This window comes from Streptomyces sp. NPDC006739, from assembly GCF_042869815.1.
Classification (GTDB): domain Bacteria; phylum Actinomycetota; class Actinomycetes; order Streptomycetales; family Streptomycetaceae; genus Streptomyces.
In genome coordinates this window covers 225479-281608 of sequence record NZ_JBIAGM010000004.1, presented here as the reverse complement: position 1 = coordinate 281608, position 56130 = coordinate 225479, and the positions used below count along the sequence as shown (strand labels likewise).

General features: G+C 72.2%; 51 protein-coding genes, 1 pseudogene and 1 riboswitch (1 of these 53 running past the window's edge). Of the genes and pseudogenes, 30 read left to right on the top strand and 22 right to left on the bottom strand.

The window, feature by feature from the left end:
• Window positions 1-279: 279 nt before the first annotated feature.
• On the bottom strand, window positions 280-1539 hold the full coding sequence (locus ACFYMM_RS11095; protein ID WP_388385550.1) for a molybdopterin-dependent oxidoreductase: 1260 nt from the start codon (window positions 1537-1539) through the stop codon (window positions 280-282).
• Window positions 1540-1736: 197 nt separating this feature from the next.
• Between ACFYMM_RS11095 and ACFYMM_RS11090 the strand changes: the two genes are divergently transcribed.
• The 4 genes from ACFYMM_RS11090 (at window position 1737) to ACFYMM_RS11075 (ending at window position 8184) form a co-directional block, all read left to right on the top strand.
• On the top strand, window positions 1737-3068 hold the full coding sequence (locus tag ACFYMM_RS11090) for a hypothetical protein (protein ID WP_388385787.1): 1332 nt from the start codon (window positions 1737-1739) through the stop codon (window positions 3066-3068).
• A 397-nt stretch (window positions 3069-3465) separates the two neighbouring features.
• The gene (locus ACFYMM_RS11085; RefSeq protein WP_388385549.1) at window positions 3466-4992 is read left to right on the top strand and encodes a M1 family metallopeptidase; all 1527 of its coding nucleotides are present in this window, start codon (window positions 3466-3468) and stop codon (window positions 4990-4992) included.
• Window positions 4993-5205: 213 nt separating this feature from the next.
• Window positions 5206-7158 carry an N-acetylmuramoyl-L-alanine amidase gene (locus tag ACFYMM_RS11080; RefSeq protein ID WP_388385548.1) on the top strand — a complete coding sequence of 651 codons (1953 nt, stop codon included), beginning with the start codon at window positions 5206-5208 and terminating at the stop codon, window positions 7156-7158.
• Between the two features lie 144 nt (window positions 7159-7302).
• On the top strand, window positions 7303-8184 hold the full coding sequence (locus ACFYMM_RS11075) for a hypothetical protein (protein ID WP_388385547.1): 882 nt from the start codon (window positions 7303-7305) through the stop codon (window positions 8182-8184).
• A 16-nt stretch (window positions 8185-8200) separates the two neighbouring features.
• On the opposite strand, the gene ACFYMM_RS11070 is transcribed toward ACFYMM_RS11075, so the two are convergent.
• The 3 genes from ACFYMM_RS11070 to ACFYMM_RS11060 form a co-directional block, all read right to left on the bottom strand.
• A complete protein-coding gene (locus ACFYMM_RS11070; protein ID WP_388385546.1) occupies window positions 8201-8524 on the bottom strand; it encodes a DUF899 family protein in 324 nt (107 codons plus the stop codon).
• The gene (locus tag ACFYMM_RS11065; protein WP_388385545.1) at window positions 8443-9099 is read right to left on the bottom strand and encodes a PH domain-containing protein; all 657 of its coding nucleotides are present in this window, start codon (window positions 9097-9099) and stop codon (window positions 8443-8445) included. Before ACFYMM_RS11065 ends, ACFYMM_RS11070 begins: the two co-directional genes overlap by 82 nt.
• A gap of 95 nt (window positions 9100-9194) precedes the next feature.
• A complete protein-coding gene (locus tag ACFYMM_RS11060; RefSeq protein ID WP_388385544.1) occupies window positions 9195-10430 on the bottom strand; it encodes an MFS transporter in 1236 nt (411 codons plus the stop codon).
• Between the two features lie 240 nt (window positions 10431-10670).
• On the opposite strand from ACFYMM_RS11060, the gene ACFYMM_RS11055 reads away from it, so the two are divergent.
• The 3 genes from ACFYMM_RS11055 to ACFYMM_RS11045 all read left to right on the top strand — a co-directional run bounded on the left by ACFYMM_RS11055 (window position 10671) and on the right by ACFYMM_RS11045 (window position 12921).
• Complete coding sequence (locus ACFYMM_RS11055; RefSeq protein ID WP_388385543.1) at window positions 10671-10874, top strand: cold-shock protein; 204 nt, start codon at window positions 10671-10673, stop codon at window positions 10872-10874.
• 178 nt (window positions 10875-11052) lie between these two features.
• Complete coding sequence (locus tag ACFYMM_RS11050; protein ID WP_388385542.1) at window positions 11053-12516, top strand: DEAD/DEAH box helicase; 1464 nt, start codon at window positions 11053-11055, stop codon at window positions 12514-12516.
• Window positions 12517-12555: 39 nt separating this feature from the next.
• Window positions 12556-12921 (top strand): hypothetical protein, encoded by a 366-nt coding sequence (locus tag ACFYMM_RS11045; RefSeq protein WP_388385541.1) that lies wholly within the window; start codon window positions 12556-12558, stop codon window positions 12919-12921.
• Between the two features lie 49 nt (window positions 12922-12970).
• Here ACFYMM_RS11045 and ACFYMM_RS11040 read toward each other — a convergent pair whose 3' ends face one another.
• The 4 genes from ACFYMM_RS11040 to ACFYMM_RS11025 all read right to left on the bottom strand — a co-directional run bounded on the left by ACFYMM_RS11040 (window position 12971) and on the right by ACFYMM_RS11025 (window position 16031).
• Window positions 12971-13480, bottom strand: a complete 510-nt coding sequence (locus ACFYMM_RS11040) for a hypothetical protein (protein WP_388385540.1) — start codon at window positions 13478-13480, stop codon at window positions 12971-12973.
• An 81-nt stretch (window positions 13481-13561) separates the two neighbouring features.
• On the bottom strand, window positions 13562-14503 hold the full coding sequence (locus ACFYMM_RS11035; RefSeq protein WP_388385539.1) for an MIP/aquaporin family protein: 942 nt from the start codon (window positions 14501-14503) through the stop codon (window positions 13562-13564).
• Window positions 14504-14581: 78 nt separating this feature from the next.
• On the bottom strand, window positions 14582-15247 hold the full coding sequence (locus tag ACFYMM_RS11030; protein ID WP_388385538.1) for an SDR family NAD(P)-dependent oxidoreductase: 666 nt from the start codon (window positions 15245-15247) through the stop codon (window positions 14582-14584).
• Between the two features lie 82 nt (window positions 15248-15329).
• Window positions 15330-16031, bottom strand: a complete 702-nt coding sequence (locus ACFYMM_RS11025) for a DUF4328 domain-containing protein (RefSeq protein WP_388385537.1) — start codon at window positions 16029-16031, stop codon at window positions 15330-15332.
• 248 nt (window positions 16032-16279) lie between these two features.
• Here ACFYMM_RS11025 and ACFYMM_RS11020 point away from each other — a divergent pair, with 248 nt between their 5' ends.
• A complete protein-coding gene (locus tag ACFYMM_RS11020; protein WP_388385536.1) occupies window positions 16280-16954 on the top strand; it encodes a hypothetical protein in 675 nt (224 codons plus the stop codon).
• 34 nt (window positions 16955-16988) lie between these two features.
• Here the strand turns inward: ACFYMM_RS11020 and ACFYMM_RS11015 are convergent, their stop codons facing one another.
• Window positions 16989-17675 carry a DUF6445 family protein gene (locus ACFYMM_RS11015; protein ID WP_388385535.1) on the bottom strand — a complete coding sequence of 229 codons (687 nt, stop codon included), beginning with the start codon at window positions 17673-17675 and terminating at the stop codon, window positions 16989-16991.
• Window positions 17676-17906: 231 nt separating this feature from the next.
• Here ACFYMM_RS11015 and ACFYMM_RS11010 point away from each other — a divergent pair, with 231 nt between their 5' ends.
• Window positions 17907-18707 carry a DUF4142 domain-containing protein gene (locus tag ACFYMM_RS11010; protein WP_388385534.1) on the top strand — a complete coding sequence of 267 codons (801 nt, stop codon included), beginning with the start codon at window positions 17907-17909 and terminating at the stop codon, window positions 18705-18707.
• A gap of 24 nt (window positions 18708-18731) precedes the next feature.
• Here the strand turns inward: ACFYMM_RS11010 and ACFYMM_RS11005 are convergent, their stop codons facing one another.
• Window positions 18732-20375 carry a glycoside hydrolase family 13 protein gene (locus tag ACFYMM_RS11005; protein WP_388385533.1) on the bottom strand — a complete coding sequence of 548 codons (1644 nt, stop codon included), beginning with the start codon at window positions 20373-20375 and terminating at the stop codon, window positions 18732-18734.
• 99 nt (window positions 20376-20474) lie between these two features.
• A complete protein-coding gene (locus ACFYMM_RS11000; RefSeq protein ID WP_388385532.1) occupies window positions 20475-20843 on the bottom strand; it encodes an ArsR/SmtB family transcription factor in 369 nt (122 codons plus the stop codon).
• 80 nt (window positions 20844-20923) lie between these two features.
• A riboswitch (cobalamin riboswitch) is annotated at window positions 20924-21114 on the top strand.
• Between the two features lie 27 nt (window positions 21115-21141).
• Here ACFYMM_RS11000 and ACFYMM_RS10995 point away from each other — a divergent pair.
• Window positions 21142-22161: a HoxN/HupN/NixA family nickel/cobalt transporter gene (locus ACFYMM_RS10995; RefSeq protein WP_388385531.1), complete on the top strand. Its 1020-nt coding sequence runs from the start codon at window positions 21142-21144 to the stop codon at window positions 22159-22161.
• A gap of 7 nt (window positions 22162-22168) precedes the next feature.
• Here ACFYMM_RS10995 and ACFYMM_RS10990 read toward each other — a convergent pair whose 3' ends face one another.
• Complete coding sequence (locus ACFYMM_RS10990) at window positions 22169-23137, bottom strand: nucleoside hydrolase (RefSeq protein ID WP_388385530.1); 969 nt, start codon at window positions 23135-23137, stop codon at window positions 22169-22171.
• 274 nt (window positions 23138-23411) lie between these two features.
• Here ACFYMM_RS10990 and ACFYMM_RS10985 point away from each other — a divergent pair, with 274 nt between their 5' ends.
• Window positions 23412-24248 (top strand): hypothetical protein, encoded by an 837-nt coding sequence (locus ACFYMM_RS10985; RefSeq protein ID WP_388385529.1) that lies wholly within the window; start codon window positions 23412-23414, stop codon window positions 24246-24248.
• 16 nt (window positions 24249-24264) lie between these two features.
• On the opposite strand, the gene ACFYMM_RS10980 is transcribed toward ACFYMM_RS10985, so the two are convergent.
• Window positions 24265-24969: a GAF and ANTAR domain-containing protein gene (locus tag ACFYMM_RS10980; RefSeq protein WP_388385528.1), complete on the bottom strand. Its 705-nt coding sequence runs from the start codon at window positions 24967-24969 to the stop codon at window positions 24265-24267.
• A 122-nt stretch (window positions 24970-25091) separates the two neighbouring features.
• Window positions 25092-26435, bottom strand: coding sequence for a tetratricopeptide repeat protein (locus tag ACFYMM_RS10975; RefSeq protein WP_388385527.1), 1344 nt, complete (start codon window positions 26433-26435; stop codon window positions 25092-25094).
• Window positions 26436-26943: 508 nt separating this feature from the next.
• On the opposite strand from ACFYMM_RS10975, the gene ACFYMM_RS10970 reads away from it, so the two are divergent.
• Together ACFYMM_RS10970 and ACFYMM_RS10965 are read left to right on the top strand one after the other, a co-directional pair.
• Window positions 26944-28716 carry an LCP family protein gene (locus tag ACFYMM_RS10970; RefSeq protein WP_388385526.1) on the top strand — a complete coding sequence of 591 codons (1773 nt, stop codon included), beginning with the start codon at window positions 26944-26946 and terminating at the stop codon, window positions 28714-28716.
• Between the two features lie 207 nt (window positions 28717-28923).
• Window positions 28924-30543 (top strand): LCP family protein, encoded by a 1620-nt coding sequence (locus ACFYMM_RS10965; RefSeq protein WP_388385525.1) that lies wholly within the window; start codon window positions 28924-28926, stop codon window positions 30541-30543.
• 76 nt (window positions 30544-30619) lie between these two features.
• Here ACFYMM_RS10965 and ACFYMM_RS10960 read toward each other — a convergent pair whose 3' ends face one another.
• Window positions 30620-31090, bottom strand: coding sequence for a DUF2690 domain-containing protein (locus tag ACFYMM_RS10960; protein WP_388385524.1), 471 nt, complete (start codon window positions 31088-31090; stop codon window positions 30620-30622).
• Window positions 31091-31300: 210 nt separating this feature from the next.
• Between ACFYMM_RS10960 and ACFYMM_RS10955 the strand changes: the two are divergent.
• Window positions 31301-31825, top strand: a pseudogene (locus ACFYMM_RS10955) (ABC transporter permease); the annotation flags it as partial.
• A 50-nt stretch (window positions 31826-31875) separates the two neighbouring features.
• On the top strand, window positions 31876-33162 hold the full coding sequence (locus ACFYMM_RS10950) for an amidohydrolase (protein ID WP_388385523.1): 1287 nt from the start codon (window positions 31876-31878) through the stop codon (window positions 33160-33162).
• A gap of 34 nt (window positions 33163-33196) precedes the next feature.
• On the opposite strand, the gene ACFYMM_RS10945 is transcribed toward ACFYMM_RS10950, so the two are convergent.
• Entirely contained in the window at window positions 33197-34255 is a 1059-nt protein-coding gene (locus tag ACFYMM_RS10945; protein WP_388385522.1) for a hypothetical protein, read from the bottom strand.
• Window positions 34256-34438: 183 nt separating this feature from the next.
• On the opposite strand from ACFYMM_RS10945, the gene ACFYMM_RS10940 reads away from it, so the two are divergent.
• Both ACFYMM_RS10940 and ACFYMM_RS10935 read left to right on the top strand, forming a co-directional pair.
• On the top strand, window positions 34439-34879 hold the full coding sequence (locus ACFYMM_RS10940) for a hypothetical protein (RefSeq protein WP_388385521.1): 441 nt from the start codon (window positions 34439-34441) through the stop codon (window positions 34877-34879).
• Window positions 34880-35074: 195 nt separating this feature from the next.
• Window positions 35075-35998, top strand: coding sequence for a hypothetical protein (locus tag ACFYMM_RS10935; RefSeq protein WP_388385520.1), 924 nt, complete (start codon window positions 35075-35077; stop codon window positions 35996-35998).
• Here ACFYMM_RS10935 and ACFYMM_RS10930 read toward each other — a convergent pair.
• Window positions 35907-37271: a PLP-dependent aminotransferase family protein gene (locus ACFYMM_RS10930; RefSeq protein ID WP_388385519.1), complete on the bottom strand. Its 1365-nt coding sequence runs from the start codon at window positions 37269-37271 to the stop codon at window positions 35907-35909. The two genes, ACFYMM_RS10935 and ACFYMM_RS10930, sit on opposite strands and share 92 nt — an antisense overlap.
• A 59-nt stretch (window positions 37272-37330) precedes the next feature.
• Between ACFYMM_RS10930 and ACFYMM_RS10925 the strand changes: the two genes are divergently transcribed.
• The 7 genes from ACFYMM_RS10925 to ACFYMM_RS10895 all read left to right on the top strand — a co-directional run bounded on the left by ACFYMM_RS10925 (window position 37331) and on the right by ACFYMM_RS10895 (window position 46236).
• Entirely contained in the window at window positions 37331-38122 is a 792-nt protein-coding gene (locus ACFYMM_RS10925) for an alpha/beta fold hydrolase (protein ID WP_388385518.1), read from the top strand.
• A gap of 382 nt (window positions 38123-38504) precedes the next feature.
• Window positions 38505-38789 (top strand): hypothetical protein, encoded by a 285-nt coding sequence (locus tag ACFYMM_RS10920; RefSeq protein WP_388385517.1) that lies wholly within the window; start codon window positions 38505-38507, stop codon window positions 38787-38789.
• 154 nt (window positions 38790-38943) lie between these two features.
• Complete coding sequence (locus ACFYMM_RS10915) at window positions 38944-40905, top strand: FUSC family protein (RefSeq protein WP_388385516.1); 1962 nt, start codon at window positions 38944-38946, stop codon at window positions 40903-40905.
• 108 nt (window positions 40906-41013) lie between these two features.
• Window positions 41014-43008: a VWA domain-containing protein gene (locus ACFYMM_RS10910; RefSeq protein WP_388385515.1), complete on the top strand. Its 1995-nt coding sequence runs from the start codon at window positions 41014-41016 to the stop codon at window positions 43006-43008.
• A gap of 117 nt (window positions 43009-43125) precedes the next feature.
• On the top strand, window positions 43126-44742 hold the full coding sequence (metG, locus tag ACFYMM_RS10905; RefSeq protein ID WP_388385514.1) for a methionine--tRNA ligase: 1617 nt from the start codon (window positions 43126-43128) through the stop codon (window positions 44740-44742).
• Window positions 44743-44876: 134 nt separating this feature from the next.
• The gene (locus ACFYMM_RS10900) at window positions 44877-45806 is read left to right on the top strand and encodes a hypothetical protein (RefSeq protein WP_388385513.1); all 930 of its coding nucleotides are present in this window, start codon (window positions 44877-44879) and stop codon (window positions 45804-45806) included.
• A gap of 13 nt (window positions 45807-45819) precedes the next feature.
• Window positions 45820-46236, top strand: a complete 417-nt coding sequence (locus ACFYMM_RS10895) for a hypothetical protein (protein ID WP_388385512.1) — start codon at window positions 45820-45822, stop codon at window positions 46234-46236.
• 30 nt (window positions 46237-46266) lie between these two features.
• On the opposite strand, the gene ACFYMM_RS10890 is transcribed toward ACFYMM_RS10895, so the two are convergent.
• Window positions 46267-46476, bottom strand: coding sequence for a DUF397 domain-containing protein (locus ACFYMM_RS10890; RefSeq protein WP_388385511.1), 210 nt, complete (start codon window positions 46474-46476; stop codon window positions 46267-46269).
• Window positions 46473-47351, bottom strand: a complete 879-nt coding sequence (locus tag ACFYMM_RS10885; RefSeq protein ID WP_388385510.1) for a helix-turn-helix domain-containing protein — start codon at window positions 47349-47351, stop codon at window positions 46473-46475. The genes ACFYMM_RS10890 and ACFYMM_RS10885 overlap by 4 nt, the downstream gene beginning before the upstream one ends.
• A gap of 155 nt (window positions 47352-47506) precedes the next feature.
• Between ACFYMM_RS10885 and ACFYMM_RS10880 the strand changes: the two genes are divergently transcribed.
• The 5 genes from ACFYMM_RS10880 (at window position 47507) to ACFYMM_RS10860 (ending at window position 50690) form a co-directional block, all read left to right on the top strand.
• Entirely contained in the window at window positions 47507-48052 is a 546-nt protein-coding gene (locus ACFYMM_RS10880; RefSeq protein WP_388385509.1) for an ATP-binding protein, read from the top strand.
• Window positions 48053-48236: 184 nt separating this feature from the next.
• A complete protein-coding gene (locus ACFYMM_RS10875; protein WP_388385508.1) occupies window positions 48237-49121 on the top strand; it encodes a helix-turn-helix domain-containing protein in 885 nt (294 codons plus the stop codon).
• A gap of 83 nt (window positions 49122-49204) precedes the next feature.
• Entirely contained in the window at window positions 49205-49552 is a 348-nt protein-coding gene (locus tag ACFYMM_RS10870; RefSeq protein WP_388385507.1) for a hypothetical protein, read from the top strand.
• Window positions 49549-49806 (top strand): hypothetical protein, encoded by a 258-nt coding sequence (locus tag ACFYMM_RS10865; protein WP_388385506.1) that lies wholly within the window; start codon window positions 49549-49551, stop codon window positions 49804-49806. Before ACFYMM_RS10870 ends, ACFYMM_RS10865 begins: the two co-directional genes overlap by 4 nt.
• Before the next feature lie 194 nt (window positions 49807-50000).
• A complete protein-coding gene (locus ACFYMM_RS10860; RefSeq protein ID WP_388385505.1) occupies window positions 50001-50690 on the top strand; it encodes a nucleotidyl transferase AbiEii/AbiGii toxin family protein in 690 nt (229 codons plus the stop codon).
• An 82-nt stretch (window positions 50691-50772) separates the two neighbouring features.
• On the opposite strand, the gene aspS is transcribed toward ACFYMM_RS10860, so the two are convergent.
• Window positions 50773-52536, bottom strand: coding sequence for an aspartate--tRNA ligase (aspS, locus tag ACFYMM_RS10855; protein WP_388385504.1), 1764 nt, complete (start codon window positions 52534-52536; stop codon window positions 50773-50775).
• A gap of 156 nt (window positions 52537-52692) precedes the next feature.
• On the opposite strand from aspS, the gene ACFYMM_RS10850 reads away from it, so the two are divergent.
• Window positions 52693-54813: a SpoIIE family protein phosphatase gene (locus ACFYMM_RS10850; RefSeq protein ID WP_388385503.1), complete on the top strand. Its 2121-nt coding sequence runs from the start codon at window positions 52693-52695 to the stop codon at window positions 54811-54813.
• Between the two features lie 114 nt (window positions 54814-54927).
• On the opposite strand, the gene ACFYMM_RS10845 is transcribed toward ACFYMM_RS10850, so the two are convergent.
• Complete coding sequence (locus ACFYMM_RS10845; protein WP_388385502.1) at window positions 54928-55158, bottom strand: hypothetical protein; 231 nt, start codon at window positions 55156-55158, stop codon at window positions 54928-54930.
• Window positions 55159-55551: 393 nt separating this feature from the next.
• Window positions 55552-56130 carry the 3' portion of a pirin family protein gene (locus ACFYMM_RS10840; protein WP_388385501.1) on the bottom strand. The gene runs 396 nt beyond the window's last position, so 579 of the gene's 975 nt are visible here — the last part of the coding sequence; its start codon lies beyond the right edge, outside the window; it ends in the stop codon at window positions 55552-55554.

Genomic DNA, 56130 nt, shown 5'->3' with positions numbered 1-56130 from the left:
CGAGCAGCAGCAGTCCGGACAGGGCGGCGGGGACCCGGACGTACATCACCCACTCCCGGCGGCCGGCCGCGCCGAGCCCGCGCGCGACCGCCCGGTCCACGGCCGCGTACAGGGGCAGCAGCACCAGGTCGTGCAGCAGGGCCGCCCCGACGAACCAGAGCGCCACACCGAACCAGTCGCCGCCCACCAGACGCAGGCCCGCGTAGGCGGCGAGCGCGAACGAGCAGCCCAGCAGCAGGAGTTGGAAGGGGTTGCCGACAGGCGGGAAACGCGGGCGCATCACAGGTCTCCGAAGGTCAGCCGGGCCACCCACTTGGTGTTGAGCACACCGGGCGCGGCCGGCACGATCACCCGCGCCGGGTAGCCGTGGTCGGGGGACAGGTCCTCGCCGTTGACGTACAGGGCGAGCAGGGAACGCGGGTCGGCGACCTGGTTGGCGCGCAGGGCCGCCCGCCGGAACGCCCCGCGCCGTTGCAGGGACTCGACGAACACGTCCGGCGGATCGGTCTCGTATCCGACGAGCGCCGCGAGGTCGCGCAGCCGCACCCCGCGCCACCACTGGTCGGCCGTCGACCAGCCCTCGACGCAGGCGATGGGCAACGCCGAGCTGTGCAGGGGCAGTCGGAGCAGGTCGGCGCGGCCGAGGCGGACCGTGCCGGTGCGTCCGGTGACGACGAGCCGCCACGCCTCCTGCCCGGTCTCGACCGGGTCGATCCCCGCGTAGACGGCCGTCTTGTTGATCTGGAAGCCGTTCGGTCCGCCGCCGGGGTCGGGTCCGCCGTGCGGCGCGAGCAGGGCGGTGCGGCGCAGCGCGCCCCCGATGCTCTGCCCGGCGGTGGTGACGAACAGCAGCAGCGAGGCGCCGCCGACGAACCGGAGTGCGCCCCGCCGGGAGACCGTCGGCGCGTCGGGCCGGGGGGACACCAGCCCCGGCTCCCCTTCCGGCGACCGCGGTTCACCGGGGGTCCGCCGCTCGCGGACGGTCCGTAGGGCCGCGGGCGTCTTGAGTACGGCGTGTGCGACGAACGCGGCGAAGAACACCCAGGCGCCGTAGAAGTGCAGGGGGTAGAAGGAGCCGGGGAAGAGGTAGTCGAGCTGGACGTTGAGGACTCCGGTCGTGAACTCGAACAGTGCGCCGCCGACCAGCAGCAGCAGCGAGATCCGTTCCAGGGCGTGGGCGAGCGAGCGGGCCGGCGGCAGCGCGAACAGCTTCGGCACCACCGACCACAGCTTGGCCAGCAGCACCGGGATCAGGGCGATGCCGAGGGTGACGTGCAGGCCCTGGGTGAGCCGGTACAACCAGTACGGGTCCGTCGGCCAGGCGAAGAGATAGAAGCCGAGGACGCCCTTGTCCGGGGTCTGGTCGTTCACCGGCGACAGGTCCGGGTTGTAGGCGGCGTACGACACCAGTCCCGTCACGAAGAGCACCGTGATGCCGACGAGCAGCACGAGGCCGAGCACCGAGGTGAACCAGGGGCCGCGCAGCGGGCTGCGCCAGAAGCCGGGCGAGGAGGGAAGCCGGGGGTCGTCGTCTCGCATGTTCCGACCGTAGGCCGGGACCGCCCCGGGAAAGGGCCAGCGACCCATGACGAAACGCTGACGTCCGCCCGCCGATCCGCCTCATCACCCGGTCGCCGACCTAGCGTGCCGGTGTGACCCGCGCTTCCCTCCGTGACCCGCACGACGGGCATGACCAGCACGGCCGGCACCCCCGTCACGACGGCGGTCACGCCGACCTGTGTGCCGCCGTGACCGCAGCCCTGCTCGTCCTCGCCGCCGTGCTGGTCGGCCGGCACATCCAGGACACCCGGCACACCCTCTTCGTGCACTGGCCGCCGCTGTTCGCCGACTGGGACCCGCACCTGGGGCCGGGCACGCCCGCCGCCGTACTGGTGGCGGTCGCCGTGGTGGCGTACGGGCCGGCCGTCGCCGCCCGGCTGCCGTGGCGGACGCTGCTCGTGGCGGCCTGGGGCACGGCGCTGGCCTGGACCTGGTCGCTGGCGCTGGTCGACGGCTGGCGGCGGGGCGTGGCCGGCCGGCTCACCACCACCAACGAGTACCTCACGGTCATCGGCCGCTTCCACGACATCCCCGCCGCCCTGCGCGACTTCACCCACCACATCGTGAGCGGCACCCCGGCCCCCTGGCCCGCCCACATCGCCGGGCACCCCCCGGCGGCCACCCTCACCTTCGTCCTGCTGGACCGGATCGGCCTGCGGGGCGGCGGCTGGGCGGGGGCCTGGTGCGTCACCGTCGGATCGACGGCCTGTGTGGCCGTGCTGGTCACGGTCCGGGCGCTGGCCGACGAGCGCCTGGCGCGACGGGCGGCGCCGTTCCTGGCACTGGCCCCGGCCGCCGTGTGGGTGGGCGCCTCGGCCGACGGGTACTTCGCGGCGGTGGCGGCGTGGGCGGTGGCCCTGCTGGCCGTGGCCCTCACCAGGCGTTCCCTGGCGGCGGCGGGAGGCTCCGGCCTGTTGTACGGCCTGACCTGCTACCTCTCCTACGGCCTCGTGCTGGTCGCGCTGATCGGCGCGGCGGTGCTGCTGCTCGGCCGGCGCGCGCTGCGGGAGCGTCCCCTTCTGCTGCTGCCGCTGCTCGGCGCCACCGCTGTCGTACCCGCCGTGTTCACCCTCGCCGGGTTCGACTGGTGGGAGGCGTACCACCTGCTGGTCAAGCGCTACTACCAGGGCGTGGGCGGCATCCGGCCCTACGGCTACTGGGTCTGGGCCAACCTCGCCTGCACCGTGATCATCACCGGCCTCGCGACAGCGGCGGGCCTACGGCGCACCGCCACGGCCCTCCTCCGCCGGCCCCGTCCGGCTCCGTCCCCGCACGACACGGACCGCACCGCCGACGCGCGTCTCGCGCTGGTGGTGTCCGCCGCCCTGCTGGCCCTGCTGATCGCCGATCTGTCCGGCATGAGCAAGGCGGAGACGGAACGCATCTGGCTGCCGTTCGCGCTGTGGCTGCTCCCCGCGTGCGCCTTCCTCAGCCGTCCGCGCGCCTGGCTGACCGCGCAGGCGCTGCTCGCCCTGCTCCTCAACCATCTGCTGTTCACCGGATGGTGAGCCGGAGCTGACCTCAGGGAGCGGGGTTGAGGGGGTCGTCGACGAGGCCGGCCAGGCGGTCGGCCTCGTCCGACGGATCGAGGGCGAGATCGAGGTCGTCGGCGGCGGCGGCGGTCAGGGCCCTGCCTGCTCGTCGTCACCCGGGACGAGCGCCCCCGGGTCGAGGGGGTCGTCAGCCTCGGCGACCTGCTGACGGCCCGCCGCATCGACCTCCACGAGGAGCACCACGCCGAACGGATCCTCACCCTCCGCACCCGCTGCACACCCGCACCCGCGCCCGTGCCCCCTCTGGCCCCTGCCCCGGCCCCGGCCTGACCGGGGGTCAGCGCACAAGCCACGAAGGACAACAAATACCGCAAAGGTGGCAATGGGCAACCCCTGTTGACATAGTGCGGCCATGAAGATCACGAGTGTCCGTCGGGCGGTCCTCGCCTTCACCGGCGCCGGCGTCCTCGCCGGCACCATCGTCGGGTGTCTGTCCGGGGCGTTCTCCGGGGGCGGCGACCGCTCCTCTCCTGGGCACGGCACCCACGCCCCGGGCCCCGCCGCCGGTGCGGCCCCGTCGCCGGGCGCCCCGGGCATCGGCGACCCGCTGATGCCACTGGCCGGAAACGGCGGCTACACCGTCCGCCACTACGCTCTCGCCTTCGACTGGCGGGCGCCCCGGACGCCCTTCGAGGCCGGCGCCGCCATCAGCGCCACCGCCACCCAGGCCCTGTCCCGCTTCGACCTCGACTTCGCGGGCAACGCGCTGCACACGGTCACCGTCGACGGCGTCCCGGCGCGTGCCGTCCGCGACGGGGACGAGCTGGTCGTCACCCCGGCCCGGCCGATCCCGCGCGGCGCCGCCTTCACCGTGCGGGTCGGCTACACCGCCGACCCGACGGGACGCCGGGCGCGCGACGACGCGATCGGCCGCTACGGCTGGGTACCCACGCCCGACGGCACGGTGACCTACCCGCAGCCCGACGGCGCCAAGCTGATCTTCCCGGCGGACGACCACCCCAGTCTGCGGGCCCGCTACACCTTCCGCATCACCACCCCGGCCGGCATCGACGCCGTGGCCAACGGGCGGCTCGTCGAGCGCGCCCGGCAGCCCGACGGGCGCGTGCGGTGGACGTACGACTCCGAGGACCCGCTCGCGGCGCAGCTGGTGCAGGTGGCGATCGGCAGGTTCGCGTTCGTGGAGGGCACCGGCCCGCACGGGATGCCCGTACGGGACGTGGTGCCGGAAGACCTCGTCGCCGACACCGAGGAGTACCGCTCGCTCACCGGCGAGCACCTGGCCTGGCTGGAACAGCGGCTCGGCGCCTTCCCGTTCCGCCGCTACGGCGTGCTGGTCGCGGACACCGACCTGCCGGTGGCGCTGGAGACGCAGTCGCTGTCCGTCGTACCGAAGGCGGACCTGCTGGGGGATCGGGCCGACGCCGAGCGGGACCTGGTGCACGAGCTGACCCACCAGTGGACCGGTGACAGCGTCGCCCTGCGCCGGTGGTCCGACCTGTGGCTGAGTGAGGGTCACGCCCGTTTCTACGAACGGCTGTACGCCGACACGCACGGCGGCCCCGGCCTGGAGGAGGCGATGCGGGCGGCGTACGAGCAGCACGACCAGTGGCGGCACGACGACGGCGCCCCCGCCGAACCGACCGAGCCGACCCTGTTCAGGAACATCCGCTACGACGGCTCGGCGCTGGTGCTCTACGCCCTGCGCGAGGAGGTCGGCGAGGAGACCTTCGGGCGGATCGAGCGGTCGTGGGTGACCCGGTACCGGGGCCGGGCCGCCGGCACCCGGGACTTCGTCGCGCTCGCCTCCGAGGTCGCGGGCAGGGACCTGGAACCGTTTCTGACGCCGTGGCTGTACGGCGCGCACACCCCGCCGATGCCCGGCCATCCGGACTGGCGGGTGGACCCGGTCGAGGACTGAACCGCCTCGAACGGGCCTGTACCGGCTCGCTTCTGACGCTGCCGCCGACCGGGTGGCTTGGCCGGAGGACTGGTCCACGTCGGTGAAGCTCGGCGCGCGGGGGCGCGGCGGACCAGGAAACGTACGAGGGGTGGCGGCGGCGCGAAGAGCGGCTGCTTCTCATCCTGGGCGCGTCGAGCGCGGTTGGAGGCACTTGCATTGGCCGGACGTGTCATGACCAGGGTTGTCGGCGCCGTACGGGGCAACCGCCGGACGGTGTGGGTCGCCGCCGCCTCGGCAGCGCTCCTCCTCCCGCTGCTGATCCCCCCGCCGGAGGACGCCGACAACGCGTCCGACCGGCGTCTGCAGAACGACTTCACGGCGGCGGCGGACGAGTACCACGTGCCGCTGAGCGTCCTGCTCGGCGTGTCCTACCTGCAGTCGCGCTGGGACTCGCACCCGGGCGCCCCGAGCGTCGACGGCGGTTACGGGCCGATGCACCTGAGGGACACCCGGAGCGCGGTGGCCGCCGGCGCCCGGCCCTCCGCCCCCGCCGACTCCTCCGCCGATCCGTCCGCCGATCCGTCCGCCGACCCATCGGGCGGCCGTTCCGCGCAGGTGACGGACCTGCGCCGGGCCGCCCGTCTGACCGGCGCCCCGGCGGACCGGCTGCGCACGGACGCCGGCGCCAACGTGCGGGGCGGCGCGGCCCTCCTGGCGGCGACCCAGCGGGCGCTCGGCAAGCCGCTGAGCGCGAACCCGGCGGACTGGGGGGAGTCGGTGACACGTTTCGCCGGCACGAACGACCGGGCGGCGGCGTCGTCGTACGCGCGGGACGTCTTCGACGTGATCCGGCACGGCGCGCACCGCACCACCGACGTGGGACAGCAGGTCAGCCTCCCGGCCAACCCCGGCCTACGCCTGCCGGCCGCCGGCCGTCCGGGCCCGGCGCGGTCGAAGAACGTCGAGTGCCCGGCGGAGCTGTCCTGCTCCTGGCTGAGCGCGTCGTACGACGAGATCGACGACGACGGCGACTACGGCAACCACGACCTGGGCGACCGGCCCAGGGACCAGCGGATCGAGTACATCGTCATCCACGACACCGAGGCGTCGCTGCGCAGCATGTTCCAGACCGTGCAGGATCCGACGGAGGCGTCCTGGCACTACTCGGTCCGCTCCAGTGACGGCCACATCACCCAGCACGTCAGGACCAAGGACGAGGCCTGGCACTCGGGCAGCCAGTTCGTCAACGCCCGCTCCATCGGCGTCGAGCACGAGGGCTTCCTCACCCGGCCCGACGCCTGGTTCACGGAACAGATGTACCGGGCCTCGGCCCGCCTGGTGCGCTACCTGGCGCAGAAGTACGACATCCCGCTGGACCGGCAGCACATCTTCGGCCACGACAACGTGCCCGCCCCGACCGCCGACACCATCCCCGACATGCACGACGACCCCGGCCCCTTCTGGGACTGGCGGCACTACTTCGACCTGCTCGGCGCGCCCCTGCGGGCCACGGCGCCGCCGGACAGCGCCCTGGTGACCGTGCTGCCGGACTACCGCACCCACAAGCCGGCGTTCACGGGCTGCGCCGGGGCCGGCAAGCCGTGCGCGCCGCACGGCTCCAGCGCCGTACGCCTGTACACCCGGCCGGACGAGACCGCGCCCCTGATCCAGGACCCCGGCCGGCACCCGGACGGCGAGGACTCCACCGAGGACGTCAACGACCTGGGCTCGCGCGTCTCGGCGGGTCAGACCTTCGCGGTCGCCGGCCGCCACGGCGACTGGACGGCGATCTGGTTCCAGGGCCACAAGGCGTGGTTCCACGACCCGAAGGCCCATCCGACGGCCGTCGGCGCGAGCGGCCACCTGGTGACCCCGAAGGAGGGCCTGAGCGAGATCCCGGTGTACGGCCGCGCCCTCCCGGACGACGACGTCTACCCGGAGGACGCTACGCAGGAGCCCGAATCGCCCCTGCCCTACAGCCTCCTCGCGGGCCAGCGGTACGTGACCACGTCCCACGTCGTCGGTTCCTACTCCGACAAGTCCTTCACCGACACCCCGAACCCGGTGGTGCACGGCCGCACCCAGTACTACGAGATCCAGTTCGGCCACCGGCTCGCCTACGTCCGCGCGAGCGACGTGGACATGGTGGACGCCACGACCACGACGGGGCCGCCGCGCCGGTGACGTCCCTGTAGGTGACATCCGTGTCGAGGGCCGCGCCGACATCCGCGCAAGAGCCTCACACAGACTGCACACAGTCTCGCGATGGGCTCGTTAGCGTGGCTGGCTATTCGATCCCACGTGCGACAGCCCGGAGAAAGACCACAGATGGACTACTGCTCCTCGTGTCGTCGGCATCTCAACGGTGCCCTGGTGTGCCCCGGGTGCGGTGCCTATGCGCCGGACATCGCCCCGGTGACCGCCGGCGACCGCACCGTGGCGGCCCCCGTCGCCACGGCCACGGACTGGACCGTCCGGCAGCCGGACTGGGGCCTCGCGCCCGAACCGACCGTGCCCGAAGCGGCCGTGCCCGAAGCGGCCGTGCCCGAGACCGCCTGGCACGACGATCCCCCGCGTGACGACGTCCAGGGCGTACCGGCCGCTCCGCAGGGCCGGGCGGCGCGCCGGCGGCAGTTGGCCCGGTGGAAGAAGAACCAGCGCCGGGCCGTGGTCGCGACCGCCGTGGCGCTCGTCGGTGGCGGGCTGACCGTCGTGGGGATGGACCGGCAGTCCGCCGGCCGGCCGCAGGCGGCCGCCGCACCGGAGGTGCCGAGCACGCCGGACGTGGAGCAACCGACGTCGCAGCACACCGGTCCGGCGCTGACCGGGGCCGACGCGCACCCGTCCACGTCCCGCACGCGTTCGCAGGCCCCGGCGACGAACGCCCCCCTCGAGCAGTCCTTCCCCGCCCAGCGGCACACCTCGCTGACCACCGCCACGACGGGCCGGACGGCACAGACGGCACTGACCGCTCGGACGGGGCAGAGCGCTCACACGGGTCGTACGACCACCACCGCCTCGGGTGCTTCGGGTGCGGGGCAGTCGGTCACCTCTCCCGCGCCGGCCCAGTCGACGCCCCCGGCCGCCGGCACCAGCGGCAACACCAGCGGCACGAACACCGGGACGCCCCCGTCCCAGTCGCAGTCCAGCCCCTCCCCGGCGGCGACCTCACCGTCCCAGCTCTGCCTGCTCGTCGTGTGCCTGGGCTGACCCGGTCGGTCGGGACTCAGTAGTCGAGGCTCGGGTACCAGTCGCCCCGGCCCCGCGGGGTCAGGTCGAGAAGGTGCCAGACCGGTGCCAGCAGGTCGATGCCGCGCTCGGCGATGTCGTCGGCCAGGCGCGGGTGGGCGGAGTAGGCGTGGCGGACCGTGCCGTCGGCGTCGCGGGTGAACACCGAGACGGTGGAGTCCTGTTGGCCGTCCTCGTCCTCGCTGCCCAGGTCGTACTTGAACGTGCTGTCCGCGCAGCTCAGCAGCCGCAGCCGGGACCAGCCGCGGTCGCGGGCGTGCCGGCGCAGGGCGGGTGGGTCCGCGGCGGCGGCAGCGCGCACAGGCCGAGCGGCAGAGCCCAGCCGCTGCCGGTGGCGGGGTACGGGACGACGCGGGCATGGGCGGATTCGGGACCGCCGTGGCGGCGGTGCAGGGCGCGGAGCGCGTCGAGCGTCGCCTCGAAGGCCGGATCGTCACCGGACCGGCCGCGCGGCAGGGGCAGCAGCCTCCGGCCGCCGTCGTGCAGCGCCAGGAGGACGCGCCGGGTCTTCGGGCCCCGGTCGGTGCGGCTGTACTTCCGCCGTACGAGCAGTTCGGCGACCTGGTGCCAGGGCACGCTGCGGCGGCTGAGCAGCGTCCGGACGTGCACCCCGTACGCGTCGGCGCGCACCCGGGCGGCGGCCTTGCGCAACGCCGCGACGCCCAGCAGCGCGAGCAGCAGCCCGACACCGGCCCCGATGTCCGGTGGGCCGCCCGAGCGCGCCGACCGCAGTACGGCCGCCACCGCCCCGGCCGCAGCCGCCGCGACGAGGAACCACAGGGCGCGCTTCCCCCGGGGCAGGCAGATCACTTCCCGGCCGGGGCCCCCGCCGAGGTCCCGGCTCACGTTGCGGTTCACGTCCCGGCCATCGGTCATGCCGGAAGGCTGCCACCACCCACACAAGGAACACCTGTACGACTCACGGCAGTCTTTCGGGCGCCCACGCTGCCGGTCGCCCGCACCTTCCGCCCTCAGGAACGGCTCGCCCGGCTGGTGCGGGTGGCCGCGAGCAGGATCAGGGCGAGGACCTGGATCGCGACGACGACCGTGATCAGCACCGGAACGGAGTAGTCGTAGAGGGCGCCGGTCAGCGTCCCGCCCACCAGGCCGGCCGCGCCCACCACACCGGCGAAGACGCCGTAGGCGGTCGCCCGGCCGGGCGAGGGGACCAGGTCGGCGACCGTGGCGCGCAGCGTGGACTCCTGGACGCCCATCGCCGCGCCCCACAGCAGCGAGCCGCCGACCGCCCAGGCGAGGGTGTCGGTGAAGGCCAGCGCCGGTACGGCGGCGGCCAGCAGCGGCAGCACGACCAGCACCCGGGCGCCCACGCGGTCGTACCACCAGCCGGTGGCCAGCGCGGCCAGCGCGTCGACGGCCATCGCGGCCGCGTACAGCACCGGCACCCAGGCGTCCGTCAGCAGATGCCGTTCGACGAGGTGGTACGAGAGCAGGCCGTAGGTGGTGAACCCGGCGGTGGTGGTCGCGGTGAAGGCCGCGTACGTCCAGAACGCGGCGGGCAGCCGGCCGGGCCGCGGCGCGGGCGCGCCCGCACCCGCGTCGGCCTCGGCGTCGGCGTCGGTGTCGGTGTCGCTTGAGGCGGTCAGCTCACGCTCGTACGCCTCCGGGTCGGGCACCCGCCCCCGCAGCCAGAACAGCACGCCCAGTACGGCGACCCCGGGTGCGGCGAGCACGCCCAGCGCCGGTCCGTACTGGCCGCCGGTGAGCGCCAGCACGCCGGCCACCGTCAACGGTCCGACGAGCGCGCCCACTTGGTCCATCGCCTCGTGGACGGCGAAACCGCGCCCGCGTCCGGTCGCCGCCGTGGCGTGCGACAACAGGGTGTCCTTCGCGGGTGAGCGCACCGCCTTGCCGACCCGCTCGGCGATCACCAGCACGCAGGCCGCCCACAGCACCCCGACCACGCCCAGCAACGGCACGGACACCACCGTCAGCGCGTACCCGGCGATGGCCAGCCCCCAGAACCGGCGGGTGCGGTCCGCCAGCGGACCCGACAGCAGCCGCAGGCCCAGCGCCGCCGCCTCCCCGGCCCCCGTGACCACGCCGACGACCAGCGCGGAGGCGCCCAGCGAGGCCAGCAGCGGCCCGGTGACCGAGCGGGCCCCCTCGTAGACGAAGTCGGCCAGCAGACTGACGGTGCCGAACCACACCACGAACCGCCACGGCCCCATCCGCACCAGTCCCGCCATCGCCGCCTCCACGCCGCCTCAAGGCCACCGCCAGGACACCGCCCGGCCACCGCCCGGCCACCGTGGACACCGGGCTCACCCGATGAGCCCCACCGCCCGCCACCACAATGCAAGCCGGTCTGCTACGGTGACAGTAGTTGCAGTTTGTTACTCTTTTTGTTTTTCCGGAGGGGTACGTAGTCGCTGCGACTCCGGATCCACAAGGTGTGGAACCGGGCACCGCCCCAAGGGAGATTCAATATGGCATCTGGCACCGTGAAGTGGTTCAACGCGGAAAAGGGCTTCGGCTTCATCGAGCAGGACGGCGGCGGCGCCGACGTCTTCGCCCACTACTCGAACATCGCCACCCAGGGCTTCCGCGAGCTTCATGAGGGCCAGAAGGTTACCTTCGACGTCACGCAGGGCCAGAAGGGCCCGCAGGCCGAGAACATCCTTCCCGCCTGACGCTGCCGCGTACCACACGGCTGGGGCCCGCACCTCCAAGGTGCGGGCCCCAGCCCATTGCTGTTCCCCGTTCTTTCTCCGGCTCAATTCTTGCGAGTCCTCATACGGCCGGGCACCACCGCCCGCACCGCCGCTGGGAGGAATTCCTCGATACGTGCCGCATCGAGGGAGGTATCCCATGAATCACCCCACTCGCGCCGGTCGCACGACCGGTCGCACCGCCCGGCCGGGCAAGCCCCGCTCACAGAAGCGGCCCTCGCAGCAGAACCCCGGCGGCGCGAACGCGCCCCACGGCGAATTCGCGCTGCCCGTCACCCGCACCCCCGCCCTGCCGCCGGCCGAGTCCTTCGCCGACCTGAAGCTGCCCGCCCGGATACTGGCCACGCTCACCGAGCAGGGCGTGACCGAGCCGTTCCCGATCCAGGCCGCCACCCTGCCCAACTCGCTGGCCGGCCGGGACGTCCTCGGCCGGGGCCGCACCGGCTCCGGCAAGACCCTCGCCTTCGGGCTCCCCCTGCTGGCCCGCACCCACGGCCGGCGTGCCGAGCCCCGCCAGCCGCTGGCGCTCGTCCTCGTACCGACCCGTGAGCTGGCCCAGCAGGTCACCACCGCCCTCACCCCCTACGCCCGCGCCCTGAGCCTGCGGCTCACGACCGTGGTCGGCGGGCTGTCCATCGGCCGGCAGGCGAACGCGCTGCGCTCCGGCGCCGAGGTCGTCGTGGCCACCCCCGGCCGGCTGAAGGACCTCATCGACCGGGACGACTGCCGGCTCGACCAGGTCGCCGTCACCGTCCTCGACGAGGCCGACCAGATGGCCGACATGGGCTTCATGCCGCAGGTGACCGCCCTGCTCGACCAGGTGCGCCCGGACGGGCAGCGGATGCTGTTCTCGGCCACCCTGGACCGCAACGTCGACCGTCTCGTCCGCCGCTACCTCGACGACCCGGTGGTGCACTCGGTCGACCCGGCCGCGGGTGCCGTCACCACGATGGAGCACCACGTGCTGCACGTGGAGGAGGACGACAAGCACGCCACCACGACGGAGATCGCCGCCCGTGACGGACGGGTGATCATGTTCCTGGACACCAAGCACGCGGCGGACCGGCTGGCCAAGAAGCTGCTGGCGGTCGGTGTGCGCGCGGCGGCCCTGCACGGCGGCAAGTCCCAGTCGCAGCGCACCCGGACCCTGGAGCGGTTCAAGGACGGGCAGGTCACGACCCTGGTCGCCACCAACGTGGCGGCCCGCGGCATCCACGTCGACGCCCTCGACCTCGTCGTCAACGTCGACCCGCCCGGCGACCACAAGGACTACCTGCACCGGGGCGGCCGTACCGCCCGCGCGGGTGAGTCCGGCACCGTCGTCACGCTGGTCCTGCCCCACCAGCGCCGCGAGATGACCCGTCTGATGGCCGACGCCGGCATCACGCCCCGCACCACCCAGGTCCGCCCCGGCGACGCGGAACTGAACCGCATCACCGGCGCCCGCACGCCCTCCGGCGTGCCCGTCACCCTCCCCGCACCGGCCCCCCAGCGCCCCGAACGCCCGGCCCGCCAGGCCTCCTCGGCACCGGTCCCGCGCGGACGCGGCGGCCGGGGCGGCCGGGGACGGCGCCGCGCCTCCTCGGAGACAAAAGCCCGCTGACGCCGACGTCCCAGGTCATCCGGAGTAGTCTCGTCATCCATGTCACACCCTGATGACCTGCTCGTCGACATCGCCGCGAGGGTGGAGTCGGAGCACCAGAGCCACATGTCCCTCACCGTGGTCGTCCCCGGAGCCGTGATCACCGGGCGGCTGGCCCCCGAGGCCCTGTGGAAGGAGCGCGTGGCGGAGGTCCTGCGCGGCTCGGAGCAACTCGCCTCCTTCTCCGCCGCGTTCACCTCCGCCCAGCCGTCGGCACCCACCGCCCGACCCACCCATCTGCACTTCCACCTCGCCCGGATCCTCCAGGGCAGCTTCGGCATCCCCGACACGGGCGGCATGTACCGGGTCGCCCTGGCGGACGTCAGCGCCTGGACGGTGGGCGACATCGGCTACTCGGACCAGTGACCTGACCCGGCCTCCCGGGCCCGCGCGCCCCTGGCTCTTAGGGCTCAGGTCAGGGGCAGCAGCAGCAATAGAGGCCGCTGCCCGCCGCGCGGGCCCGGCGGGCCAGCCCCGTGAAGGCCCGTACGCAGTCCTCAGCGGTCGACTGGTCGGCGAACACTGCCTCGTCTGTGAAGGACCACTGCATCGCGAGCATCGGTACGAACTCCTCGGCCACCTCGGCGAGGACGTCCCGCCAGCGGTCGGGCAGCGCCATCAGGAGCAGGCCGGACTCCCAGGGCGAGCCGGGGTCCGGTTCGGAGCCGGTCGGCTCCGGCCACTGGCGCAGGTCCGGCCAGATCAGCTCCGGCTTGTCGCGCTGCCCGGCGAAGGGCACGCCCTCGGCGAAGGCGATCAGCTGTCCGAGGGCCAGGTGCGGGTCCATGCCCTTCATGTCGATCCAGTCGGCCCCCGCCTCGTCGAGCGACGGGCCCTCCTGCCGGTGGTCCCCGCCGGGACCGATCGCCCACTCCACGGCCGTCGCCGGGTCCGCCGCCCCGAAGTAGTCGTACAGCACGCCCATGCCCCACCTCCGCCAGTGCCTGGAACACCTGCGACCGAGTAGAGCAGACGGCACTGACAATGCCGGGGCCGGGCGGGCTCGCTACTCCTCCTCGACCACCGGCCGCGTCCGGCCGGGTTCCGGCAGCTCGCCCTGCGCGGCGCGCACCACCAGGACGTCGCCGATGAACAGGTCGTACACCAGCACCCCGACCACCCCGCCGACCAGGGGCCCGACGATGGGAATCCACCAGTAGGCGCTGAACGCGCCGGACAGGCTCCCCGGGAAGGCCAGACTCTTCCAGCCGGCCACCCAGGTGAACAGGCGCGGCCCGAAGTCACGGGCCGGGTTGATCGCGTATCCGGCGTTCGCGCCGTAGGACATGCCGATCGCGGCGACCGCGAAGCCGATCAGCAGCGGACCGAGGTTCGCCTGGACCGCCGTGTTGCGCAGGTCGATCAGCGCCACGACCAGCATGACCAGGAAGGCCGTACCGACGATCTGGTCGAACAGCGGGCCCCAGATCCCGCCGTGGAAGTACGGCGCCGGGAACGTGGCGAAGATCGAGAACGTGGCGAGCGTGTGCCCGCCCGTCTTCGGCGCCCGCATGGCGGCGTCGAAGGTCCTGATCGCGTCGTGGTAGACGCCGTAGACGAGCGCCGCCCCGGCGAAGGCGCCGACCAGCTGCGACACCCAGTAGGGGACGACCTTGGCCCACGGGAACTTGCGGCGCACCGCGAACGCGAGGGTCACCGCCGGGTTGATGTGGGCGCCGCTGACGCCGCCGGCCACGTACACGCCGAAGACGACCGCCATCGCCCAGCCCCAGGTGATCAGCATCCAGTCACCGGCACCGAGGAAGAACGTGGTCGGCCCGGCCGTACGGCCCGAGCCGGGCAGCGCCGCGACCGCCATCGCGACCACGCCACAGCCGAAGGAGATGAGGACGAAGGTCCCCAGGAACTCCGCCAGGCATTCGCCCAGCAGGCCTCCCCGGCGCCTGAGCCGGGAGGGCTTGATCAAGGGAGGGATTTCCACAGCCATCTCGGGCCCCCTAGGAAGAGAGCAATGCGGCCAACATCACCATCTTTGCTTACAAACCGCTTACACGCAGGGCGACGATCAACTGTCCAGGTCATCGGCGTAGTGCCGGTAGCCGTGCCGGGTGCGGTGCAGCTCCCAGAGGGTGTCGGCGAGCACGGACGGATCCTTGCGCACATGGCCCGGCGTGATGGCCCCGGGGATGATCAGCTGGGCCACGTGGATGCCCTCGGGGGCGAGCCGGTCGTGCAGCAGCCGGCCGTACGCGCTCTCGGCGGCGAAGGCGATCGAGGTACCGGCCCGGTCGGGGTGCGGGACCACGGCGGTGCCCCCGTTGACGAACAGGATCGTGCCCCGCCCCAGGGCCCGCATGCCGGGCAGCACCTGCTGTACGGCGGCCACCGGGCCGTAGACCGAGAACTCGACGGGCCCCAGCAGGTCCAGGTGTCTGGTCTCCAGCACCGGACGCATGAAGTCCCGGTGCGGAACGGGGCTGTACTGCAGCACCTCGATCGTCCCGAGCGCCTTCGCCGCCGCGTCCAGGGCCGCCGCCAGCTGCTCCGGGCGGCGCACGTCGGCGGCGAAGCCGCGGGCGGTGACACCGTCGGCCGCGAGGGTGCCGGCGAGGGAGTGCAGGTGTTCCTCGTCCCGGGCGAGGAGCGCGACGTCGTACCCCTCCCGCCCGAACCGCCGGGCCACGGCGACCCCGAGACCGGGACCTGCTCCGATCAGCGCGAGGGTGGTCATGGGGGCCTCCTGAGGGATACTCCTGGGGGATGGGGGGAACGGCCGACGCGGGCCGTGCAGTACCCGTACCCCCCGTAGGGGCTCAGCCCTCCTCGGCGCCGCCACCCATGACCGGCTGCCGCTGCCGTTCGAGCTGCGCTGAGGTGACCGCGCGCACCATGAGCGCACCGGCGACGGCCGCTCCGACGACAGCCGCGTCCGAGACGACCAGCGGCCACACCTCGGTGTAGGCGCGGGCGATGACCGCGTCGGTATCGTCGCGGTACACGAACCCGACCCCGCTCAGCGTGCCGATCAGCCACAGCGCCCACCACCAGTTGAGCGAGCGGGGCAGGCGGCGGTCGGGGGCGATGGTGCGGTGGACGTCGGCGACGAGGCCGCGCGGGATCCACAGGTTGGCGATGGGGAGTATCCAGCCCAGGTAGACCCAGAAACCGGCGTAGCGCGGGCGCAGCCCGGTCAGCTCCCGGGCGTTGTCCCGGACACGCCACAGCCACCGCAGGAACAGCACGGCGCACACGAGGGCGACGCCTTCCCCGAGGGCGGTGACGACGTGGTAGCCGTTCTCCAGCGCGTTCAGCGGCCGGTGGTCACCGCCCCCCTGGTCGGGCGGCCCGGACGCCGGCTCGCCGGCCGCCGCGAGCCGAAGCTCCCACCCGGCCCGCACCACCCACGCGCCCCCCGCGAGAAGCAGCCCCCCGACGGCGAACCGGGCCACACCACCAACGGGCCGCACGGCGGACTGCCGAACCTGCTGATCCTGCTCAGCTATTTGATCGTTCACCGACACATCCTGACGCACACTCGCACGCACACCCGCACACCCGCACACCCGCACGCGCCCACGCGCCCCACGCGCCACGAACCCGTCACTGCCAGTCCGAAAGTTCGGGCCAATCGGCCACATAGCCCGGCTTGCACATGAGTGCCGTTGCCGTCGAGATCACTTCGCGTCCGGAGGTGCCGTCGTAATCCACGCGACGCCCGCCCACGTGCTGCGTACGCTCCCCGTTCGGGAGGTGTGCCATGGGGATGTCCATGCTTTATCAGGTGCTTGAGCCGTTGCCGGACGCCGTGGGGGCGTTGGGGCGGGCGCGGGAGTTGTTGGGGGAGTTCGCGGAGTGGGCCGATGAGCCGTATTCGCCCGAGATCGGTCCCGTCGTGACGGTGGAGCAGTTCCACTACGCGCGCCGCTACTTCGGCGAGGCCGTCTTCGCGTGCCGGGACGGCAGGCGCTTCCCGCCGGAGAGGCTCGTCGAGTTCCGGAGTGTGATCGACCGTACCGGCGGGTTGCGCGGTGGTGACGACTACGGCGTGGAGGTCGAACTGCGCCCCGAGTTCGCCGAGCTGTGGCCCCTGGTGGAGAAGTGGGAACTGGAGCTGAACCTGCCCGGCTGGAGCGTCCCGCCCTTCAGGGTGCGACCGGACGACGAGAGCTGCACGGAGGCGGAGCTGGACCTCATGGTCGAGGCCGTGGGCCCGCTGGGGTTCGACGTGGCCTGGGACGGGGCCCTGCGGGGGCTGCCCTCGTCGAAGCTCTGCGGGGTGCAGCTCTGTCTCAACAGCGTGTGGGACGTTCAGTGCACGGAGCCCGCCCCCGGCACCCACGCGGTCTACCTCTCCATAGGCACCCGCAACCGTGACGTCGCCGAGGAATGGCTCAGCCGGACGGGACTGAGCCTCGGTCCCGCGCTCGTCGGCTGGTAGGCCCCGCCCGCGTCCGGGCCGTCCGACGGCACCCTCAGGCCATCCAGAAGAAGACCGCCGTCATCCGCTTCTCCTCCAGCGTGCTGCCGGAGTAACCCGTCGCGCTGTGCACGAGGTTGGCGTTGTAGAGGAGGAGGCGGTTGTACTTGTGGGGTACGCGGACGTCCTCCTCGAAGGCGTCCGGCGCCACGAAGCGGGTGCCGAGGGCCTCGACGAGGTTGTTGTGCGGGGCCTGGACGACGTTGCCGCCGAGCCTGCCGCCGGGCAGGTGCTGGCGGTAGAAGCTGGTGCCGCAGTCCTTGGGGACGTTCGGGTTGAGGTAGAGCACGGCCGCGTACCGGCACAGCGCGCGGGAGTCGGTGTGCGGGCGGGGTTGGCTCTCGCCCTCGCCGACGACCTGGACGCAGTTGTGGTTGAGGGTGCCGCCGCCCGGCGCCTTCTGCACCCACAGTTCCCTGGCACCGGTGGCCTTCTTCACCAGCCGTTCGATACGGGCGAGTTCACCCGCCTCCAGGCCGGGCATGGCGCGCAGGCCGGGCCAGGTCTCCGAGGTGTAGGGGTACCCCTGCACCCAGTCGTCCTTGGCCAGACACCGTTCCCGTACGGCGTCGACGTCGGGCAGGGCGTCGTCCAGTACCCAGTAGTCGCGGCCCTTGGTGGGCTTGCGGTAGGGCAGGACGGGAAGCGCGGCGGGGACTCTGGGGGGCGGTTGTGGGGGCATGCCGCCGAATCTAGGCCCGCGTTTCGTCTGCACTCTCCCGCGAACGGGTCAACACTTCGTCAACCAGGAGTGGTTGGGCGACAAAGGCACCGGCACGGGCCGACGGGACCAACTCGCGTGTGTGGGCCCGGAGTTTTTACCAAATCAAGAGACTCCGGTCGCTTCCCGGTCCGTACTCCTGTGCGTCCGAACCGCCGGTGGGCGGTGAACCACTACCGGGCAGGAGGCACGGTGGCCTTTTCGCGGAACGCGACGGGAACACTCTTCGTCGGCGGTGCCCTTTCGCTGACCCTCGTGGCACTCGCTTACCCGAGCATGCTGGGGGTCAGCACCACCTCCAGTTCCCCCACGCGCGTGATCGCCCAGACACAGTGGGGGCCGCTGACGGAATCGGACCGGGACTTCGTGGTCAAGGTGCGCGCGGCGGGGCTGTGGGAGTACCCCGTCGGCCAGCTGGGTCTGAAGAAGGGGCAGAGCAAGGCGGTCATCATCGCGAGCAAGCACCTAATCGACGGACACGCGGCGCTGGACGCCAGCTGCCGCAAGATCGGGCCGATGCTGAACATCGCGATCCCCGATGTGGCCAGCCCGCAGCAGCAGGGTTTCGTCAGCACGCTCACCGCGGACACCGGCGCGAAGTTCGACACGGACTTCGCCAACATCCTGCGGGTGACCCACGGCTCGATCTTCAACACGATCGCGAAGATCCGCTCGACGACCAAGAACACCCTGGTGCGGATCCTGGCCGACCAGGCCAACGCCACCGTCCTCGACCACATCACCGTGATGGAGCAGACCGGCCTGGTCGACTTCGACCAGGTCCTCTTCCAGGAGACGACCCCGCCGAAGCTGCCGGCCTCCGATCTGACCCCGCCGCCCGCCGCGCCGGGACAGCCGCAGGTCGTCCTCACCCCGCCGGTGAACAGCACCACCCAGCCGCCGGTCCTGCCGGGAGAGGCGTCCGGCCAGAACGGCAACGGTCAGAACGGGACCGGCCAGAACGGGACCGTCCCGAGCCCGACGGCGGGATGAGGACCCCGGGAACAACGGCGTCCGTCAGGCCAGCCACACCGTCGTGTCCGGCGGCAGTTGCCCGTCCGTCAGGGGCGCGCTGCTCAGCAGCACGTCCCCGGACGGCAGCGGGACCGCCCGCGCCGAGAGGTTGGCGACGCAGCTCCAGCCCTCCGACCGGCTGAACCGCAGGACCCCGGCGGGGGTGTCGTCGCTCCAGGTCAGCTCCTCGCCGTCGAGGAGCTTGCGGCGCAGCCGCAGGGCGGTGCGGTACAGCTCCAGCGTGGAGCCCTCCGTGCCGGCCTGCGCCTCGACGGCGTAGGACGCGAAGGACGGCGGCTGCGGCAGCCAGGCGCCCCTGGCCCCGAAGCCGTACGACGGGCCGGTGGTCGTCCACGGGATCGGCACCCGGCAGCCGTCGCGGCCCTTGCGGACGTGCCCCGTCTGCTCCCAGATCGGGTCCTGGAGGACCTCGGTGGGCAGGTCGGCGACCTCGGGCAGGCCGAGTTCCTCGCCCTGGTAGACGTACGACGATCCGGGCAGCGCCAGCATCAGCAGCGTGGCCGCCCGCGCCCGGCGCAGACCGGCCGCCTCGTCGAGGGCCGGGGCCCGGCCGCCGGACAGCAGCCAGGCGTTGTCGTCGGTGCCGGGCGGGAGCAGCAGCCGGGAGGCGTGGCGTACGACGTCGTGGTTGGACAGTACCCAGGTGGCGGAGGCGCCGGCCGCGCGGGCGGTGGCGAGGGAGCCGGCGATGACCCCGCGCAGTTCCTCCGCGTCCCAGCCGGCCTGCAGGTACTCGAAGTTGAAGGCCTGGTCGAGTTCGTCGGGGCGGGCGTACAGGGCGCGCCGGGCGCCCGGCACCCAGGCCTCGGCGACGGCGGTGCGCGGCGGGGTGTAGGAGTCGAAGATCTTGCGCCAGTCGCGGTAGATCTCGTGCACCTCGTCGCGGTCCCAGTAGGGGTGGCTGCCGGGCGGTACGCGCTCCAGGGCCTCCTCGCCGGTCGCCCCGAGGTCGCCGATGTCCCGCAGCGGCTCGGTGAGGTCCTTGGCCAGGCCGTGGGCGACGTCGATGCGGAAGCCGTCGACGCCCCGGTCGGACCAGAACCGCAGGGTGGTGCGGAAGTCGGCGCGGACCTCCTCGTTCCCCCAGTTGAGGTCGGGCTGCTCGGGGGCGAAGAGGTGCAGGTACCACTGTCCGTCGGGCACCCGCCGCCAGGCGCTGCCGCCGAAGACGGACTGCCAGTCGGTGGGCGGGAGTTCGCCGTGCTCGCCCCGGCCGGGGCGGAAGACGTAGCGGTCCCGGGCCGGGGAGCCGGGGGCCGCGCGCAGTGCCTCCTGGAACCAGCGGTGCTGGTGCGAGGTGTGGTTCGGGACGATGTCGACGATCACCTTCAGACCCAGCCGGTGGGCCTCGGCGACCATGGCGTCGAAGTCGTCCAGAGTGCCGAGGCGCGGGTCGACATCGCGGGGGTCGGCGACGTCGTAGCCGCCGTCGGCGAGTTCCGAGGGGTAGAACGGGCTGAGCCACAGGGCGTCGACGCCGAGGGCGGCGAGGTGGTTCAGGCGCCGGGTGACGCCCCGCAGATCACCGAGTCCGTCGCCGTCGGCGTCGGCGAAGCTGCGCGGATAGACCTGGTAGACGACGGCCTGCCGCCACCAGTCGGGGTTCCTGGACGAGAGATCGGCCACGCGGGCTCCCTTCGGAAGGACGAAGACGTAGGGAATCTGTCCACATTGCCGGGAAGGGGAACCTTGCCCGGTGCTCCGTCCGGGAAGTCCGGGAGATCGTCAGCCGCCCTCGTCCGCGTCCGCCGCGCAGTGCTTCAGCAGCCCCTGCACCTCGGCGTCCACCACCCGGTACCTGACCACCCGGCCCTCCTTCTCCCCCTCCACCACGCCCGCGGCGCGCAGCAGCCTGAGCGCCTGCGAGACCGCCGGGTCGTTCATTCCCGTGGCGATGGCGAGGTCGGAGACCGCCAGCGGGCCCGTGCGGTGCAGGGCCAGCAGCAGGGCGAGGCGCTTGGCGTCGGCGAGCAGGGAGAAGCGGTCGGCCCAGGTGCGGACATGGCCGGGCTCGCCGATCGCGGCGATGGCGTCGCACACCCGGTGGCCGTCGATGGTGCGACGGTCCGCGCGGTCGGCAGGCACGAGATGCATGGGCTCATCCTCGCAGGCGCCTTTTTGTGATCTTCCATACCTGCACAGGTGCGCAGCTATGCAGCAAGGGGTGAAGCCCCCTACGGTGAACGGGCCGTGGTGCTCGGGAAGTCGGTGCGAAGCCGACGCGGCCCTCGCCACTGTTATCGGGGAGTTGCCGGTCCACGTCCCGCAAGGGGCAGCCACTGGTCGTCGTACGACGGCCGGGAAGGCGGACCGGTTGACGCACGACCCGTAAGCCAGGAGACCGGCCACGGCATCTCACGAGTTGATCCACGAGGTGCTGGAGCGTGACCGAATGACCGAGCCTTCCCCTGCCGCTTTCCGCTGGCGGCGCGAGGACACCGTGAAGACCGTCGGGCTGATGGCGGTGATCGCCGCCCTGCACGTCGTCGCCTTCGGCATCCTGTTCCTTCTCGTGGTCCCCGGCCACTACGAGGTCGGCTCCAGGGCCTTCGGCATCGGACTCGGCGTCACCGCCTACACCCTCGGCATGCGGCACGCCTTCGACGCGGACCACATCGCCGCCATCGACAACACCACCCGCAAGCTGATGGCGGACGGCAAACGGCCGGTGTCGGTCGGCTTCTGGTTCGCGCTCGGTCACTCCAGCGTGGTGGTCGTGCTGGCCACGATGATCGCGGCGGGCACACAGCTGGCGGACCGGGTGACGAACGAGCACTCCCGGACCCACCAGGTGCTCGGCTTCATGGGTACGACGGTCTCCGCGGTGTTCCTCTATCTCGTCGCCGCGCTCAACCTGGTCGCCCTCGCCGGCATCCTGCGCGTCTTCCGGGCGATGCGCGCGGGGTCGTACGACGAGAAGGAGCTGGAACAGCACCTCGACTCCCGCGGCTTCCTGACCCGTGTCCTCGGCCGTCTGACCAGGTCCATCACCCGCCCCGGGCAGATGTTCCCGCTGGGCTTCCTCTTCGGTCTCGGCTTCGACACGGCCACCGAGGTCACGCTGATGGTGATGGCGGGGTCGGGCGCGGCGGCGGGGCTGCCCTGGTACGCGATCCTGTGCCTGCCGCTGCTCTTCGCGGCCGGGATGAGCCTGTTCGACACCCTCGACGGGACGTTCATGAACTTCGCCTACCAGTGGGCGTTCTCCAACCCGGTGCGCAAGGTCTTCTACAACCTCACCATCACCGGGCTGTCCATCGCCGTCGCCTTCTTCATCGCCACGATGGAACTCTTCGGCCTCGACCTGGCCAACGTCGGCTACATCATCGTCGGCCTGTTCGTGGTGGTGTGGGCGGCGGCGCTGGCGTACTGGCGGCTGGCGAAGGTGGAGCAGCGGTGGGCCGGGAACTGACGGGCGGTCACGGCCGTTCGACCGTCGTCAGCCACAGCGCGACGAACCGCTCCACGTCCACGTCCAACGCCACGTCCACGAGGGTCTGTTCGCGGGTGCCCTCGTGGATCTCGGACTCCCCGGGGCGCGGCCGGCGGTCGACGATCGTCTGACCGCGGGCGGGCCCCGGAGCGAGGGCGACCTCGACGGGGAGCAGGCCGGTGGTGAGGCCGGCCGGGTCGGCGACGGCGCAGACCGCGCCCGCGTCGCCGAGACCGCCGGCCGCCTCTGCCCCGGTGGGGCCGCCCTGGGTGACGGGCCGGTGGGCGAGCAGTTCGGCGGCCAGCCGGGTGCCGGGGTCGGTGCTCGCGCGCAGCCGCCGTACGTCGGTGCCGGGGACCACGACCCGCATGAACACGTCCAGGCCGTACATGGTGATCGGCACCCCGGCGGTGAGCAGGACGGCCGCGGCCTCCGGGTCGTGCCAGACGTTGAACTCGGCGACCGGTGTGGCGTTCCCGGTGGTCACCGCGCCGCCCATGAACACGATCCGCTCGATGTTGCGGGTCACTTCGGGATGGGTGCGCAGGAGCAGCGCGATGTTGGTGAGCGGGGCGGTGGGGATCAGGGTGACCGGGCGCGGGGAGGCGAGGATCTCGCGGCGCAGCAGGGTCACCGCGTCCGCCTCCACCGGGGCGCGGGTGGGCGCGGGCAGGCCCAGGTCGCCCATCCCGTCCGAGCCGTGCACATGCCGGGCCGAGCGGGCGGGCTCGATCAGCGGCCGTTCGGCGCCCCGGGCCACCGGGATGTCCGGTGCTCCCGCCTGCTCCAGCACGGTGAGGGTGTTGCGGACCACGCCGTCCACGTCCGTGTTCCCGGCCACGCAGGTCACCGCGCGCAGGTCGAGGCCGGGGTGGCGGACGGCGAACAGCAGGGCCAGGGCGTCGTCGACACCGGTGTCGCAGTCGATGATCACGGGTATGGGCTGACCGGTCACGGCGGGCTCCTTCCATGGACTCGGGGTCCTTGCGACAGCGACCCTACGCAGCCGCCCGCCGTCCGTCGCCACGAGCCGCGACGCGAGCCGGGACGAGAGCCGGGACGAGAGCCGGGACGAGAACAGCGTCGGTCTCCGCCGTACGACCTCCGCCGCCGTACGGCCTCCCGCGCCGGTGTCCTCACCCGGACGGGCCCGTGCGCTGGTGGTGTGGCGTGGGGGGTGGTGCCGTGGGGGACACGTACCGGCACCGCGCAGCCCCTGGAGGCCCCGCATGTCATCCGCCCCGGCCCGCCTCCTCGCCGTCCCCGCCGCGGCCCGCCCCCTCGCCGTCCCCGCCGCGCCCCGCCTCCTCGCCGGCTGCGTGGCCGGCGTCCTCGTGCTGGCCGCCGTGGCCGGTTGCGGGGGCGGCGGAGCGGGGCGGGCGCGGTCGGCCGCCGTCTCGCCCGGCGTGGAGCAGCGGCCGTCGCAGTCCCCGGGCCAGGAGGCCGGTGACGCTCCGCTCAGCGAAGCCCAAGTGCGGGCCGCGCTGATCACCGACACCGATCTCGGGGCGCCGTGGACACCGACCGAGGGGTCGGCGACCTGGCGGGACACCCTGCTGAAGGCGGCCACCACCGCGCCGGACTGCCAGCGCCTGCTGGACGCCCTGTACGCCGACGAGCCGCTCGGCGCGCCGACCGGGACGTACGCGGTGACCGCCCTGGACGACCAGGACGACCAGGCCCAGCTGCGCTACCAGGTCGACGGCCACCGCCCGGCGGACGTGGAGCGCTCCCTGGCCTGGCTGCGGACGCTGCCCCGGAACTGCTCGCAGTTCACCGCGGCCACCACCCGGGCCGGGACGCAGACCGTGCGGGTGGCGGACGTCGGGCTGCCCTCGGTCGGGGACGACCGGCAGGGGCTGCGCGTGACGCTGAACGGTGAGGACGACAACGGGGAGACGACCACCCTCACCCTGGACATCGCCGCCGTACGCGTCGGCGACGACGCCATCGTGCTCAGCAACGGCGCCCTCGGCACCCTGCCCGAGGACTCCACCCGGCAGGCCCTGGACGCCGGCGTCCAGCGGCTCACGCAGGTGCGGCAACAGGAGCGGGCGCAGGCCTGACCGGCGCGGCGGACCGTCAGTCGGGGTCCTCCAACCGCTCCCGGTGCCGGACCACGTCGTGCGCCGTCTCCAGGGCCGTACGCCCGTGCGAGAACGCGTGCCCTCGCAGCCGGGCCAGCGCCTCCTCGGCGGTGACACCCAGCTGCGCCATGATCATGCCGACGGCCTGGTGGATCTGGTCGTGTTCGCTGGTCAGGCCGCTCAGCCAGGAGGAGGCCGGGTCGATCGTGTCCTCCTGGGCGCACGGCAGCGACGACAGCGCCACGGTCAGCACGCCGGCCACCAGCCGGGCGACGCGCAGGTCATGGGCGGACAGCGGGCCGGGCGTGGCGCTGTAGAGGTCGAAGGTGCCCAGGCAGACCGTCTCGTTGCCGAGCGGCAGCGAGTACGTCGCCCGGATCCCGGCGGCCGTCGCCTGCTCGGCGTACACCGGCCAGCGGAGCACGTCCCGGCCGGCCGTGAGGTCCCCGGCGAGCACCGGTCGAGCGTGCTCGGCGGCGCGCTGCCACGGTCCGTCGCCCAGCGAGGTCTGCATCTCCGCCATCCCGGCGGCCGCCTCGTCACTGGCGCCGACCGGTACGGACAGCCCCTCGCTGAGCAGCGACACACTGGCGCCGCACACCGGCAGCAGTTCCACGGCCAGTCCGCACAGCCGGTCGGGTACCTCGTGCAACGCGGCGCCCCGCAGCCGTTCGGCGATGGCCTCGGCGACCCGCAGCACGTCATCGCCTCCTTCCGGAGGCCTCTCGACTACCCGGGGCGGGAACGGCGAAACCGCAGCACAGAAGGGGTTTCATGGCGCCGGGGAAGGCCTTCGGCGGGGCGCGGCGGCGCGGCGAGGGGTCACAAAGGGGGCTGGGCCGGGGCGGGTCCCAGGGTGGTGGTGCCGGGGGCCGTACGGTGCCCGAGCCCGGTCCGGTACGCGTCCAGCGCGGCCTCCACCCGGCCGGTGCGGCGCAGCAGGTCACCGAGCATCCGGCACAGGTCGGCGAGGTCGCCGGCGGCCCCGGCCCGCTCCAGCAGGCTCAGCGCGCGCACGTAGTGCTCCTCGGCGGCCTCGGTGTCCCGGGCGTCCTCGGCGATGATGCCGAGCAGCCGGTGGGCGGCGGCCGCGTGCACGGCGCCGCGCTCCGAGGAGAGGTCGCCCAGCACCCGGTTGAGCAGTTCGGCGGCCTCCTCGGACTTGCCGCGCCGGTGCAGCACGTCGGCCAGCTCGACGGTCACCTGGCTGTTGTAGAGGGCGGCGCTGGTGGTGGAGAGCATGGCGGCCGCCTCCCGCAACTCGGCCTCGGCACGCTCCAGTTCACCGTCCTGGGCATAGACGTAGCCGCGCATCCAGTGGCAGTTGGCGAGTTCGGTGCGCAGTTGCAGCCGGCGGTACAGCTCGGCGGCCTTGGCCAGGGAGGCGTCCGCCTCGGCGACGCGGCCCTCGGCGAGCAGGGTGCGGGCCACCGATCGGTGCATGCGGGCGATCAGGGCGGGGTCGCCGGCCCGTGGGGCGAGCGCGAGCGCGAACTCGGCGGCCTGGGCGGCGCGGGCGTGGGCGCCCATGTCCATGTACGGCCCGATGATGCTGGCGTACAGGAGCAGCAGGGCGTCCGGGTCGTGCAGTCCGCCCCGGTTCAGCTCGTCGAGGGCGGACTCCAGCAGGTAGACGGCGTAGCGGAGTTCCCCGGCGAGGTAGTGGGAGACGGCCCGACCGCGCAGCGCCGGGACCCGGACCGGCAGCGGCAGGCCGGCCAGCTGCCGTTCGGCGCGCTCGAAGTACTCGCGGGCCCGCACCAACTCGCCCGTCTCCAGGGCGCACTCGCCCAGCCCCAGCAGGGCGGTGGCCTGCTCGCAGCCCAGGCCGTGCGCCTCGGCCTCCGCGCACAGGGCGGCGTACTGCGCGGCCGCCTCCTCGGCCTCCCCGGTGGCCAGGGTGCGCTGGGCCTCGGTGAGCCGCAGCCGGAGTTCGGTGGCGAGGTGGGCGGGGCGGCCCAGGGCCAGTTCCTCGAAGGCGACGCCGAGCCGCCCGGCGATGTGCTGGAGGGCGTCGTCGGAGGCGCGGACCCGTCCCGCCTCCAGGGTGGAGATGTAGGCGGGTGTGTAGGCGGGATCCGCCAGTTGACGTTGCGTCAGCCCCCGTTCGGTGCGCAGCTGCTGCACGCGTCGCCCGACGACCTCCGGATCATCCCGCTCCCGCATCCCCCTGCTCCCCCCAACTCCCCTTGCGCCTCTTGCCGTTCGGCGTGTACAGCCTCTAGGTTAAACGGCGCATTAAGCATGCTTAACAGGCCACTGTTGTTGCGAGGTTGCCGTGCTCGGACGCCCTTCCGCACGCTACGGACGCCCCACCGAACGGTACGCCAGAGGCGTGGCCGCGGCCGTGGTCGCCGTAGCGGCCCTGATCACGGCGGCGAACGCGGGCCCGGCCCGGGCGTCCGACGACGGCCCCGCCCCGCCCACCGCACAGCACAGCGCTACCCGTTGGTAAAGCCGAGACCAAGGCGCGGGCTTCATTCCCCGCTTATGGGGCCAATTGACCGGTTGTACGGAAGTGGAATTTCTCACCGCTGTCGCTTGTCGCAGAAGTGTGCGGATAGTGTGAGCGACCCGGTGCCACCGGCCACGAGGTCGCGCACTGTTGCACCGACTGACGACGCGTCTTTGGGGGGCAGGACAACCGCGCGGCCCCGACGGAGGACAGACGACCGTGGACTCGCAAGGCCGTGGGCGGGGGGAGCCCATAGATCCCGCAGACCAGTGGGTACTCAATCCGGAGACCGGTGAGTACGAACTGAGGCTGGGTCCTGCCGCCGGGCAGCCTTCCGTGCCGGGATCCCGCCGTTCCGGCCCCCGGCCGACGCCGTCCGGCGGCAACGACACACCCGGCCGATCCGCCGACGCGACCGGCCGCGCGGACGTATCCGGCCACTCGGAGGCACCCGGCGGTTCGGACCTGCCCGGCCCCCGTCGGCGGCGCGGCCCGCAGCCCGAGCCCCAGCCGGCGGGCCGGCGCCGCGGCAAGGGCCCGACGAAGAAGAAGTCCACCGGAAAAAGGGTTCTGCTGTGGACCAGCGGCACCCTGGCCGTGGTCGTGATCGCCGCCGCGACCGGCGGCTACCTGTATCTGCGGCACCTCAACGGCAACATCACCACCACCGACACCGCCGGTGCCACCAGCGACTCCTTCAGCAAGGGGGAGGCGTTCAACATCCTGGTGATCGGTACCGACCGCCGCCAGGGCAAGGGCGACACCGGGTACGGCGACGCCAACAGCGTCGGGCACGCGGACACCAACATCCTGCTGCACGTGGCGAAGGACCGCAGCAACGCCACCGCGCTGAGCATCCCCCGGGACGTCATCACCGACATCCCCGACTGCCCGACCAAGCAGCCGGACGGCTCGGTCAGGACCATCCCGGGCACCGACCAGACCCGCTTCAACACCAGCCTCGGCCAGCTGGGCCGCGACCCGGGGTGCACGATCCGGACGGTCGAGAAGCTCCTGAACGGAGTCAAGGTCGACCACTTCATGATGGCCGACTTCAACGCGGTGAAGACGCTGACGACGGCGGTGGGGGGCGTGAAGGTCTGCCTGGCGCACGCCGTCAAGGACAAGAAGTCGCACCTGGACCTGCCCGCCGGACCCTCGACGGTCGCGGGCGAGCAGGCCCTCGCCTTCGTCCGCACCCGCTACAGCTGGGGCAACCACGGCGACCTCGACCGCATCAAGGTCCAGCAGCAGTTCCTCGGCTCGCTGTTCCGGCAGATGAAGTCCGACTCGACGCTCACCGACCCGAGCAAGCTCCTGGACCTGGCGGAGGCGGCGACCAAGGCGCTCACCGTGGACAAGGGGATCGGCTCCATCAGCACGCTCAAGGACGTGGCGATGGAGCTGAAGAAGGTGCCGCCGAAGAACATCAGCTTCGTCACCCTGCCGGTCCTCGACAACCCCGCCGACGGCAGGATCCACAAGACGGTCGTCCCCAACCCCGCCCTGGACCAGCAGATCGCCTCCGCGATCAGCGGCGACGTGTCCTTCAGCGAGGTCAAGCAGAAGGAGAAGGCGGCCGAGGCCGCCAAGCTCAAGGGGCCCCGCTCGGCCGCCGCGGAGGTCCGGGTGGACATCTACAACGCCGGCGCGGCCGCCGGCTCGGCCCAGGAGACGCTCACCTGGCTGCAGACCCAGAAGGGCGTGCCCAAGTCCAGCCAGCTGGGCAACTCCGGCACCCGGCAGCCGAGGACGACCCTGGAGTACGCTCCCGGCCAGGCCGACCAGGCGCGCGAACTGGCCGATCTGATGGGCCTGTCGGCCTCCGCCCTGACGCCGGGCAAGAGCGAGACCAACGCGCAGGGGCTGCCGGCGATCGTGCTCAGGCTCGGTCAGGACTTCAAGGGAGCGGGCGTTCCGGTCAGCGGCTCGTCCAAGGCTCCGGCCGGTGTTCCGAAGACGACCGCCAACGAGGTGAAGTGCGCCTCGTGACCTCAGGGGCCGGTTCTACGTCTCACTAAGCGCAGAGCGCGGAAATCGCCACGGCACGGGGCCGCGGCGGACCCGCACTCCGGCCTGTGCCCCGCACTCCACGGCACGCGGCCGGCAGCAAGCCACATGGTGCCCCGGTGCGCGAGCACGCGCGCGGGGTGTTGAACGAAGCCGCGGTGAGGGTGCCGGGGGCGGGAGGGCAGGAAGATGACGCAAAGCAGCGTGGGCAGAGAAGGGGCTCTGCCACGCACTCGGCGCGCCCACGTACCTGGTGGGGGCGGCGGCCAGGCGCCGGCCGGGGGCGAGGGCGGGGGCGGGCGCGGGGAGAACACGAAACCCGCGCGCCCGAAGCGGCGCATACTGCGCTATTCGGCCATGACGGTGGCGGTGCTGATACTCGGCACCGCCGGCGCGGGCTACCTCTACTACGAGCACCTCAACGCCAACATCCGCAAGGCCAAGCTGAACCTCGGCGAAGGCGGCGCGCCACAGGCCACGCCGAACGCGGCCGGCCAGACGCCGCTGAACGTGCTGATGATCGGCTCGGACAGCCGCAACACCGCCGAGGACCTGAAGCTCGGCGGTTCCAGGGGCGATGTGGGCCGTGCCCCGCTCGGCGACGTACAGATGCTGGTGCACCTGTCGGCCGACCGCACCAACATGTCCGTGGTCAGCCTGCCGCGCGACACCATGATCTCCATCCCCAAGTGCACCGACCCGAGCGACCACAAGGTGTACGAGGCGCTCTCGCTGTCCATGGCGAACGAGTCGCTGGCCCGGGGCGGCCCCGGCTGCACGGTCGCCACCTGGGAGAAGCTCACCAACATCCACATCGACCACTTCATGATGGTCGACTTCTCCGGTGTGGTCTCGATGGCGGACGCCATCGGCGGTGTCCCGGTCTGTGTGAAGCAGAACGTCTACTCGCACACCTCGGACGGCCACGGCTCGGGCCTGAAGCTGAAGGCGGGCACCACCTCGGTCAAGGGGGAGCAGGCCCTGCAGTGGCTGCGCACCCGCTACGGCTTCGAGGACGGCAGCGACATCGGCCGTACCCACGCCCAGCACATGTACATGAACTCGATGGTCCGCCAGCTGCGCGACAACGCGACGCTGAGCAACCCGGACGAGATGCGCAGACTGGCGGAGACGGCGACCAAGGCGCTCACCGTCGACGACGGCCTGGGCACGGTCAAGAAGCTGTACGACCTGTCCGAGGAGTTCAAGAAGGTCCCCACGAAGCGCATCACGATGACGACGCTGCCCACCACGCAGTGGTCGCAGAACCACGACCGGCTGGTGCCCATGGCCGGGGACGCCGACCAGCTGATCTCCATGATCCGCGACGACGTCCCGCTGGACGGTCAGGGCGCGAAGAAAAAGGCCCAGCAGACACCGCCGAAGGACCCGGCGGCACCGGCCGGCCAGATCGCCGTACAGGTTCGCAATGGCACCGGAGTGAACGGTGAGGCCCCGACGCCCCAGCGGGCGAGCGCGATCGAAGAGGTCCTTCGGGGCAAAGGGTTCACGGAGGCCAAGGTGGACGCCGCCGAGCTGACCCCCCAGGCCCGGACGACCATCCTCTACCCCAGCGCCGACCTGCAGGGCGACGCCGAGGCGGTGGCCAAGGCGGTCGGGCTGCCGACCGGTTCGGTGAAGAAGTCCACCGACGTCTCGGGGGTCACCCTGATCGTGGGCGCCGACTGGCGCACCGGGGCCACCTATCCGAAGACCACCCAGCCGACCAAGGCGCCCACCACGGCCGCCGTGCTGAACGGCGACAAGAAGGACGCCTGCATGGACGTGCAGAAGGGTTTCACCTGGTGAGGCCGACGGGGCCGCGGCTCGTGGGAACCGCGGCCCCGGTCAGTGGGTGATCAGCCGGTGGACGACCGGCGGGTGATCAGTAGGAGGCGGTCCGGGTGTCGATCTGGCCGCTGACGATGTCGATGCCGCCCTGCGCGAAGGACGTCAGGCCCTTGTCGTACACCTGCGGGGTGTAGCACTGGGTCTCACCCTGGTGGATCGTGCAGGTGTACTGGCGTCCGTCGTTGTTGCGGGTGATCACCGCGGTGGCACAGGCGTAACCGGCCGAGGCGTTTCCGCACGCGAACTGGGTGTAGTTGAGCGTGAGGCGGGCCCAGGCGGTGTGACATGTCAGGCTGTAGCGCAGCTCGATGGTGCCCATCGTGCCGGCCGCGTTCTTCATGGGCGCCGAGGCGACCGTGGTGCCGTCGTTGGCGCAGCCGGTGGAGGCCGGGCTGGTGCCGTCGTTGGTGTAGGCCTGGGCGGCACCGGTGGCGGCGAGCACCGACAGGGCGACACCGCCGGCGAGGACGCCGACGCGGGCGAGGTTGCGCTTCTTCAGGTTCATTCTGACCCCCTGGGCATGCCGATTGGCTGACGTGACATCACATGTCTGTCAGCCGAACGGGATTGACGGAAGAACGGGTGCCGACCCAAGCCGATCGCTCGATCGACCGACAGATCATGACCGACGACAATTGTCATGGCAAGGGAAAAACTCGTTCACACGGTGGGCAACTCTCGGTCACAAGTATGTCGATTGACGGGGCAGCCCGCCGAGATGATCATCCACACGCGGGTCGGCGCGGCCCGTCTGCTGGCCCACCAGGCCCCGACCGCGCTGCTCCCCGACCACCCCCACCTGCTGCACGCCGCCGCACCGCCGGACCCGCACGCCCTGCGCGACTCGGTGAACACCTCGCTGTCCGGCCTGTTCCTGCTGCTGGCGGCGATCTGCCTGGTGATCGGCGCGCTGGGCATCGCCAACACCACCCTGGTGGCGATCCTGGAGCGCACCGGCGAGATCGGCCTGCGCCGCTCCCTGGACGCCCGCCCCCGGCACATCGCGGCCCAGTTCCTGACCGAGTCCACCACCCTGGGCACCCTCGGCGGCCTGGTGGGCACGGCCATCGGCGTCTGCATGGTGGTCACGGTCGCCCTGATCCAGGACTGGACGGCCGTCGTCGACCCGCTGACGGTCCTCCCGGCCCCCCTCGTCGGCTCGTTCGTGGGCCTGCTGGCCGGCCTCTACCCGGCCCTGCGAGCGGCCCGCATTGAACCCCTGGAAGCCCTGCGCCAATAGGCCGTGCCAAGGGGCTGCGCCGACGGGCCGGGGCTGCCTACCCTCCCCCCATGCCGACTCCCGCCGCCCACACCGCCCACGCCGTCCACGCCGACCACGCCGTACGCGCCGCCCGCACGGCCGAGTCCCTGACCGCCGACCTCCCCCTGACCGCCCTCGAAGACCTCTACCGCGACCTGCACCGGCACCCCGAACTCTCCCTCCACGAGCACCGCACCGCCGCCGCCCTCGCCGGCCGGCTGCGCGCGGCCGGTTTCGAGACGGCGGACGGCATCGGCGGTACCGGAGTCGCCGGGATCCTGCGCAACGGCGACGGCCCCACCGTGCTGCTGCGCGCCGACCTGGACGCGCTGCCCGTCAAGGAGGAGACGGGGCTGCCGTACGCCTCCGAGGTGGACGGTGTGATGCACGCCTGCGGACACGACCTGCACGTCACCTGGCTGGCCGGCGCGGCCGGGGCGCTGGCGGCGGGCCGGGACGCCTGGTCGGGCACCCTGTTTCTGGTCGGTCAGCCCGCCGAGGAGAGCGGACAGGGCGCGGCCCGGATGATCGCGGACGGGCTGTACGAGCGCTTCGCCCGGCCCGACGTCCTGCTGGGGCAGCACGCGGTGCCCGGTCCGGCCGGACTGTATCCGCACGTGCCGGGGCTGATCATGGCGGCGGCGACGGAGATCGACATCGTGGTGCACGGCCGGGGCGGTCACGGCTCGCGGCCCGAGACCACCGTCGACCCCGTGGTGACCGCCGCCTACCTGGTCACCCGGCTGCAGACCGTGGTCTCCCGGGAGATCGCCGCCGGGGAGGCCGCCGTACTGACCGTGGGCCGGATCGAGGCGGGCACCCGGCACAACATCATTCCCGCCGAGGCGCGCATCGCGCTGAGTCTGCGCACCCGGTCGGAGCAGGTGCGGGAGCGCATGATCGGGGCGATCCGGCGCATCGCCCACGGCGAGTGCCTGGCGGCCGGCTGCCCGCGCGAGCCGGAGGTGACGGTCGGCGCCACCTTCCCGGCGACCGTCAACGACGCCGGCACCGACCGTCTGATCGCCGCCGTGCACGGCGAACTGTTCGGCGCCGGCACCGTCTTCGACCCCGGCCCGGCGATGGGCAGCGAGGACTTCCCGGAACTGGCGGCGGGCTCCATCCCGTACGCCTACTGGTTCGTCACGACCACCCCGCCCGACGTGTGGGAACAGGCGCCCGGCGCGGATCTCGCGGCCAAGCTCGACGCCGTACCGAGCAACCACAGCCCCCACTTCGCGCCCGACCCGTCCACGATCGCGCCGGGCGTCCGCACCCTGGTCTCGGGAGCGCTCGCCGTTCTGTCGCCGGCGTGACCTCCCGGCCCCCGGCCGAGCCGTTCCCGGCGGCTCAGCCCTGGGTCTGGAGCTGCCGCAGCTGCTGCTGGACGTGGTCCAGGGCACCCTGCCGGCGGCCCGGCACCCTGAGCCGCAACTCCGCGAGCGCGGGCCCGAGTTCACGGGCATGCGCGGTGTCCTCGATCCGCCCCCACTGGTGGTGGGCGCGGTCCACGGCCGCCTCCACGGCGGGCGCGTCCGGCGGCTGTCCGGCGGCCAGCCGGGCCGAGGCGACGGTCAGCCAGGTACGGCAGCTGCGCACCGGGTCGCCCGCGAACATCGCCAGGTCGGCGCGGACCTCGGCCCAGTGCAGGGCGTCCTGCGAACCGGGCCCGTGCGCCCGCAGCGCCGCGTGTTCCCAGCGGGCGGCGAGCGCGTCGGCGTCGGTGTGCCGGCCGGCCGCGACGGCGGCGCTGATGGCGGAGTGCGGGTCGCCGGTGGGCGGTGTCCGGGTGGACAGCAGGATGTTGCCGGGCGCCTCGTCGGCGATCCTGACCAGGGCCTGTTGGTGCAGCTCGGCCGGGGGCGGCCGGTGCCCGCTGCGCAGCAGGGTCGCCACGGCCTTCATGTACGAGGGCTGCGCGATCCCGCGTCTGGGCGGCGGGGGCGCGATCCGCCCGTGCACCGTGTTGTTGCGGCCGCAGTCCAGGGGCTGCGCCGCGAGCTGCTGCCAGGTCTCGGCGTCGGCGTGCAGGTCGAGGACGAGGGTGGTGGCGCCGGAGGGCCGCAACCGCAGTTCCTCGCGGATCCAGTGCCAGGGCAGGGCGGTGTAGCGCACGGAGGCCGGGGTGGTGCGGGCGAGCGCCAGATGGGGCAGGCGCTGGCGGCGGTCCAGCTGCAGCTGGCCGGTGACGAACACGGTCAGCGGGCCGGGCGCGGCCGCGGCGGCCCGCAGCCGGGTCAGCACGGCCTGGGGCTCCAGCGGGTCGGCGAGTTCGACCACGTTCGCGGTGTCGGTGCCGGACAGCACGGCGGGGGCGACGGCCGCCAGCACGGGGAGCACGGAAGCCGCCTCCACCAGGCGTCCCTTGCCCATCGGCGAGGCCGCGAGCAGCAGCACGGTTCCGGGCATCGTCCCTCCCCTGTCGACCGGTCGATCATCCGCCGCACAGGTCCTGCGGCAGCTCCTACGGCAGCACCGTAACCGCTGCCGCCCCGAAGGCAGGCCTCAGCACGGCATTCGTCCGGACTTGCCAGGCGGCCCCTGCCGGGTGTGCCCTGGAAGGCGGGGGCGAGGCGAGGAAGGAGTGCTCTCATGGCTCAAGCGGCACCCGCGTCCGGTGGCACGGCCCGGCGCCGGCGTACGCCCGACGTCTTCGACGAGCGGACCCATGCGCGGGCCCGGATCGCCACACCCGTCCTGCTGGGGCTGGTCTACGGCTACTGGGCCGCGGCCAACCTGCGTTCCGGCGGGCCCATCACCGGCTGGAACCTCCTGTTCGGCTTCGTCACCGCCCTCGTGTTCGCGGTCCTCTGCCTGGGCATCCAGGCGGTGGCCCCGAGGTTGCCGCGGGAGGCGCACGCAGTGCTGTGGGCGGTGTTCGCCGGCTGCGCGTTCGGTTTCCTGTACGTCCAGACCGGAGCTTCGGCGCTGCAGTCGGTGGGCTGGTCGCTGGCCGTCGCCGGGGTCGCGTTCACCGTGCTGTTCTACTGGTACTACACGCACGAGGACGCGGCGGGACGCCGCATCCGCTGACCGGCACACGCGTGGGCCCCGGCGGGAGCGCCGGGGCCCACGTGTTCCCCTGTGTTTCCCTCCGCACCGGCCGCCGGGCCGACTCCACGGGCCCGACGGCACTCCACCCACCAGGAAACACCCGTTCGGGTCAACCCTCCACCGGAGGGCCGCGCACGGCTCGCGCGTCCGCCCGCGCGGCCGTTGTCTGGAACCGTGTCCACCGTCTCCCGACGCCTGCGCGACGGCCTGTCGGCCGTACTGGTCGCCCTCTCCTGCCTGCTCGTGCCGTTCGGCACGCTCGCGGCCTGGGCGACCTACGGGCTCACGGACACCGGCCGGTACGTCACCGCCATGGCGCCGCTGGCCGGCGACCCGCACGTGCGGGACGCCGTCGCGGACACCGTCGGGGACGGCATCGTGCGCGCGGCGGCCGCCGGGCGGCCGATGAGCGCGGACGTACGCCCGTTCGTGCGCGCGGCGGTGCGTTCCTTCACCCGGACCCGCGCCTTCCGCGTCGCCTGGGACGCCGGCAACCGGATCACCCACGACGCCGTGCTGCGCGCGCTCCAGCAGGACGGGGACCCGCGCGGGCGGCCGGTCACGGTCGACCTCGCTCCGGTCACCGCCCAGGTCAAACGCCAGCTCGCCCACGACCATGTGCCGCTCGCCGACCGCATTCCGGTCGAGCACACCTCGGTCGCCGTCCTCGCGGCGGACGAACTGGCCCGGTACCGCAAGGGATTCCACATGCTCGAACTGGCCGGCTTCTGGCTCCCGGTCACCACGGTCGCCTCGGCCGCCCTCGGCATCGGCCTGGCGGTCCGGCGCCGACGGGCCGTCACCGCGACGGCGCTGGGCACGGCCCTGGGCGGCGCGGTGCTCGCCGTGGCCCTGTCGCTCGGCCGTCGTCTCACCCTCTCCGGCCTGCCGCCCGACGCGCCCCACCCGGCCGCCGCCGCGGTCTACGACGCCCTGACGGCCGACCTGCGCACGGCGTCCTGGCTGCTGGTGGCCCTGGGCCTGGCGGCGGCCCTGACCGCGTACCTCACCCGCCGGGTCCGCCGCGCGCCACCCGGGCCAGGGTCCGCAGCGCCTCCCTCAGCTCCCGCTCCGACACCGACGCGAGCCCGAGCCTGACCGCGTCCGGGGTGTGGGCGGGGTCGGCCGAGAAGGCCGTGCCCGGGGTGACCGCGATGCCGTGGGCCGCGGCCGCCGCCGTGAAGGTGTCCGCGCGCCACGGGGCGGGCAGCCGCCACCAGGCGAAGTAGGCGGACGGGTCGGACCGTACGGAGAAGGGGCGCAGTTCCTCGGCGAGCAGCCGCTGCCGGCGGGCCGCGTCCCGCCGCTTGGCGGCCACCAGGCGGGCCACCGTGCCCTCCTCCAGCCAGCGCACGGCCGCCTCCAGCGCGAGGCCGCCCGCGCCCCAGCCGCCGGAGCGGACGGCCGAGGCCAGCGCCTTCGCCCGGCCGGGGGGTGCGGCGACGAAGCCGACCGTGAGACCGGGCGCGACGCGCTTGGAGAGACCGTCGACGACGTGGGTGAGGCCGGGCGCGAGGGCGGCCAGCGGGGGCTCCGCTCCCGGATGGAGGAAGGACCAGACCCGGTCCTCCACGGCCGGCAGCGTCAGCTCCCGCATCAGTGCGGCCAGTCGGGTCCGGCGCCGGGTGCTCGTGGTCAGCGAGGTCGGGTTGTGCAGGGTCGGCTGGAGATACAGGACCGACAGGGGCGCGGCGCGGTGGGCCGCGGCGATCGCCTCCGGCAGCGGCCCCTCCTCGTCCGAGGCCAGCGGGACCAGTGTGCCGCCCAGCCGTGCGGCGATCTCCTTGACCAGCGGATACGTCAGCTGTTCCACGCCGATCCGGCCGCCCGGCGGGACCAGGCAGGAGAGCGTGGCGGCGATGGCCTGGCGAGCGTTGCCGGTGAACAGGATCCCGGCCGGGTCCGGGCGCCAGCCGCCGGCGGCGAGCAGGTCGGCCACGGCCGTCCGGGCGGCCGCCGTTCCGGTGGCCGGGGCCGGCCACAGGGCCGTCGTCAGCGCGTCTGGGCGCAGCAGGGGCGCGAGGGCCGGGGCGAGCAGCTCGGACTGGCCCGGCACGGCCGGGTAGTTCAGCTCCAGGTTGACGAGCGCGGTGGTCGCCGGTTCGACGAGCGCGTGCCCCGCCCCGCCCGGCTCGGTGGCCCGGACGAACGTACCGCGCCCCACCTCGCCGACCACCAGCCCCCGGCGCACCAGTTCGGCGTAGACCCGCCCCGCCGTCGAGGGCGCTATCCCGCGCCGCCGGGCGAACGTCCGCTGCGGCGGCAGCCGTTGTCCGGGCCTGAGCCGTCCGCCGTTGATGTCGGCGGCGATCCGGTCGGCTATGAGCCGGTAGTCCACCCCACGTCCCCCTTCCGCCCCGGCACCGCGCATTGCACCGAGGGCAAAGATCTTATTGCACTGATCATTTGGCCCGCCCTAGGGTCGTCACCATGAGCCCCTTCCTCGCATACGAGGACAAAGGCCCCGCGCTGTCGTCCCGGGTCCCGCTTGTCCTCGTGCACGGCCATCCCTTCGACCGCACGATGTGGACGCCGCAGCTGTCCGCCTTCGCCGCCGACCGCCGGGTGATCGCCCCCGACCTGCGCGGCTACGGCGCCTCCCCGGTGCCCGCGGACCGCCTCACCCCGCTCGCCCGCTTCGCCGAGGACGTCGGGGAACTCCTCGACGCGCTGGAGGTGGACGCCTTCGTCCTGGCCGGCCTGTCGATGGGCGGCCAGATCGCCATGGAGGCGTACGACCGCTACGGCGACCGGTTCCGGGGCCTGGTCCTCGCCGACACCTTCGCGGACCCGGAGAGCGCCGAGGGCCGGCGCGGCCGCAACGCGATGGCCGACCGGCTGCTGCGCGAGGGCATGCGGGGCTACGCCGACGAGGTCCTGGAGAAGATGGTCGCGCCGCACGCGGCCCCCGAGGTGAAGGCGCACGTCCACCGCATGATGACGGCCACCGCCCCCGAGGGCGCCGCCGCCGCCCTGCGCGGCCGGGCCGAACGCCCCGACTACCGGCCGTTGTTGGCCCGGGTGGCCGTGCCGGCCCTGGTGGTCGTCGGCGCCGAGGACACCTACACCCCGGTCGCGGACGCCGAGGCCATGCACACCGTCCTCCCGGACTCCACCCTGCATGTCGTCGAGGGCGCCGCCCACATGCCGAACCTGGAACGGCCCGAGGAGTTCAACGAGGTACTGGGGAAATTCCTGGCGCGGGTGGACGCGCACGCGTGACCTCCGACCGGTGAGAAGCCCGGGGGCGGCTAGGAGCCCTGGGCCGGTGAGGAGCCCGGGGGCGGCGAGGGGCCCGGGGGCGGCGAGGGGCCCGGGTCCGGTGACGGCCCCAGGGACGGTGACAGACCCAGGAACGGTGACGGGCCCGGGTCCGGTGACAGACCCAGGGACGGTGACAGACCCAGGAACGGTGACAGACCCAGGAACGGTGACAGACCCAGGAACGGTGACGGCCCCAGGAACGGTGACAGACCCAGGGACGGTGGCCGCGAGGTCCAGTCGCGGGCTCGGCGCCCGGTGCGCGGGACCGCTGCCGGCGGGACCGCTGCGGGCAAGACCGCTGCCGGCGGGACCGCTGTCGGCGGGACCGATGCCGGCCGTGGTGAGCGCCGTGGCCGGCTGCCGGGCGGCCGGCACCGGCGGCGTCACGCCGGTAACGCGACTGCTCGCCTTCCTGCCCTGGCTGCTGGCCCCCACCGGTGTCGCCCTCCTGTGCGCGCTGTTCGCCCGCCGGTGGTCCGCACCGGTGTGGGCCGTGGCCGTGGCCGTGACCGTCCTCGGCCTGCTCGCCTGGTTCGCCGGGCCGTACGAAGAGACCGGCGAGCCCCGGGACCGCCCCCGCCTCCACCCGGTCCTGACCTCCGACGTCGAGTGCGAGTACACCTGACAGGCCACCCTCAAACGGGAGTTCGACACCGCCCACCTCTCCCGGCGGGCGTCCAGCCGCTTCCGGGCACGCCCGGGGTGGGACATCACCCTTCACCAGCGCTGACGGCCCCGGGCCCCCGGGTCGCCCCGGACGGACCGGTCATAATGGCCGCATGCCCCGCGAGTTCCCCATCGGCCTCACCCCTCCCGACTGGCTGGTGCGGAACATTCGGCCGCAGCAGGCACCGGTCAACCGGCCCGCCATGGCCCGCGCGGCCCTCGCGATGGCCCTGCCGCCGGCCGTCGGGCTCGCCACCGGACACGCCGCCTACGGCGCCCTCGCCTCCATGGGCGCCCTGTCCGGCGTCATCGGCGACACCGCCGACGCCTACCGCATGCGCATCCTCAACATCGCCGTACCGCAGTTCTTCGGTGCCGTCGGCGTCGCCCTCGGCGCCCTGGTCTTCGGCCACGGCTGGCTCGCGGTCGCCACCGTCACCGGCGTCGCGCTGGTCTCCGGGATGATCTCGACGATCGGCGCGGTGGCCTCCGTATCGGGCCTGCTGCTCCTGCTCGACTCCGTGATCGGCGCCGGGCTCCCGCTGCCCGGCCCCTGGTGGCTGGCCCCCGCCCTGATGTCCGGCGGCGGACTGCTGGTCCTGCTCCTGGCCCTGCTCGCCTGGCCGCTGCGCTCCGGGGTCCCGGAACGGTCGGCGGTGGCGCAGACGTATCGTTCCGTGGCAAGCCTGCTGGCGGCGACGGCCCGCTCCACGGAGTACGACCGGGCCCGGCACGCCGTCACCCAGTCCCTGAACCAGTCCTACGACCTCATCCTGGCCCGGCGCGCCCGCCACCACGGCCGCAACCGCGAACTGACCCGTCTGCTGGCCCAGTTGAACGCGATCACCCCGGTGGTGGAGGCGGCCCCGGCGGCCCACCTCGACGGCAGACCGCTGCCACCCGAGACCGCCACGACCGTCCGCCACCTCGCCGACGCGGTGGAATCCGGCTACACGGGCCCGATAGCCCTGGACCTGCCCGCGCCCGCCTCCGAGACGGCCCGGGCCGTCGACCACGCCCTGCGCCACGCGGCCGCGGTCGTCACCACCCCCGACGTCGACCCCCGGGGCATCGACGACCGCCTCGGCCGCCCGGCCGCCCTCGGCATCCGCACCGCCCGCGCCGCCCGCAACGTCGTCCTGTCCGCCAACTCCTGGCGCTACGGCCTGCGCCTGGCCCTGTGCATCGGCATCGCGCAGGCCCTGGTCTCCCTCATCCCGGTGCCGCGCTCCTACTGGGTCGCCCTCACCATCACCTTCGTCCTCAAGCCCGACTTCGGCTCGGTCTTCTCCCGGGCGCTGCTGCGGGCCCTGGGCACGGTGGCGGGCCTGCTGATCGCGGCGGCGGTACTGGCGGAGGTGCCGCGCGGCTGGTGGGACGTGCCGACGATGCTGGTGCTGGCCCCGCTGATCCCGGCGCTGACCCCACGGGGCTACGGCTACCAGACCGCCGCGATCACCCCGGTCATCCTCGTTCTCTCCGATGTCCTCAACCACCAGGGCACGGCCCTCCTCCTGCCCCGCCTCCTGGACTCCCTGATCGGCTGCGCGATCGCGCTCGTCGCCGGTTACCTCCTGTGGCCGGAGAGCTGGCACACCCGCGTCGGCGACCGCCTGGCCGACGCGGTGACGGACACGGCCCGCTATGTGGAGACGGCGTTCACGGACCTCACCGTCGGCGAGCGGGAGGACTCCTCGTCCGCGGACCGTGCCGCCCGTATGCGCCGCCGCCTCTACCGCGACCTCTCGGTCGTCCGCACGGAGTTCCAGCGGGCCCTGACCGAACCGCCGCCGACCGGCCGCCGCGCCGCCGCCTGGCTGCCGCTGGTCGTCGCCGTGGAACGCATCGTCGACGCGACGACGGCGGCCCGGGTCCGGGTCGGCCACGGCGCGGCGGCGCCGTCCCCGGCCGAGGTCGCGCAGGTCACCCTGCAACTGAGGGAACTGGCGGAGGGCGTCAGACACGCGGAGTCCCTGGTCGCGGTCCGCACGGACCTGACCGGCCCGGCGGACAGCGTCCTGGAACCGCTGCGGCAGGAGGTGGCCGCGGCCAGATCGATCACGTCGCCGCACTAGTCATTCCGGGGTGCCGACACTCAAGATCCCAACCTGGGGCCGCTAACCTTACGTGTCCGTCCTGGCCAGGGATTAAACGGACACCAACTCACGCGAAGGGTTGCGCACATGGGCATTCTCACTCTCCTGCGGAACGCGTTCGGCCGGTCACGCAAGGCGCGTACCGCGGAAGCAGAGGGTGCGGACAGCACGCCTTCGCCTTCCGCCGAGCCGGCCCCGACGGTCCCGTCCCCGTCCCCGGAACCCCGCCCCGCGGCCTCCGCCCAGGTGCCGGAACCCCGCCCGTCCTCCCCCGAGGAGGAAGAACACGACCTGGTCGCGGCGGCCTTCGACAACATCACGGTCCCCCGCCCGTCCCCTCCGGCAGAGGACCGCGCACACGACTTCCCGGCCCGGGGAACCACGACGGAGCCCGCGCCTGCGCAGACGTCCGAGGAGGCCGAGCCTCTGCCGGAGACCGGGACTGCGGCTGCGACGACTGCGGAGGCGGCCGAGGAGGCCGAGCCTCTGCCGGAGCCTGTCGCCGAGGTTCGGGCCGAGAGCACGCCGGAAGCGGAGGCCGAGCCCGAGGCCGGGACTACGGCGGAGACCGAGCGGGAGCCGGTTGCCGAGGCTCAGGCGGAGAGCACGCCGGAAGCAGCGGAGGCCGAGGCCGAGGCCGGACTGACGGCGGAGGCAGTTCCGGAAGCGGAGCCCGTGGCCGACGCAGCCCCGGAAGCGGAAGCCGATCCGGAAACGGAGCCCGAGGCGGACGCCGAGCCCGAGGCGGACGCCGTCCCGGAAGCGGAGGCGGAGCCGGAAGCGGAGCCCGTGGCGAAGGCGGTCGAGGAGGCTGAGCCTTCGGCGGAGGCGGAGCCCGTGGCGAAGGCGGTCGAGGAGGCTGAGCCTTCGGCGGAGGCGGAGCCCGTGGCGGACACCGTCGAGGAGGCGAAGGCCGAGCAGGAGGCCGAGCCTGTGACGGACGCCGTCGAGGAGATCGAGCCTTCGGCAGAAGCCGAGGCTACGACGGAGCCCGTGGCGGACACCGTCGAGGAGGCGAAGGCCGAGCTGGAGGCCAAGCCTGTGACGGACGCCGTCGAGGAGATCGAGCCTTCGGCAGAAGCCGAGGCTACGACGGAGCCCGTGGCGGACACCGTCGACGAGAGCGCACCTGCGGCGGAGGCCGAGTCCGAGTCGGAGCCCGTGTCGGCCGCTCTCGACAGTGAGGCCGTTTCGGAGCCGACGGCCGACGTCTCCCCGGAACCGGAATCGGAACCGGAAGTGGAAGTGGAAGTGGAAGTGGAACCGCTGGCTGCCCACGCGGACGAACCCGCGGCCGCCGACGGCGAGACCGCCCCACAGGGGCCACCCGCACCCGACGACGAAAGCCGCACGGGTGGTGCGGGTGGGAACGAACCGGCCGAAGGCGAAGCCGAGGCCGCACCAACGACGCCTGCGACACCCGCAACCCCCCTCACCCGCCTCAAGACCCACGCCCCCAGCCTCGCCACCGCCTACAAGGCAGCCGCGTCCCCCCTCGCAAAAGCCGACCTCACCGGCACCCGAGCGAAGCTCTACCTCGTCCTGGACCGCTCCGCGAGCATGCGCCCGTACTACAAGGACGGCTCCGCCCAGGCCCTCGCCGAGCAGACCCTCGCCCTCGCCGCCCACCTCGACCCCGAGGCCACGGTCCCGGTCGTCTTCTTCTCCACGGAGGTGGACGGCACCGGCGAACTCACCCTCACCGAGCACGAGAACAAGATCGACGACCTGCACGCAGGGCTCGGCCGCATGGGCCGTACCAGCTACCACGCCGCCGTCGAAGCCGTACTCGCCCTGCACGACAAGTCGTCCGACCCCACCGCCCCCGCCCTGGTGATCTTCCAGACGGACGGCGCCCCGGACGCCAAGACCCCCGCCACCCAGTCGCTCACCGAGGCCGCGAAGAGCCACCCCGCCGTCTTCTTCTCCTTCGTCGCCTTCGGAGAGCACGACAACAAGGCCTTCGACTACCTCCGCAAACTGAAGACCGACAACACGTCCTTCTTCCACGCGGGCCCCACCCCCCGCGAGCTGACCGACACCGAGCTGTACGAGGGCGTACTGGCCGCCTGGCGCCCGTAAGCCCCACCGCAGCCCCACGAGTCCCACCGCACCCCGCCGGGGTGGACGGGCACACACCCGTCCACCCCCCGAAACGCGGGTGAGTCGATCTCCGGCGGACCAGTAGGATTTCGACTCATGGCGGCCACTGGATCCGAGAAGCAGGGGGCGAAGGCGTACTACGTCTCGACCCCCATCTACTACGTCAACGACGCTCCTCACCTGGGCCACGCCTATACGACCGTCGCAGGCGACGTGCTCACCCGCTGGCACCGTCAGCGCGGCGAGAAGGTGTGGTACCTCACCGGCACGGACGAGCACGGTCAGAAGATCATGCGCACGGCCGAGGCCAACGGGGTCACCCCGCAGGCCTGGGCCGACAAGCTCGTCACCGAGGCCTGGAAGCCCCTGTGGGAGCACCTGGAGATCGCGAACGACGACTTCATCCGCACCACGCAGAAGCGGCACACCGACCGCGTCCGGGAGTTCGTGCAGGACCTGTACGACAAGGACGAGATCTACAAGGGCGGCTACGAGGGCCCGTACTGCGTCGGCTGCGAGGAGTACAAGCTGCCGGGCGAGTTGCTCGACGGCGAGGGCGAATTCGCGGGCGAGAAGCTCTGCCCGATCCACAAGAAGCCGGTGGAGATCCTCAGCGAGGAGAACTACTTCTTCAAGCTGAGCGAGTACGGCGAGAAGCTCCTCGCCCACTACGAGGCCAACCCGGACTTCATCCAGCCCGAGTCCGCGCGCAACGAGGTCGTGAACTTCGTCCGCCAGGGCCTGCAGGACCTCTCCATCTCCCGCTCGACGTTCGACTGGGGCATCCCGATCCCCTGGGACGACAAGCACGTGATCTACGTGTGGGTCGACGCGCTGCTGAACTACGCCACGGCGGTCGGCTACAACGAGAACCAGGCGAAGTTCGAGGAGACCTTCCCGGCCGACGTCCACCTTGTCGGCAAGGACATCCTCCGCTTCCACGCGGTGATCTGGCCGGCCATGCTGATGGCCCAGGGCCTGCCCCTGCCCGGAAAGATCGCAGCGAACGGCTGGCTGATGGTCGGCGGCGAGAAGATGTCCAAGTCGAACCTGACCGGCATCAAGCCGCAGGACCTCACCACCCACTTCGGCGTGGACGCCTACCGCTGGTACTTCCTGCGCGCGATCGCCTTCGGCCAGGACGGTTCCTTCTCCTGGGAGGACTTCTCCGCCCGCTACACGAGCGAGCTGGCGAACGACTACGGCAACCTGGCCTCGCGGGTCGCCGCGATGGTCGGCAAGTACTTCGGCGGTACGCTCCCCGAGGCCACGGCCGTCGGCGAGGCGGAGCAGGCGGTCCGCGACGGCCTCGCCAAGGCCGTCGCGGAGGCCGACCGGAAGATCGGCGACGAGCTGGACTTCCAGGGCGGCATCCTGGCCGTCTTCGACTTCGTCAAGCAGGTCAACGGCTACCTCACCGAGCAGGAGCCCTGGAAGGTGGCCAAGGACACCTCCGAGGAGGGCCAGGCCCGCCTCGCGACGATCCTCTACACCGCCGCCGAGTCCCTCCGCGCGGTGGCCGTCCTCCTCAACCCGGTCATGCCGGACACCTCCCAGCAGCTCTGGGACTCCCTGGGCGCGGAAGCCTCCCTCGGCACCCTCGCGGACCAGCGCGTCCAGGAGGCCGGCGAGTGGGGCAAGCTCCCGACCGGCTCCACGGTCACCAAGGGCGCGGTGCTCTTCCCCCGCCTGGAAGAGAAGCCGACCGCGTAACTTCCCTCCCACACCAACGCGCCCCGCTCCTGGCCTCACCAGCAGCGGGGCGCGAACGTTTCTCCCACTCTCGAAAGAGTGAATGCTTCCCCATCCACCACAAACAGAGCTTTCTGTCCTCTTACGTTGCCCCCATGGTCACATCCACCCACGAGGCATCTCACCGGATCTTCCAGGACAGGCCGGAGCTGCTCACCCCTGTCTTCGACCTCCTCGGAGTCCCGATGTCCGCGAAGGCGTCGGTGTCGGTGCTCAGCGTCGACGTGACGGAGATCCAGCCTCTGGAAAGACGCGTGGACACCGTCCTGCGCGTCGAACCGTCCGACGGGGACGCCTTCCTGCTCGCCATCGAGACGCAGGGCCGTCGGGACAACCGCAAGGCGACGAGCTGGTCGTACTACGTGGGGTATCTGCACGAGAAGTTCTGCCTGCCGGTGCTGCTCCTCGTCACCTGCACCGACCGGCGCACGGCACGGTGGGCGACCGGACCATTCACCTGTGAGGTGGGAGGCTGGACCACCCAGAGCACCCATCCATTGGTCCTGAGCCCCGACAACGTACCGATGATCACCGACCGGCGCACGGCCGCGCGGAACCTGGCGATGGCGACGTTCTCCGCCATCACGCATAGCAGGAATCCGAAGGCCGAAGCCATACTGGAGGCCCTGTTCGGCGCCCTGCAGGAGACGGACCCGCAGACCGCCCTGTATTTCAGCGGCCTACTGGAGATCGGCCTGGGAGACACTCCCGCCCGACAGACATGGAGAAAGCTGATGAGTTTCACCAACTTCTTCCCCGGCCGGGGCACCCTGCTGGAGGAGACCTACCTGGAAGGCCAGGCCGAGGGCGAAGCCAGGGGCGAAGCCAGGGGCGAAGCCAAGGCGATCCTCCGCTTCCTTGAGGCACGGGGCATCTCGGTCCCCAAGGAGGCCCGGGACCGCATCGCCGGCTGCACCGACCTCGACCTCCTCAACCGCTGGCTGGACCGGACGCCCCACGTGGAGAGCGTCGACGACCTCTTCGCCGGGGACGCGGGGCCTGCTGCGGACAAAGCCGAGGACTGACTCGCGGGCGATCATGATCGACGACCTGGACGCTACACCGGAACTGCACGACTTGCTCCGGTTCACCTTGACAGCCATTGGCTTGGGCGTTCCGCCGGAGCGAGTAGTCGGCGACTTCCGTTCCGGGCTGGAGGAACTGAGACAACAAGACTGCCTCCCCCTCCGGGACATGGCCCGCGTCCGGGCCAGGGTGGACAAGCGGCCCGATGACGAACACGGGGACGAGGAATGGGTCCGGGGGTACATCGCCGGATACACGGCGGCATGGGCCGCAGCAGTACTCCGACTCCTGGAGACGCGTGACATCGAGGTACCCAAGGAGGTCTTCCGCCCCCTCTACGTGTGTCCAGACCCGGGTTTCCTCACGCGCCGCCTCGACCACGCCATCACGGTCGACGCACCGGAGGAACTGTTCACCCCCCTGACCTGAGGAGCGGTGCGTAGGCCTCCGGGCCCCGGTTCAGATTCCCGAGGCGTACGTCACGAAGTCCGCCCAGGCCTCCGGCGCCAGCGCGAGCCGGGGGCCTTCGGCGTGCTTGGAGTCGCGGACACGGATCGTGCCGGGCGTTTTGGCCACCTCGACGCAGGAGTTGCCGTCGTTTCCGCTGCTGTAGCTGCTCTTGAACCACGCCAGCTCGGAGGCGTCCCCGGCAGTGGTCTTGCGGATCATGATTCTCCCAGCAGTTGCTCGATGTAGGCCAGCGACTCCCGTGGTGAGAGCGCCTGAGCCCGGATCGTGCCATACCGCAGCTCAAGGATGCGCAGTTGTTTGGGATCGGTGGTCGGCCGACCGTTGAATGCACCATCGGAGCGGCCCACGGCCGAACCATCCGCGAACTTCAGTAGTTCGATCTTGCCGTCCATACCGGAGTGGGTCTCGCAGTTCAACGGCATCACCTGAAGAACGACGTTGTGCAGACCACCAACCTCCAACAGACGTTCGAGCTGTTGGCGCCACACCATTGTGCCCCCGATCGGGCGGCGCAGAGCCCCTTCTTCCAGGACGAAGCTGAGCGCTGGCGCGGGTGAACGCTCGTAGATAGACGCACGAGCGACACGTGCAGCCACCATCCGCTCCACCTCATCCGGCGAGTATGGAGGCTGCATGGCCTCGAACAACGCTCGGGCATGGCCAGGCACCTGCAAGAGGCCGTTGATGCCGTGGCTTTCGTAGATGCCGACCTCTACCGCCTGCGCCTCCAACTTGGCCAGCTCTCGAACCTTCTTCGGATACCGAACCCTCTTCACGTCCTCCCAAGCCGCCGCGAGGAGCCCGCCCGCCCCCAACACCTCGTCGGCCCTGTCCAGGTACTCCTGCCTGGGGATCCGCTTCCCGCCCTCGATCTTGTAGACGAGGTCCTCCCCGTACCCCACCGCCTCCCCGAACTCGGCGGCCCGCAGTCCCACCGCCTCCCTCCGCAGCTTCAGCTGGCGCCCCACCGTGGTGATGACGGCCACGCCCCACTCGTCGTCCGGGTCCACCTCCCAACCCGGCTCGTCCGCCTCGCCCTTGAGCCGGACCTCGTCACGGTTCACCTGCTGCATCCGCGCCCCCTCCGTCGCATGTCCGCGCCGCAACGCCCCTTACCCGTACAACCCCTGCCGACAGCCCCGACAGCACTGGACAAACTCCGGACAGTCACCGTACGGACCGGCTGAGTCACTGTTCACCGTAAGCACTCACCACCACTGTGAGTCACGTGAACCAGGAAATCTCCACCCGACTCCACCCCCGCACCCGCCACTTCAGTGCCCTCTTCTCACCCACCCCCCGGGGTGCCCGACTCGCTCGCCTCCTCGCCACGGAGTGGCTGCGCACCTGGGACCTGCCCCATGGCATCGACGGGTCCGCCGAGCACGTCGTCGCGGAACTCACCGCGAACGCGGCCACCCACGGCAGGCTGTCCGGCCGCAGCTTCCGCCTCGCCCTCGTGGCCACCGCCGCCGTACTCCGCGTCGAGGTCACGGACACCCGCGCGGACGCCCTCCCGCACCTCCGGCCACCAACCCGGGACGCCGAGTCAGGCCGTGGCCTCCTCCTCGTCGAGGCCCTCGCCGACCGCTGGGGCGTCGAACTGGGGCCCGTACCGCGCAAAACTGTCTGGGCGGAACTCGACCTGCCACCGGAACCCGGCCGCGTGTGCTCCGGTGCCGTGGGCGGTCTTCCCCAAAGGACACGAGAGGGAAAGGAACCGCACCAAGCCCCACCCTTCCCGCCCACGGCACACGCTCACTCGGGTGGGTGAACATCACCGGCTCGGCTGGATTCCTGACGGGTCGTCTGCCCTAGGCTCAGCGCAACACGACACAGCACGGCCCCCAGACATACGACGGCCCTCGCCGGGACTGCCATCCCACTGCGAGGGCCCGACCACCAAGGAAGAAGCACCTTCCCGATGGACACCACCAAGAAGGAAACACCCCTTCCCGATGGACACCCAAAACACTAGCGCGCACCCACCGGCCCGGTCCCGTAACAGCGGGAAAAACCACCTCCACGGACACCCCGCCGGCGTCATCCACGACAACGCCCGCCACACCACCCGCTTCACGGTGATCGGCAACCACCTCACCCAGCACCCGGACCTGTCGCTGCTCGCGATCGGACTGTCCTGCCACATCCAGTCGCTGCCCACCGGCTCGCGCGTCGACATCAAGTCCCTCACCGCCCGCTTCCACGAGGGTTCCACCCGTATCGCCGCCGCCCTGCGCGAGCTGGAGACCCACGGCTACCTGCGCCGCACCCGCGTACGCACCGAGACCGGCCGGATCGTCACCCGCACCGTCTCCTGCAACCAGCCCGGCCACCGCGGCGACCGCGACGCGCCCGAACCACCCCCGCCCAGGCTCCCGGCCCGCCGCGCGGCCACCGCCCCGCAGCAGAGACCCGCACGCCCCCGCGCCCTCCCCGCCGTGCCGAAACCCGCGTACACCTCCCCCGCCCTCCTCCAGGCGGCCACGGACGTCCTCTCCGGCCTCCGTCGCGTTGACCCCCGTCTACTCCTCTCCGCCACCGACGCCGAGCACCTCGCCCCGGGCGTCGCCGCCTGGCTGGAACGGGACCTCACTCCCACCGCCGTACGCCACGCCCTGAGCAGAGACCTGCCAGACCCCCTGCGCCGCCCGGCCGCCCTGCTGGCCCACCGCCTCACCGCCCAGCTGCCACCCCTGCCACCGTTCCGCACCCCCGAACCGCCCCCGCCCGCCCACCACCCCATGCGCAACTGCGACACCTGCGACCGCGGCTACCGAGGCCCTGACCCACACAACTGCCAGAGATGCACGTCAGAGCGCTGCCCGGAGGGCACACCATGAGCCACACCCGTCGAGGCATCACCGGTGTCCTCCGGATGAAGGGGCCGCCGGATACCCTGGCTGGGGCACTCCTGGAGGACACCATGAGCACACCGGCCGACCACGGACGCGAGCTGATCGCCCGCCCGGACCAGACCCCGGACGCCCTCCGCGCGGCTCTCGCCGTCGTCGCCCCCGGCCGCTTGGACGAGATGCAGGCCACGAAGGACGACGCCTTCGCCAAAGCCATCGAGTGGCAGTCCCTGAGCCCGGTACGGAGCTGGGTCCTCACCTGGGCCAGGGACATCGAAATCGCCCGGCGCCCCGATCTGTCCTCCCGCCTCGCTCATGCGCAGAACAGGTTGGAAGACGAGGATCCTGCCACCGCCCGGGAAGCGCTGCACGAGCTGAGCGCTGTCCTGGACGAGGCCATGAAGGCAGTACGCGGTTGAGCTGGAAGTGGGAGTACGCCTTCGGTGCCGAGGAAACCGCTCGCACCGCGCCCGCCGACTTCCTGGCCCATGTGGCGAAGAAGGCGGACGAGCTGGTCAGAGCCGCCGAAGCCGTCCACATCCACGGCCGGGCCCACGAGGGAATCGACCCGAAGGGCGGCGACGTCATCGTCCCGGGCGGCATGTTCAGATACCAGATCGTCGTACGCAGCGAACGCGTCTACCTCGTACAGATCACTTACCTGGGCTTCTGAACGCGCTGCTCGTCACGTCGGCCCCGACCTGCCCAGGTCGTGGTGAGCGGCCGTTGAAGCTCCCGTGAAGGGGCCTTACGACGCCTCAGTTGCCCTCGCGGACGCGGAGGTTGTCGCCGTCACTCACGAATTTCGCCGGGACCGGGCGGTAGGCTCCGCCCGACCACCGCCCCCACGCCCACCTGGCCGAACGAGTGAATCTCCCCGAGTCCCAGCCCCATGAACCCCACCTGCGCCTCCTCACCGACGCCCTGGCCGCCCCCCTGTCCCTGGCACTCGCCGGCGGTTACGCCCTCCAGGCCCATGGCCTGCTCGAACGTCCCCACAGGAACGTGGACTTCGCCACCGAGAGCGCCGAGCCGATGCCCCGCATCGCCCGGATCCTCACCGAGGCCCTGACCGCCCGGGGTCGCGAGGTGAGCGTCCAGGACACCGACCCCCTCTCCGCGCACCTGTCGGTGACCGATCCGACGTCCGGCACGCCCTGCGACCTGGCCCTGCACAAGGAGACCCTCTGGAGCCCGCCGGTCCTGACGCCGTACGGACCCACGCTCGCCCTGGAGGACGCGGTCGGCACGAAGATCCGCGCCCTGTACGACCGCGGACTTGCCGTCGACCTCATCGACGCGCGCGCGGCGGCGGCCCGTTTCCCCTGCCCCCGCCTGGAGGAACTGGCCCGCCGCCATGCCAGGGACGACTTCGACCTGCCCACCCTGCAGACCCGTCTGGAGGGCGGGGACTACTACCCCGACTCGTCCTTCACGGCGTACGGCCTGACCGAGGACGAGATCACCGGTCTGCGCGCCTGGGCCCTGGCCTGGTCGACGGACATCGCCGAACGGCTCCTGGAGGAGGGCGCCTCCCCGGACGAGACGCAGGACTGAGCCGACAACAACCGTACGAGAAGGGCTCGGAACCTGTCCCGGTTCCGAGCCCTTCCCCCGCCTGCCTCTGCCCCTCTGTGCCTTACTTCGGCTGCGGCTTGCGCACCGACAGGTGCAGCTCCCTCAGCCGGGCCTCCTCCAGCTCCGTCGGCGCGCCCATCATCAGGTCCTGGGCGTTGCCGTTGAGCGGGAAGGAGATGGTCTCGCGGATGTTGGGCTCGTCGGCGAGGAGCATGACGATGCGGTCCACGCCGGGCGCGATGCCGCCGTGCGGCGGGGCGCCGAAGCGGAAGGCGCGCAGCATGCCGGCGAACTTCTCCTCGACGGTGTCGCGGTCGTAGCCCGCGATCTCGAAGGCCTTGAGCATGATCTCGGGCTCGTGGTTCCGGATCGCGCCGGAGGACAGCTCGACGCCGTTGCAGACGATGTCGTACTGCCAGCCCAGGATGTCCAGCGGGTCCTGGGTCTCCAGGGCCTCAAGACCGCCCTGCGGCATCGAGAAGGGGTTGTGCGAGAAGTCGATCGCGCCGGTGTCCTCGTCCTTCTCGTACATCGGGAAGTCGACGATCCAGCAGAAGCGGAAGACGTCGGACTCGAAGTGGCCGGCCCGCTTGGCGGCCTCGACCCGCACCGCGCCCATGATCTTCGAGACCTCGTCGAACTCGCCGGCGCCGAAGAAGACGGCGTGGCCGGCCGCCAGCGAGAGGCGCTTGGTCAGCTCGGCGACGTTGTCCTCGGTCAGGAACTTCGCGATCGGGCCGGTCAGCGAGCCGTCCTCGGCGACCCGGACCCAGGCCAGGCCCTTCGCGCCCAGAGTCACCGCGAACTCGCCGAGCTGGTCGAAGAACTTGCGGGGCTGCGCCGAGACGTCCGGCACCGGCAGCGCGCGCACGTGCTTGCCCGCGAAGGCCTTGAACTCCGAGCCCTCGAAGATGTCGGTGATGTCCACCAGCTCCAGCTGGGCCCGCAGGTCCGGCTTGTCGGAGCCGTACTTCAGCATGGCCTCGCGGAACGGGATCCGCGGGAACGGGGAGGTGACGTGACGGCCGTTGCCGAACTCCTCGAACAGCTCCGTCATGAGCTTCTCGATGGGCTGGAAGACGTCCTCCTGCTCCACGAAGCTCATCTCGACATCGAGCTGGTAGAACTCACCCGGCGAGCGGTCGGCGCGCGCGTCCTCGTCGCGGAAACAGGGCGCGATCTGGAAGTAGCGGTCGAAGCCGGAGATCATCAGCAGCTGCTTGAACTGCTGCGGGGCCTGCGGCAGGGCGTAGAACTTGCCCGGGTTCAGACGGGACGGCACGACGAAGTCGCGGGCGCCCTCGGGGGAGGTGGCCGACAGGATCGGCGTCGCCATCTCGTTGAAGCCCAGCGCCGTCATCTTGTGCCGGATCGCCGAGATGACCGCCGTACGCAGCATGATGTTGCGGTGCATGCGCTCACGGCGCAGGTCGAGGAAGCGGTACTCCAGCCGCCGCTCCTCGTTGACCCCGTCCTCGGTGTTGATCGTGAAGGGCAGCGGGGCCGCCGCGCCGAGCAGCTCCACCTCGCCGACCTCGACCTCGACCTCACCGGTGGGCAGGTCCGCGTTGACGTTCTCGGCGCCCCGGGAGACGACCTTGCCGTCGACGCGCACCGTCGACTCCTTGGTCAGCTTGTCCAGGGCCTCGTACGCGGGCGTGCCGGGGCGGGCGACGAGCTGCGTGATGCCGTAGTGATCGCGCAGATCGATGAAGAGGATGCCGCCCAGGTCGCGCCGATTGTGCAGCCAGCCACTCAGCCGGACGTCGGTACCGACGTCAGAGGAGCGGAGCTGGCCGCAGGTGTGGGACCTGTACCGATGCATCGTCGTTCATCCAGCCTTCGCGGATCGGGGTCTGTGTTCAGCCGCTGTTTCACGTGAAACACCCCCAGGGTACCGGGCACCCCAAGGTCGGCTCGCCCCCATTCCCGGGCCGGTGATCAGTAGCATCTTTCCTGCGCCTCTCCCTAAAGTGGGGCAATGCGCACTGGCGAGCCCCTGCCCGCCGTCGGGGAGGTCCTCGCCGCCCTCGCGACCGGGCTGTGGCATTGGGACACCGCCACCGGGCTGGTCACCGTGGACGCGGAGGCGGCACGGCTGCTCGGCCTGCCCCCCGAGCAGACCACCCTCACCGAGGCCCAGACCCGGGCCCGTCTGCACCCCGTCGACTGGAACGAGATCACCGGCGTGGTCCAGCTCGCAGTGGCGGAGGGCACGCTCGCGGAGGTGCGGGTCCGGATCATGGACGAGCTGGGCCGGGTCATACGGGTCGTACGCAGCCGCTCCAAGCCGTCCTTCGACGCCGCCCGGCGGGCCTACGAGCTGATCGGCACCCTGCAGGAGGTCACCGAGCCCACTCCGGGCACGCCGGCCGACCGCAACACGGTCACCGGCGACTGGCGGCGTTCCCGGGAGGCCTTCCTGCTCGACGCGGGCCGTGCGCTGGCCGAGGCGCGGTCCACGGCGGAGGTGCTGCGGGTCGCGGCCGGGCTGTCGATGCCCGGGTTCTCCCCGGACGGCCTGACGGTGTTCGGGGTGGAGGGCGACCAGCTGACGATCATCAGCCTGCACGGGCACCAGCCCGGCGACGACGGCCGCTTCTCCCATCTGCCGCTGGACACGGACTATCCGGCGGCCGAGGTGGTCCGAACGGGCCGGGCCGTCTACCTCTCCTCCCCCGAGGAGTACAAGGACCGCTACCCGGTGACCTGGCCGCTGGCGAAACACTTCGGCCGCGAGTCATGGGCGTTCCTGCCGCTCACGGTGGCCGGGCGCACCATGGGCGCCTGGATGGCGGCCTTCACCCACCCCGTGGCCTTCACGCCCGACGAGCGTTCCGTGCTGACGACGGTGGCCCGGATGCTCGCCCAGGCCCTGTCCCGGGCCGGGGTCGCCGAATCCGAGCGGGAGCTGACCGACGGCCTCCAGCGCTCCATGCTGCCGACGCTCGGCCCCCGGATCCCCGGGATGAACCTGACCGCCCGCTACATCCCGACCGGCGGCGGACTACAGGTCGGCGGTGACTGGTACGACATGATCCCGCTGCCCTCCGGGCGTTTCGCGCTGGTCATCGGGGACGTCCAGGGGCACGACGTACGGGCCGCCGGCCTCATGGGCCAGCTGCGGATCGCCCTGCGCGCCTACGCCTCCGAGGGGCACCGCCCCGACGCCGTCCTGTCCCGCGCCTCCCGCTTCCTGCACGGGATCACCCACGACGAGCAGCTGACGGACCTGCGCTTCGCGACCTGTCTGTACGCGGAGGCCGACCCGGCGACCGGCATGCTGGAGATCGCCCGGGCCGGGCACCCCGATCCGGCGATCCGGATGGCGGACGGCACGGTGATGATGCGGCCCACCGTCGGGGGCCTGCCGCTGGGCATCGATCCGGACGCCGACTATCCGACGACCAGGTTCGCGCTGGAGCCCGGCGAGACCATGATGATCTGCACCGACGGTCTGATCGAGACCGGCGGCCATGACATGGAGAGCGGCTGGCAGCGGGTCCGGGCGATCCTGGAGGACGCGGTCCTGGACGGCGCCGACGTGGATCTGGAGGCGCTCGCCGACGCCCTGGTGCAGGCGGTGCACGGACCGTCCTCTCACCACACCACGGGCCCGCTGGCCGACCGCCGCGAGGACGACATCGCCCTGCTCCTGCTGAGCAGGCCCGACGACGGCCACGGCCCCCTCGGCGCACCGCCGCGCACCAGGGTGCGGCGCACCCTGCTGTCGGTGGCGCAGGACGAGCCGGAACGGGTCGCCGAGGCCCGCCAGCAGCTGCGCGAGCTGCTGCACGACTGGAGCGCGGCCGAGCAGGTGGACTCCGCGGTGCTGCTGGTCTCCGAGATGCTCACCAACGTCCTCGTGCACACCGACGCGGACGCGCTGCTGCTCGCCGAGGTCACCGGCGAGACGGGCGGGCGGCGGCTGCGGGTGGAGGTCACCGACGCGGGCGACGACCTGCCGCACAAGCGGCGCCCCGGGGAACTGGCCTCCTCCGGACGCGGGCTGGTGCTGATCGAGCTGCTGGCGCACGAGTGGGGAGTGGCTCCACGGGGCGAGGGCAAGAGCATCTGGTTCGAGCTGTACGAGAAGGAGTGACCCGCCGGCCGCCGCGACGGACGGGGTCGCCCGGGCACGGCACGAGCGGCCGCCTTGTCGTGCGGCGGCCGCTCGTGGTGCGCGCAGTGCCTGTTCAGGCGCTGTGGGGGCGGCTCAGAGGATGCCGAGCAGACCGTGCAGGACGCAGCCCAGGCCGAGGAGGCCGCAGTTGGGCGGGTTGCCGTCGTTGTCGCCGTCACCGGCGGGCGCCGCGGCCCTGCTCTGCTGAGTGACGCCCGGCTGTGCCTGGGCCTGGGCCTGGGCGGGGGCGGCCAGCGCGACGCCTCCGACGCTGAGGAGGACGCCTGCCGCGGTGCACGCCATGAAGCTGCGGATGCTGCTCATATGTGACTCCTGAACTGTTTTGTTTGCGAGGTGTCCACTACTGAGAGCGACCACTCACACGCGCCGTGGAACGAGTCGCGCAGTTGCGACGCTAGGGCGCCTCCTGACGTGACGCCCTGCGGACTTACGCCGTCCGTGTCGGCGTGCCGCCTTGCGCCACGCACGCCGAAGCCCCGTCCGGCACCCTCGGCAGCCGGACGGGGCTTCCTCGCATCCAGTCCCCGCGTCCCTAGTGCTGTGGCCGGAAAGGTTTGCCGAGAAGCTCGCGGCGTCCGGTGCGGTGCCTCGCAAGGCGGAGCGTCGCCCGCGTACTGGATGTACTCGGGTGATGCGACAACGCGGCGAGGCGCCGTGCCGGGCGTCGCGAGCCGGTGAACCTTTCCGGTCGCAGCACTAGCGCAGACCGCCCTCGGTCATCCCGTGGACCGCCGGGACCGTGCCCAGCCGGCCCTTCTGGAAGTCCTCGAACGCCTGCTGGAGTTCGTCCTTGGTGTTCATGACGAACGGTCCGTAGTGCGCCATGGGCTCACGGATGGGCCGGCCGCCGAGGAGGACGACCTCCAGGTCCGGCGTGTGGGAGTCCTGCTTGTCGTCGGCGCGGACGGTCAGCGAACCGCCGGCGCCGAAGACCGCCGTCTGCCCCAGGTGGATGGGACGCCGTTCCGCACCGACCGAGCCACGCCCGGCGAGGACGTACGCCAGCCCGTTGAAGTCCTCCCGCCACGGCAGCGTCACCTCGGCACCCGGCGCCACCGTCGCGTGGATCATAGTGATCGGCGTGTGCGTGATGCCGGGGCCCTGGTGGCCGTCCAGCTCACCGGCGATCACCCGCAGCAGCGCGCCGCCGTCGGGGGTGGTGAGCAGCTGGACGCTGCCGCCGCGGATGTCCTGGTAGCGCGGCGCCATCATCTTGTCCTTGGCCGGCAGGTTCACCCACAGCTGCAGGCCGTGGAAGAGTCCGCCGGACATGAC

Coding starts and splice junctions, on each gene's coding strand:
- ACFYMM_RS11095 (WP_388385550.1), bottom strand. CDS start 1,539: ATGCGAGACGACGACCCCCGGCTTCCCTCCTCGCCCGGCTTCTGGCGC.
- ACFYMM_RS11085 (WP_388385549.1), top strand. CDS start 3,466: ATGAAGATCACGAGTGTCCGTCGGGCGGTCCTCGCCTTCACCGGCGCC.
- ACFYMM_RS11080 (WP_388385548.1), top strand. CDS start 5,206: ATGACCAGGGTTGTCGGCGCCGTACGGGGCAACCGCCGGACGGTGTGG.
- ACFYMM_RS11075 (WP_388385547.1), top strand. CDS start 7,303: ATGGACTACTGCTCCTCGTGTCGTCGGCATCTCAACGGTGCCCTGGTG.
- ACFYMM_RS11065 (WP_388385545.1), bottom strand. CDS start 9,099: ATGACCGATGGCCGGGACGTGAACCGCAACGTGAGCCGGGACCTCGGC.
- ACFYMM_RS11060 (WP_388385544.1), bottom strand. CDS start 10,430: ATGGCGGGACTGGTGCGGATGGGGCCGTGGCGGTTCGTGGTGTGGTTC.
- ACFYMM_RS11055 (WP_388385543.1), top strand. CDS start 10,671: ATGGCATCTGGCACCGTGAAGTGGTTCAACGCGGAAAAGGGCTTCGGC.
- ACFYMM_RS11050 (WP_388385542.1), top strand. CDS start 11,053: ATGAATCACCCCACTCGCGCCGGTCGCACGACCGGTCGCACCGCCCGG.
- ACFYMM_RS11045 (WP_388385541.1), top strand. CDS start 12,556: ATGTCACACCCTGATGACCTGCTCGTCGACATCGCCGCGAGGGTGGAG.
- ACFYMM_RS11040 (WP_388385540.1), bottom strand. CDS start 13,480: ATGGGCGTGCTGTACGACTACTTCGGGGCGGCGGACCCGGCGACGGCC.
- ACFYMM_RS11035 (WP_388385539.1), bottom strand. CDS start 14,503: ATGGCTGTGGAAATCCCTCCCTTGATCAAGCCCTCCCGGCTCAGGCGC.
- ACFYMM_RS11030 (WP_388385538.1), bottom strand. CDS start 15,247: ATGACCACCCTCGCGCTGATCGGAGCAGGTCCCGGTCTCGGGGTCGCC.
- ACFYMM_RS11020 (WP_388385536.1), top strand. CDS start 16,280: ATGTCCATGCTTTATCAGGTGCTTGAGCCGTTGCCGGACGCCGTGGGG.
- ACFYMM_RS11015 (WP_388385535.1), bottom strand. CDS start 17,675: ATGCCCCCACAACCGCCCCCCAGAGTCCCCGCCGCGCTTCCCGTCCTG.
- ACFYMM_RS11000 (WP_388385532.1), bottom strand. CDS start 20,843: ATGCATCTCGTGCCTGCCGACCGCGCGGACCGTCGCACCATCGACGGC.
- ACFYMM_RS10995 (WP_388385531.1), top strand. CDS start 21,142: ATGACCGAGCCTTCCCCTGCCGCTTTCCGCTGGCGGCGCGAGGACACC.
- ACFYMM_RS10985 (WP_388385529.1), top strand. CDS start 23,412: ATGTCATCCGCCCCGGCCCGCCTCCTCGCCGTCCCCGCCGCGGCCCGC.
- ACFYMM_RS10975 (WP_388385527.1), bottom strand. CDS start 26,435: ATGCGGGAGCGGGATGATCCGGAGGTCGTCGGGCGACGCGTGCAGCAG.
- ACFYMM_RS10965 (WP_388385525.1), top strand. CDS start 28,924: ATGACGCAAAGCAGCGTGGGCAGAGAAGGGGCTCTGCCACGCACTCGG.
- ACFYMM_RS10960 (WP_388385524.1), bottom strand. CDS start 31,090: ATGAACCTGAAGAAGCGCAACCTCGCCCGCGTCGGCGTCCTCGCCGGC.
- ACFYMM_RS10950 (WP_388385523.1), top strand. CDS start 31,876: ATGCCGACTCCCGCCGCCCACACCGCCCACGCCGTCCACGCCGACCAC.
- ACFYMM_RS10945 (WP_388385522.1), bottom strand. CDS start 34,255: ATGCCCGGAACCGTGCTGCTGCTCGCGGCCTCGCCGATGGGCAAGGGA.
- ACFYMM_RS10940 (WP_388385521.1), top strand. CDS start 34,439: ATGGCTCAAGCGGCACCCGCGTCCGGTGGCACGGCCCGGCGCCGGCGT.
- ACFYMM_RS10930 (WP_388385519.1), bottom strand. CDS start 37,271: ATGCGCGGTGCCGGGGCGGAAGGGGGACGTGGGGTGGACTACCGGCTC.
- ACFYMM_RS10925 (WP_388385518.1), top strand. CDS start 37,331: ATGAGCCCCTTCCTCGCATACGAGGACAAAGGCCCCGCGCTGTCGTCC.
- ACFYMM_RS10915 (WP_388385516.1), top strand. CDS start 38,944: ATGCCCCGCGAGTTCCCCATCGGCCTCACCCCTCCCGACTGGCTGGTG.
- ACFYMM_RS10910 (WP_388385515.1), top strand. CDS start 41,014: ATGGGCATTCTCACTCTCCTGCGGAACGCGTTCGGCCGGTCACGCAAG.
- metG (WP_388385514.1), top strand. CDS start 43,126: ATGGCGGCCACTGGATCCGAGAAGCAGGGGGCGAAGGCGTACTACGTC.
- ACFYMM_RS10900 (WP_388385513.1), top strand. CDS start 44,877: ATGGTCACATCCACCCACGAGGCATCTCACCGGATCTTCCAGGACAGG.
- ACFYMM_RS10895 (WP_388385512.1), top strand. CDS start 45,820: ATGATCGACGACCTGGACGCTACACCGGAACTGCACGACTTGCTCCGG.
- ACFYMM_RS10890 (WP_388385511.1), bottom strand. CDS start 46,476: ATGATCCGCAAGACCACTGCCGGGGACGCCTCCGAGCTGGCGTGGTTC.
- ACFYMM_RS10885 (WP_388385510.1), bottom strand. CDS start 47,351: ATGCAGCAGGTGAACCGTGACGAGGTCCGGCTCAAGGGCGAGGCGGAC.
- ACFYMM_RS10875 (WP_388385508.1), top strand. CDS start 48,237: ATGGACACCCAAAACACTAGCGCGCACCCACCGGCCCGGTCCCGTAAC.
- ACFYMM_RS10870 (WP_388385507.1), top strand. CDS start 49,205: ATGAGCACACCGGCCGACCACGGACGCGAGCTGATCGCCCGCCCGGAC.
- aspS (WP_388385504.1), bottom strand. CDS start 52,536: ATGCATCGGTACAGGTCCCACACCTGCGGCCAGCTCCGCTCCTCTGAC.
- ACFYMM_RS10850 (WP_388385503.1), top strand. CDS start 52,693: ATGCGCACTGGCGAGCCCCTGCCCGCCGTCGGGGAGGTCCTCGCCGCC.
- ACFYMM_RS10845 (WP_388385502.1), bottom strand. CDS start 55,158: ATGAGCAGCATCCGCAGCTTCATGGCGTGCACCGCGGCAGGCGTCCTC.